Below are 57,671 nucleotides of genomic sequence, written 5' to 3'. Positions count from 1 at the left end.
TTTCGCGGTTTCCGAGTCTCTTAAATGTGGTGCAATCGCACATTGATACAAATCTGACGGTGGAAGAACTAGTCGCTCTCACGGGCTTTGCGTCCCAGGTCAATCGATCGAATACGAAAATGCTCATGGTTCCGGGAGAATTCAGTTCGCCCGGTGAATATAAAGCGAGTTACTGGTTGCCTCATCCCGATCGCATCAAAGAGATCATGGCGCAGCATTTCAATTTCGGAACCTCGACCCTAGAGAGCACTGTACCTGCCGCAGTGAAAGTCGCGATTCAAGACAGTACCAAGCAAGCCAAAAGTATTCAAACTGCTAAGACCGCTCTTGAAAGTGCAGGCTATCGCAATGTATATGAAGGGAAAGAGTGGAGTGAGCCGCTCAGCGTCACTCGCATTGTTGCAGAGTGGGGTGATGTCAGCAGTGCAGAAGCGATTCGGCGCGCGCTAGGGTTTGGAGAAGTGCGCATTGAGAATACAGGAGATCTGCAATCAGATATCACGATTCAACTGGGTAAAGATGCGCTGCAACCAAGAAAAGCTCAGCCTCGTCCAGCCGCAGATAAAGCAACCAAAACGGAGCCGACAAATTAGCGATCGAATTAGGAAAGGGTCAGATACATCCAGAGATTAGGGAAGGACAAACCGTCCTATCTCCTCAATTTCCATTTTCATCACCCCGAACCCCATATCCTTTGCTAAAGTGGCAACGGCAATACTACATCCCGACTTGTCGCCTCCCATGAACGCCCAGACGAAACCGAATTCTACAAAGCAAAGACCTCCTTTGCCGCTCACGATTGGCGCTGCGGCTGCCTTAGTTGGCGGTGGTGCGATCGCATTTTGGGCACTGACTCGACAGCAGCTCAACGTGATGCCGATTGGGGCAAATGCGATTCCGCAAGATGCATTGATGGTCGTTTCGGTTTCGACGGACACCGGAAAATGGCAGCAATTAAGAGAGTTTGGGACACCACGATCGCAAGCTGCTTTTGATCAAAGTTTGGTGCAATTTCGCGATCGCTTTTTGAAAAATCGCGGCTTGGAGTATGCCCGCGATATTCAGCCTTGGATCGGGAAAGAAGTCACGATGGCATTTTTGCCACCGCAAGCCGGGGTAACGGTTCCGAATCCGGGTCAGCCTGCCGCTCCGCCGAATGCTCAGCCGACGGTGATGGTTGTGCCGATCGCGGATGCGTTGAAAGCTAAAGACACCCTCGAAAAATCGCCTGCAACTCAGGGTGCAAAGTGGACAGAGCGCGATTACAAAGGCGTGAAAGTTCGGGAAAATCAAGAATCTGCCAATCAAAGTACTTCGATTGCAGTGTTAGACACAACGCAAGTGCTGGTTGCAAACAATCCGAACGCGATCGAACGCGCGATCGATACGGTGAAAGAGGGCAAATCGCTGGCACAAACGCCGGGATATGGCGAAGCATTGACGCAGATTCAAGAAGAAAATGCGATCGCCCGCCTCTATGTCAACATTCCTGCGGCGGCAAATACCTCTGCTGCAAATTCGAGTCGTCCAATTCCGCCCCAGACGCTCGCTCAACTGCAACAAAATCAAGGCTTAGCAGCAACAGCAAAGCTAACCAATGAGGGCATTCAGTTTAAAGGAATTTCCTGGCTTAGACCCGATAGTCAACGCAAACTGAATACAGAGAACACTGCAAAAACGATTCCAACTCGCCTGCCGACTGACACATTGATGATGGCATCCGGTGGAAATTTGAAGCAATTTTGGCAAGATTACACCCAAGGCAGTGCATCGAATCCAATTCAGTTTGTCAATCCTGAAGCCTTGCGGCAGGGAATTAGAACAACGGTGGGGCTAGATTTAGAGAAAGATCTGCTCAACTGGATGCAAGGTGAATATTCACTCTCCTTACTCCCTGCACCTCAAGGCGCACCTGCAGCACTGCCTGCAAGTTTAGTCTTTATGGTGCAAACCAGCGATCGACGTGCCGCAGAAGCGACGTTGAAAAAGCTCGATGAGGTGATGGCGACTAAGTACGCTTTTAAGGTGGAAGAAGCAAAAGTAGAAGGACAATCGATCGTGAATTGGTCACTGCCTGCTGCAAGTGTGAACATCACGCGCGGTTGGCTCGATGGCAATGTTGCATTTTTATCTTTGGGTGCGCCGATCGCAAGTGCAATTCTGCCAAAGCCGACGAAAGCTTTGGCAGAGAATGAGCTGTTTCGCAAGAGTACGCAGTCCGAACTAGCTCCGCATAATGGCAACTTCTTCGTCGATATGGATCGCGTGCTCAAGTTGCAAAATTTCCCACTGCTTCAGATCCCTGCGGCAAATCGCACCGTTTTGGAGGCAATTTCTTCGATCGGGGTAACGGCAGCAGTGACGAGCGATCGCACATCTCGCTATGACGTTTTTGTCGGCTTGAAAAAGGGCAATAACCCTGGGGCATTGCCTTAGCGAGCTAACAATACCCAAAGAAATCCGACCGTGGCAATCAAACTGAGAATTGCCATCAATCCCGCAGGCATGAATTTGCGAGTTTTTGACCAGCGTAGGCTGAAAAAGACGAGCAATTCTACTGCAATACAAACTGCAAGAATTAATCCGCCATAAAGATTGTTCAGCGTCACATAAGCTGCAATCCACAGTACGATCGCGTTTCCCAAACCTGCAATCAAAGAAATCTGGCTTCTCGCTTTGAGGTAGCCGATGATCCCACCGATGGCGATGAACAATCCGTAGAGTGCAATAATCAAGGTCACGATCGCAATCCTCCAAGACTACAGCCATGATGCAACAAACCATTCCAGTTGTCGATCTGCAACTGTTTCTGCATGGCGATCCAAGCCAGCAACAAACCTTTATCGCGACACTCGGACAGGCTTTAGAAACACTCGGCTTTTTTGCCGTGGTGAATCATGGTGTCGATCGCGATCTGATTCAGCAGGCGTATCACCAAGCTGAGGCATTTTTTCAACGCTCAGACGATGTGAAACTGCGCTACGAAGATGCTGCATTGAATGGACAGCGAGGCTTTACTCGATTTGGGAAAGAACACGCAAAAGACCATCCTGCACCGGATTTGAAAGAATTTTGGCATGTCGGACGAGAGAACCATTTAGCCAATCTTGATCCGATCGAGATTCCTGAGTTTTGCCCCGTAATGAATCAACTGTATCAACAGCTTGATCAATGTGCAGTCACTTTGCTCGAAGCTTGTGCTTTGTACTTAGGAGAGCCGCGATCATTTCTCAGCAATATGACGATCGCAGCAGATTCAATTTTGAGAATCATTCACTATCCACCGATTCCTGAAGACGCTGATCCAGCCAGCTTACGCGCTGCACCGCATGAAGACATTAATTTGATTACGCTCTTATGTGAAGCGACCGATAGTGGTTTAGAACTTCTACAGCGAGATGGAACTTGGCTTGCGATTCCCAATATTCCAGGACAAATCATCGTAGATAGCGGTGACATGCTTCAGCAATTAACCAATGGATTGCTGAAGAGTACAACCCATCGAGTCGTCAATCATGGAGATCGCGATCGGCGATTTTCGATGCCTTTCTTTGTGCATCCGGTTGCTCAAACCGATTTGACCCCGCTCCCATCTTGCATCACCAAAACGGGCAACGAGGTGAAATTCCCAAAAATCACTGCAGGCGAGTATCTCCAGCAGCGATTAGCAGAAATTGGACTGAAATAAGTTAGCCACCCGCTGCAAACGTTGCCATAATTGCCACAGACAGCAAGATCCCTGGGATCAGCATCAGAATCAGCATGAATAAATCGTGGGTGTTCATTATGTGAGCGCTCCTGGTTTTGTCTATGTTTATCTTAGGCAATGCGATCGTGATCCCATCGATCTAAGGCTTGAGAAACCCTTAAGTTTTGACGATGAATAACTTCTCCTTCGATGAGCTACAGAAAAAAGACTTACTGACGGCATTGGGGCTTTGGCTCATGGTGGAGGTTGTCAGTTTTGTTTTATTCCCGTCCTTGGGATTGATTAATCCGGGCGCTAGACTGAGGGCATGGTTTCTGCTGAGTATCCCCTTTGGGCTAGGCGGAGCCGCATTGCTGAGTATGAGTTCTCGATTTGTCGCAACCGCAGGCTATCGTCCTCAGCGCAAATTGTCAGAATTGATCGGTCAGTTTGGTGGTTGGATCGGACTCGCAGGTATTTTATTTCCATTTGTGATGGTGTGTCTGGAGTTTTTCTCAAACCTGAACCTCTCCAAATAGATTGATGAAACAGGCATTAAAAGAGTGGGCGATCGCAGTGGAAGCCCTCGAACGAGGTGAAACAATTCTGCTGTTACGCAAAGGCGGAATTCGGGAGACAGCGGGACGATTTGAAGTTCCGTTCCAACGAGTTCTGCTTTATCCCACGTTTGAGCATCAAGATCCAAACCTGCTGAAAACCCCAAATGTCGAGCGGGTTGAATCAGGCTGGCATCCGAAACAGGTGAACATTAGCTCGATCGCAGAGATTACGCATGTTTTACAAATCAGCGATCCAGAGATTGTTCATGCCTTATTGCCGTTCCATATTTGGAATGAACGCTTTGTCGAGGAGCGTCTGAAATGGAAACCGCGATCGCCGTTGTATTTACTGCTGCTTAAAGTCTCTCGATTGGCAGACCCTCAACTGATTCCGTATCGAGAAGCTTATGGGGGGTGTCGATCGTGGATCGAAATCGATGAAATCAACGTCGATCAGGTGACTCCCGTTCTTAGCGACAAGGAGTATCTCGATCGTGTTGGACAGATTCAAAGCCTAATTTCTCGATCTCAGACGATTGCCTGATCAGAAAATGCTGCATTAAAAAACGCCAGACTCTCTTGAATCTGGCGTTTTTTAATGTCCAATCGGGTTAATTGCCTCGTTTGAGGAAGGTTTCCACCTGATTAAATTCTGTGGTCAAGCGATCGACCATTTTTTGAGGAACCGGGCGATTGGGATAGGAACTATAGTGTCCAGCCAACGAATTCACGGCTGTTCTCATGGTTGTAAACGAACTCAGCTTCGTCAAAGCAGAATCTCGACGATAGCGAGAGGCAAAATCATTCATCAACTTACGGGCATCAGCTTGGGCTGCCGCTCGATTCGGTGAATCCGCAGGCAGCGTGATCGCCGTTTTGAGGGTATTAATCACAGTAAGCGTATCATCGCGATAGTTGCCCGTCAGCCCGCCAGCGGGAGAGCAGCCCACAAGAGCAATCGACATGACCATCACTAGCGCCAGCAGGCGAGACAAAAAGCGCTTCATAAGCAGGTTGCGTTAAATAATGAACAAACGTAACAGTTTTCTCATCCTACCGTGATTAGGAACCGTAGGATCACAATGCGATTTCTTGCAATAGCCAAAATCCGGCAAACGCTTCGACATCCGGGCTTTCTTGAATCGCTAAAAAATGGACTTGATGCGATCGTGCCTTTGCCGCTTCAAACTGCTGCGCCTCGGGAACAGCGCGCTTATCTAAAGTGGTTAAAATCCAGCGATCGTTGACCCCGGTTTCTAACAGCAGTCGATTCTGGGTCTCGGCATCAAATTTCACAGCCGCAATCTCTAATCCCGACATCCAAGCTGCCATCGCGGTGGCTCGGGCTGAGTAGATAATGATGCCCGAGACAGGAGCATCCGGTTCAAGCTGCGCCAAACTCATGGGAAAGGCTTCTCCGAATTCGATCGACCATTCCCCCATTTCCGCAAAGGCTTCAAAGGGTAGAGTTGCGAACGTCCATTTCTGCCCTTGTAGCGCATCGGGCAACACTTGGGCAGGGGTGATCGGAAACGTCACCGAAGGATTGATCGAAGGCTGATATCCGTCTTCTTTCGGATAAACATTTTGAGATCGATCTTGCAGCCAGCTTGCCAAGGCAAACGTGCGCCGACTCAATTGAGAAGGCAGATCTAAGCCATCACAAGCCGTCGTAATCATGTTGTTCATCGCCTGCCGGAAAAACCGAATTTTATCCGGTGGATTGGGAGCTTCAGCCATGGCTGCTGCGATCGCGTCTTTTAACCAGCCTGAATTTACAGTGCTGCTCGAGCAATACTGCGAATAGCGAAACAGCTTTTCTGGCTGAGCATCAACTGTGGTCGGGCTTTCACAGATCAGCACTTCCCAAACTTTTTTATTTTGCTCATCCAAAATTGGACGTGAATAGTAATCGAGTTCCCAAATAGTTGACATAGAAAACTTCAGCAATCGCGCGTTAGAGACATCTAACTCCTAGCATCTTTCGGATCACCCTATCGAAACGGTTTGCATCTGTTGGCAAGCTTGAATGCCTAAGTGCGGATTTGCCCGATAGCGATCGTCAGCAACCCACACACTCACCTCTCGATTCGCTGAGATGAAATATAAATATTCTGCGGTGGGATCATATTTCAAGCCTACCTTCAGGTTCGAGAAATCATCCTCACAAATCTCAAATCCAAACCGCACTACAATCTGTGCAACCAGACATTCTGGCGTGTCCTGTGCCTCACCCAGCGCATCTCGCTCTTGCCAAAATGTTTCTAAAAAAGACTCTAAGATCGGCAGCATTTTCTCTGGCGCACCTTTGCGACTGGCGTAAACAATCGCTGGATTTCCCTCAACAATGATGTGACAAGGAACTGGCATAGGAAAGCGATATGAAACGATGCCACCATCATATGCACAGTTTTACCCTCGCAAACGACCGCGATCGCTGAAAATTTTGGGTTTTAGGGAAATTCACGGTGGAGAACCCACTCGCTTGATTCGCAAAATGTGCTTAGCTCTGCGAAAACAATCGTTACAATTCAAACCCACCCTGCAAACCCACACGTCAATCCTATGTCCTCTGTTCGCCCCATCTCTGCTGACCTTGCTCCGACCCCTGATCCTGCTCGCTGCAAAATTCTAGACTCCCGGAGTCAATATCGAGCCTGTCATATCTGCGTGCCGGATTCCGATGAGCGACTTGCCGCGATCGTCGTTGCTGATCGCTATTACAGCTTTTTTCGACTCGTGCAAGATTCTCAAAAAGCTCTGCAAATTGCCGCCAAACTCGTTTATCGAGGAGATGAAGTTGCGATTACTCGAACGATGAAAGGCGATGTGCTTTGGATCTATGAAGCAGATGCCCAAGAGGAAAAAGCGCAGCTAGAAAAGCCCAAATCTGTCGAACCCTCAACTTCCTACGACATTCCTCGATCAGACTCAGGATTATGGAAGATTCTGACATCTGAGCGCGATTATCAGGTGTGTCAAATTCGCGTTCCAGATGTGGCGAAACCGATGGCTGCAATCTATAGCGATCGTGAATATTACAGCTATCTCAGAACAGTACGCGAACAAAACCAAGCGATCGCGCTGGCAGAACGCCTCTCTGATAAAGGACATGCTGCTCGTATTACTCAAAACAGCAAAGGCTGGACGCTGTGGGTCTTAGAGGCAGAAGCGATGCTTCGGACTTGAAGCCATTCACCCTGACATTTTTCTTGTCTGAAACGAGTTTCGGCTCGACTCAACGCCCGAAATTCGAGGGCTGAGCCGAGCCGAAACTCGTTTCATGGGAAGTGAATTCAATTACAGATCGTTTTCACCGAGTTCACGCGACATGTAATCAAAGGGTTGATCCAGGAAGCTCGTATCAGCAATTCCTGCCGCTGCTGCTTCTGCTTTGACGATATCCTTCATGATTTGAATTCCCCGGACGGTCGGTCCTGAAGGCACACCTAACGAGTTATAGGTTTCGCGCAAACCTTCTAGAACGCGCTCATCCAGCACATCCGTGTCAGCCGCAACCAAGGCATAGGAAGCATAGCGCAAGTAGTAATCCATATCGCGCAGGCAGGCTGCATACCGACGAGTCGTATAAGCATTGCCACCGGGGCGAATCAACTCAGGATTTTCGTCAAACAACTGCAGCCCGGCTTGACGAACAATCCCGGCTGCATTGGAGGTAATGAGCGCAGCTGCCTGAATGCGCGCCATTCCGGTAGCAAAGTAGGATTTTAGGCTGTCGATCGCATTGCGATCTAAGTAACGCCCTGTAATATCGTAATTTCTAATCAGGCTGGTCACTGCGTCCCGCATGAAAGTCTTCTCCCAAATTTTGGTTCAATGTGTCTATATTTCTGTAGACAAGAGTAACGAACCGCCCCACAGCAAGTTGTATAGGCTCTCGTATCGTAAAAGATTCAAGCTCAGTTTACCACGCAGGTTTGAGCCTAATTTGAACCGTACCGTGGGGAATCCCGCTAGATGAGATAATCGTTACAATTTTTAATCCATACACTCGATCGGGTTACGGAATCCGCGAATGTAATATTTACGATCTTTAATTTAAGCGTTAATTCTTTCGGACACGGAGCTTTCCGTAGCCTAGGATACAAAATTACGGGAAGCCTGTTTTTACCATGATGCAGGACAGATTTGCTTGAGGCGATCTGATTCAATTTTGCGCTCAGCGTTGAGCAAAGCTACGCGATTTACTAGGAGTATTTCATGGCGACCCCACAAGAGATCTTGGCAAAGATCAATGACGAGAATATCGAATTGATTGATCTCAAATTCATCGATACGCCAGGGATTTGGCAACATCTCACCCTGCATAAGAGCCAAATTGACGAAAGCAGCTTTACCGATGGCGTTCCGTTTGACGGATCGAGTATTCGGGGTTGGAAATCGATCAATGAATCCGATATGGCGATGGTTCCCGATCCGGATACTGCCTGGATCGATCCATTTATGGAGCATCCAACGCTGAGCATGATTTGCTCGATTCAAGAGCCGCGTACGGGTCAGCCTTACAGCCGTGATCCTCGCTCGATCGCTCAAAAAGCTGTGGATTATTTAAAATCCACGGGGTTAGGCGATACGGCGTTCTTCGGACCTGAAGCGGAGTTCTTCATTTTTGATGATGTCCGTTATGACCAAAACCAGCACGAAGGTTACTATCACGTTGATAGCGTAGAAGGAATTTGGAATTCTGGTCGTCAAGAACCGGGTGGAAACTTGGCGTACAAGCCTCGCAACAAGGAAGGGTATTTCCCGGTTGCACCGACCGATACGTCGCAAGATATGCGATCGGAAATGCTGCTGACGATGCAAAAGTGCGGCGTGCCGATCGAGAAACATCACCACGAAGTTGCAACGGGTGGTCAGTGCGAATTGGGCTTCCGGTTCGGAACCCTGATTCAAGCGGCTGACTGGTTGATGACGTACAAATATGTGATCAAAAACGTCGGTCGCAAGTATGGCAAGTCCATCACCTTTATGCCGAAGCCGGTCTTTGGGGATAACGGTTCGGGGATGCACTGTCACCAATCGATTTGGAACAATGGCGAACCCACCTTTGCGGGCGATCTGTACGCTGGATTGAGCCAAAATGCGCTGTGGTACATCGGCGGAATTCTGAAGCATGCGCCTTCTCTGTTGGCGTTTACGAATCCGACCACGAACTCCTACAAGCGCTTGGTTCCAGGCTTTGAAGCTCCGGTGAACTTGGCATACTCGCAAGGGAACCGTTCTGCTTCGGTGCGGATTCCGTTGTCTGGCACGAACCCGAAAGCAAAACGCTTAGAGTTCCGTTGTCCTGATGCAACCTCGAACCCCTACTTGGCATTTGCCGCGATGCTCTGTGCAGGGATTGATGGAATTAAGAACCAAATCGATCCGGGTTCTCCTTTGGATGTAGACATCTACGAACTCAGCCCTGAAGAGTTGGCGAAAGTCCCTTCGACTCCTGGATCTTTGGCAGAAGCGCTGAAGAACTTGGAATCGGATCATGAATACCTAACCACAGGTGGCGTGTTCACTGAAGACTTCATTGAAAGCTGGATTAGCTACAAGCTCGATCGCGAAGTAATTCCGATGAGCATTCGCCCGCATCCGTATGAGTTTATGCTCTACTACGATTGCTAATTTGCTGAGTTGAAAGCTGAATTGAAAAGGAGCGATCGAGCCAATTAGCTCGATCGCTTTTTTCTCGAAATCTAACTGATTACAGACTATTTCGCTCTTAAGAGTTCGTTACAATTAGACAATAGTCTTAGAGTGTCGTCTCACACAAATCATGCCCGATACATTAACAAAGTTGGCGTATCAGACGTTTCAGCAAGGCAAAAGTTACTTTGGGTTGATGCATAAAGCTGTTAGTACCCAAGTCTTGAATCTTGTCGCACCGCCCTCGATCGAACAAAAAAGAAAGGCAAAGCCGCTCTCTCTAGAATTGATTCAAACCATTCAAAAACGAATGGCTGAAGTTCTCGAAGCGGATTGGCAGGATGTCGAAAAAGGCGTTTATCCAGCGAGTCTTGTCTTTGATAATCCTTGGGAAGATTTTTTCCGCTACTATCCGGTGATGTGGTTTGATATGCCGGAAATGTGGCAGCGCGTGAATGCGAAGCGATATCAAGAGTTTGATGCAGGAGTTGAGACAGAAGGCTTACCAAGCTACTATGTGCAAAATTTCCATCATCAGACGAATGGGTATTTAACCGATACTTCTGCCAATCTCTACGATTTGCAGGTTGAAATTCTGTTTAATGGCACGGCTGATCCGATGCGTCGCCGGATTTTAGCTCCATTGAAGGAAGGATTGAAGGCATTCAGTGATGTTCTACCTTCACAGATAAAAGTGCTAGACGTTGCTTGTGGCACAGGGCGGACTTTGAGAAACATTCGAGGAATGCTGCCGAAGGCTTCTTTGTATGGAGTGGATTTGTCGGCTGCCTATTTGAGAAAAGCGAATCAGTTGCTGTCTCAGTTCGAGGGAACTTTGCCCCAGTTAGTGCAAGGAAATGCGGAAGAATTACCTTACTTAGATAACTATTTCCATGCGGTGACGAGTGTGTTTTTATTCCACGAATTGCCGCCCCAAGCGCGTCAGAATGTGATCAATGAAGCATTTCGAGTGGTGAAACCGGGTGGAACATTTATCATCTGTGATTCGATTCAGATGAGCGATTCGCCGGAACTCGCTCCTGCAATGGAAGGGTTTCCTGAGACGTTCCATGAGCCTTATTACCGCCATTACATGACCGATGATTTGGTGGCGCGATTGAAAGAGGCAGGGTTTGGCGAAGTTTCAGAACAGGTGCATTTTATGAGTAAGTACCTGATCGCGAGGAAACCTGGAGTCGTTGCACCCGAAGTGACGAAGGTTGCGACAGGTATTGCGATCGAATAAGGGCAGGCTGCGTTTTCGGCGGATCGTGTCCCCCAAATCCCCCAAACTTGAGAGATTTTGAATGGGAGAAGTTCTTTGAATTGGAGGGCATTTCCTAGTCAAAGTCTCTCAGAGTGGAGAATTTAACATTGGGAGCGAAGCAAAAACATTCGTCCGAGATGTTCTATTGATAAGCCATATAAAATATGGATACGACCTTACTGCTGAGAACATCTTATGTCGCAGAGTGAAACTGTCACAGTTCAATTACCGATCGAGATCAAACAAAAGCTCGAAGCACTTGCGACAAGCACAAATCGAAGTCAGTCTTGGCTAGTGACGCAAGCGATCACAACCTATGTCGAAACCCAATCTCAACAAATTCAGCAAATTGAAGCAGCAGTTGACCTTGCAGAGAGCGATCGAGCAGTTTGGGTCGAAGGTGAAGCTGTCGAGGCATGGCTCAACTCTTGGGGAACAGACAACGAGAAGCCGACTCCATGCGCGTAACGTATCTTTCAGTCGCTGTCCTAGATTTAGCTGAAATTCGGTCTTATATTGCAGTTGATACTCCAGATACAGCCCAACAAATCGGAAATCAGTTAGCTCAAGCTATCAACAGATTATCTACATTCCCAAACCTTGGGAAACCTGGACGAGTTGAAGGCACTCGCGAATTAATAACTCCAAAACTTGGTCGAACAGCTTATGTGATCGTGTATAGAATTCGACTTGAGCAAATCGAACTTCTCCGTGTTCTGTCCGGAATGCGAGATATTGATCAAATCCTTGAAGAAGAGTTTCCTAACGAAGAAAACTAGCGGAATGACAACGAAGCGTAGAGATTTTCAAGTGAACAGAAACTCATGACGATCGCAAAGGGCTTCTTACAGGGCGCTCGTTTCTACCTTCTCAAATACCTCAAACGCCCTCGATTTTTAACGATCAAGGGCGTTTTTAGCGAGAATGTTGTGCAATTTAAAACTGCTTCAAAAACCGCAAATCGCTATTGTACAACCGACGAATATCATCGATTTGGTGCAACACCATTGCCAACCGTTCCACCCCAAATCCGGCAGCAAATCCGGTGTAGATCTCTGGATCGTATCCCACGGCTTTAAGAACATTGGGATCCACCATTCCACAACCGAGAATTTCCAACCAGCGACCTTTCCATTGCACATCGACTTCCGCAGATGGCTCGGTGAAGGGGAAGAAACTTGGACGGAATCGAATTTCGACATCTCCAAATAGCTCTTGCAAGAACACTTTGATGGTTCCTTTGAGATCGGTAAAGGTCAGCCCTTCATCAACTGCCAAAATCTCGATCTGGTGAAACACAGCCGAGTGCGTTGCATCAACGGTGTCACGTCGATAAGTTTTTCCAGGAACCGCTACCCGAATGGGTGGATCATTCGCTTCCATGTAGCGAATCTGCACGGGCGAAGTGTGGGTTCTCAGCAGATTGCCATCCGGGAGATACAGCGTGTCCTGCATATCTCGCGCCGGATGATCGGGCAAGAAGTTCAACGCCTCGAAATTGTAATAGTCCGTCTCCATTTCTGGACCTTCAGCGACCGTGTAGCCGAGTCCAACGAAAATATCGAGAACCTGATCGATCGTGCTATTGAGCGGATGCATCCGCCCTTGTGGTCTTCCCACTCCCGGCATTGTGACATCGATCGTTTCTGAAGCTAATTGAGCCGCGATCGCAGCCGCTTGCAGCGCGGTTTTTTGGCGATCGAGTTCGACCTGAATCGCTTCTTTGACCTCATTGGCTCGTGCCCCGATTTTCGGGCGCTCGGCGGGGTCGAGTTTGCCCATCCCGCCGAGCACTTGGGGAATGGGACCTTTTTTTCCCATGTATTTGACGCGCAACTGTTCAAGCTGATCGAGAGAATCAGCTTGCGCGATCGCTTGAGTCGCTTCCTGGCGAATGGTATCTAATTGGGCTTCGAGTTCCTGGGTTTGTGCCGCCATAGTTCAGTAGTTCATAAATCCTTAATTCGCGTCACAATGAACTGCGAACTTGTTTATTGTAGTGGATTACATGAAACTCCTGGTTAGTAACGATGATGGTGTTTACGCGCTAGGGATTCAAACTCTAGCGAATGCGTTGGCAGAAGCAGGACATGAGGTGACGGTGGTGTGTCCTGATCGAGAGCGATCGGCAACGGGGCACGGCTTAACGTTGCACGATCCGCTGCGAGTTCAAGAAATGAGCCATCTTTTTCATCCCAACATTAAGGCATGGGCTTGTTCAGGAACCCCTTCAGACTGCGTAAAATTGGCGATTTGGGCGCTGTTGGAAACACCACCGGATTTGGTGTTGTCAGGAATTAATCACGGCTCGAATTTGGGTACAGATGTGCTGTATTCGGGAACCGTTTCTGCGGCAATGGAAGGTGTGATTGAAGGAATTCCGGGAATTGCACTGAGTTTAACCAGTTTTCAATCGCGAGAATTTCAGACTGCGGCGGATTTTGCTTGTACCTTGGTGCGACAGTTGGAGAAAGATCCATTGCCAGAGTTGACGTTATTGAATGTGAATGTGCCTGCGATCGAGCGAGATGAAATTAAAGGGGCAATCATCACGCGACAAGGCGTGAGACGCTATACAGATGTGTTTGAGAAGCGGGTTGATCCCAGAGGAAAAATTTACTACTGGCTTTCAGGCGAATTGCTTGAAGACGTAGACGATCCGGATATTCCGAATGATGTTCCGACCGATGTGCAGGCAAATCGGGAGAATTACATTACGATCACGCCCTTGCACTACAATCTGACTTCCCCCTTGGGCTTGAAAATGACACAGAACTGGATTTCAGGGCTGGATCAGGCATAAATTCTACTGCTTGCATCCAGTTTTACAATGAATGAAAATTGCCGAGCATTGCCGATAAACGGGTGTTGATTTGAGATCCCCATTCTGGCAGGGCTGTTTCATATGGTTAGAGAAGAGGAAGAGGACAATGAAAATGTTGTTGTTTCCTTTTCCTGGATGATGAGCTTAATTGAACGCTGACAATGCCTGCCTGACAACCGCAGTATCCGCAGGCATTTATCTTGTCTTCAACGAATCAGCCCTGAGGAGCGGGGTGAAATTTCACTCCCTACTCCCCACATCCCTATCCTTCTTCGACTTCATGCAGCGATTTCCAGCCTGCTTGCCATTGCGATCGGTCTTTGAGCAGTTTGGCATTCATCCAAAACCGAACGGCTGGATCGCAGGCAGCGACCATTTCTGCAAATACCCAGGCTCCCTGATTTTTGCGGTTTACAACTTGAAAGTGCCGCCAGCCCCAGGTTTCTTGCTGAGCAGTCCATTTCGATCCGACGAGATACGGAAATTTTTGTTTCTTAGGCATATCGAGAACCAAATCGGGAATACTCGCGCTTGTCGATCGTACTGAATATCGATCGTGCCACAACTGTCACCAGAAAGTAATATGAAGTGTTTTCCTGATCACCCTACCCGTTCCCTGCATATGACCCGGACTCATTTGACGACGATCGCAGCAGTTTTCTCATTGGGGATTGCATTACCCGTTCAGGCTGAAAATATTGATCACGTTCGGCAATTACTTTCGACTCGGCAATGTGCAAATTGCGAACTCAGTAGCGCCGGGTTAGTGTTGGCTCAATTGTCTGGGGCAAATCTCGCGGGCGCAAATCTCGCGGGCGCAAACCTGAGTCAAGCGAATCTCGCGGGCGCAGACTTAACCAATGCCAATCTCGCAGGCGCTTCTCTGAGTGGGGCAAATCTCGCAGGCGCAAAGTTGACGAATGCGAATATTCAAGGGGCAGATTTAACGCGATCGTATTTAGTGGGAGCAGATTTAACAGGCACTCAAATCGAAATGGCTGCAATTCACGGAGCCGTCGGATTACCGACTTCAGCCGGGAATGCAGAAATGTTCTATCAAATGGCGATGGAAGCTGGGAAACGGCGACAGTATGAAACCGCGATCGCGAATTTCAATCAAGTGCTAGTGCGAAAACCAGATTCTGCACCTGCTTTGATTGGGCGAGCAATGGCACGATTAGAACTGGGCGATCAAACGGGAGCCATTCAAGACTCGGAACAAGCTGCGGCTTTGTTTGAGCAGCAAGGGGATGCGGCGAATGCAAAATCAGCAGTAGCACTCGCACAAGGCTTAAAGAATCCACCTGATCAACAACGTCGAGGCAACAACTTTGGTCAGAGCTTGATCAATGTCGTGGGTGGATTACTGCAAATGTTTTTAACCCGCTAAACTGCGAGACTCAGAGCCTGCAGCATTCCAGGTCGCTTGGTTTGAAGAGCACTCAGAATGTTGCAGGTGACAGGAAAATGATTGAATCGGATCTCACGATTCGTCAAACGCTTCTAAATCTAAGAGATAAAGGTAAGGCTCTACTAATTCAGGGCGCTGAAACGCGATCGCTCTGAGCAAATGCCAATCGTTCAGCCCTTCAAATGCATCTGTATAGTCATCTTTTTCCAGCCGAGCCGCCAGCATCTCGATATCTGACTCGGTGAGCTTTGACACATCCACTTGTTTCAAACTAGACATAACCCGACGTGCCTCCAACGATTTTCCCCGTTGATCCAAATTTTACTTCACCAATTCAAACTCGATTCAGAATAAAACCTTGATTTACGATCGCAGGCTCCCCTGCCTATTTCAGGTCACAATCCGTGTCACAATAAGTAACGCGACTTAAAAATAGCCTTAACTTTTTCAGGACTTCCCGTGACCTTTACGACAGAAACAACTTCACAAAACGGACGATCCACCGCAGTTCCCGCCCGTCGGCGTGCGGTGTTTCCTTTCACTGCGATCGTCGGGCAAGAAGAAATGAAGCTTGCTCTCCTGCTCAACATCATTGACCCGAAAATTGGCGGGGTGATGATTATGGGCGATCGTGGAACTGGTAAATCAACGACGATTCGGGCACTGGCTGACTTGTTGCCAGAAATTGATGTCGTGGCAGATGATCCCTTCAACAGTCATCCAAACGATATCGAATTAATGGGCGATACGGTGCGGCAGATGATCGACCAGGGTGCGGATGTGCCTGTGGTGAAGAAGAAAGTTATGATGGTCGATCTGCCTTTGGGAGCGACAGAAGATCGCGTCTGCGGCACGATCGATATCGAGAAAGCCCTCTCCGAAGGGGTTAAAGCTTTTGAACCGGGATTGTTGGCAAAGGCAAATCGCGGCATTCTCTATGTCGATGAAGTCAATTTGCTCGATGATCACCTCGTCGATGTGCTGCTCGATTCGGCAGCATCGGGATGGAATACGGTCGAGCGGGAAGGGATTTCGATTCGACATCCAGCGCGATTTGTTCTAGTAGGCTCAGGCAACCCAGAAGAAGGGGAACTGCGTCCGCAATTGCTTGATCGATTTGGGATGCATGCTGAGATTCGCACCGTAAAGGAACCTGCATTGCGAGTTCAAATTGTGGAGCAACGGACAGAGTTTGACCAAGATCCGATGCCGTTCTTAGAAAAATATGAGCCACAGCAGAAGGATTTGCAGAAGCAAATTGTCGATGCTCAGGAGCGCTTGAAACAGATTGCGATCGACTACGATTTGCGCGTCAAAATCTCTCAGATGTGTTCGGAACTCGATGTCGATGGATTGCGCGGAGACATCGTGACCAACCGTGCAGCAAAGGCTTTGGCAGCATTAGAAGGACGAACTGAAGTCACCGTGGATGAGATTCGTCGAATTGCGCCTCTGTGTCTGCGTCACCGTCTGCGGAAAGATCCGATGGAATCGATCGATTCAGGTTACAAGGTCGAGAAGGTTTTCGATCAAGTGTTTGGAATGGAATAGTAGCTGTCTGGGTACTGTCGATCGCGCTTGATATCTTGCACGATTAAAGACATGCTCAATGCTTACACATCAATGTTGCAGAGGGATTCAACCGTGTTCCTCTGCATTTTTATATGGATATGATTTTAGAGTGATTCCAGAATCAAAAATGCTGATGACATCGAGATCGCATTGCCTCACACGAGGTTGAATCCCCGTGCTCCTCGGACAAAGTCTCTGAAGAGACTGTATCCCTGAGCAATTAGCTGTGTGCAAGAGTCCCTTGAGGGAGTTCGCATTGTTAGCACCGGGTTTTGAATCCGGTGCGGGACAGAAACGTAGCAAAGATGATGTTCAAGCGTTTTGTCAACCCGCTATCAGACTCTTCGACTTTCATTTGTAACTCAGTAGTGGATTACCACAAGTATCTAGTTCTGAATTGGCAGGAGAATCGATCGAGACATTCAATCGTTGTAAAACTTCCCCGATCGGTAACGCAAATCCTAACCCTTCAATCCCTTCACTCGCAATCTTCTCAGTCACAATCCCAATCACTTTTCCGTCTCGATTGAGTAAAGGTCCGCCACTATTCCCCGGATTGACCGCGGTATCCGTTTGAATCAAACTCCGAGAAGCATTGCGCCGAAACCCGCTGACAATCCCTTGAGTGACGGAATTGGAAAAAGATAACGGATTACCGATCGCAACAACCGATTGTCCGACTCGCACTCGATCGGTATGACAAATCGGTAAGCCAGCGACTTCGCTCATCTCACCTTCCAATTTCACCAAAGCTGCATCTGCGACAGAATCTCGCCGTAACACTCGCCCATTCACAATGCTGCCATCATAAAGTTTGACTTTGACGGAAAACGCAGACCCAACAACATGTTGATTCGTCATAATCAGTCCAGACGAATCGAGCAGAAATCCACTGCCTCGCCCGTTGGGGGTGCGAATTTGCACGATCGATGGAATGGTCTGCCCGACCAGTTGCTCTAGCGTCAGAGATGAACGACTCGGAGTTGCGATCGCTGCAATTTTATACGCCTGACTCGGAGTTTCTTCGATCGGGCGATTGAGGATTGCAACAACGCGAGGCTCAGCCAGTAAGCTTCTAAAACTGGCTCGAATCGCTTCATAAGTTGCTGCTGGATTATCAATTCCCTCTGCTTCAGCACTTCCAGCAATTTCTTGACGGTATACCACTTTATTTAAATCTCGATCGAACAACTCCCAGCGCACACTGCGATCGTCGTGCGTGTATTCCTTAAAAAACGAACTATAAGAATTGAGATTAACCTTAGTAATCGTTCCACCAATTAAAAATCGTCCGGGTTCTGAAGATGCAACTAAATCTGCAAACAGAGATTGAGGATGCGATCGCATCACATCAAAGCCGGCTTGGCTCAGTTCATCCTCCAATAAGTCTCGAACTGAGGTTTCTAATTGCTCCTCTAAGCGTTCGGTTGCAACATACCGTTGTTGCCGCATCTTCAGCAATCCGTCGTAGTGTCCTCCAATCACGACACCCGGCAATACGCCAGAGCGAATCCTAGCAATTTCAACCTTTGCACTAGATTCAATCTCACTCTCAAAAGATTGTAGCGATTCAGCCCGAACCGGAATTTGTAGCGAAAAAAAGAATAGAACAATAGCAGAAATCAGACTCCAGACGGATGCCTTTGCCATAGTTTAGTAGTAGAAAATGCAAGTCATCAGATCTTGCGTTTAAATCCCTATCTTGTCAATAAAAAAGCTGCTAGAGAGTAACGCTTCCAGCAGTTGTCGATATGTTTTAGACCTGAAAAGAGCGATACATGAGATCGCTGCAAGACATCTCTGATTGTTTTCTCACCACGGAAGGTACTGAACTTGCCCTTCTAACTCTCCATCCTGACCACACTCTACTAGAACAAGAACATCTTCAATGACCTGTCCGATCGGTGCATCTGTGCTGATTTCAATTACCCCTGGCATCGGCTGACCTTCCTTAACCCGATCGTAGGCATAGCGAGTAATCGTAGCGACATCGTGAGTGAGTAAAATACGCCCTTCTTGTGCTGCCCACTCCAAAACGGTTGGATCATCTTTACCTGACAACCCAACATCCTGCACACGAGTAATATCAAGTGTTGGATTACGCCGAAACAATCCTCGAACGATCGTATTATCGAAATTCTCGTCAGCTAGAAACTTCAGCATGCTTCCTGTGCAGGTTTGCGGGCAAGCAGGCGATCGCGCAATCCTTGTGGGTCAAATACTGCTTGATTCATTTTCCGAATCTCCTGCGATCGCTGCCGCCGTTGTTGGAGATAAGCATCCACTTCCGACTGGTGTTTAAGATAGTAGGCAATTGTGGCATAGATATCAGCCAAATTTAACGACGGATACCGATGAGCGATTTCCTCGGCTGTTACACCCTGGTTAAAGACAGCGACTACAGTATCTAAGGTTACACGAGTCTTTCCGACGAGAATTACGCCGTCTTCATTTGCTTGCAGAGGAGCCATTTCAGCAACAATTGCCGGTGTCATAAACACTTCCAATCTCAATGCTTTGATGGTAACAGAATCTCTTGATTCTCAGAATATGTCGTCTTCTTTCGCCCAGTCATCAACCCGTATTCCGCATTCCTGCAGCAATACCGTTAATCGTCAACAATGCGCCTCTAAGCAATTCACCCTTGCTGTAGCGCGATCGCACAACTCCAGAAGCCGCCAAAGTCTTATGCTGCCGCAGTCGCTTCAACAATGACACTTGCAAGAATCCCAACGGTACGATCGTTCCATTGCGCAACTGTACCGATCGCTGAAGTTCCGGATCACCATCGAGTAAACGATTGTGTCCCGTAATTTTCAGCACAAGCTCGCGCGTCAAGAAATACTCTTGTCGAATCTGCTCAAACACAGGCGCAAATCGCTCACGATCCTCAGCTTGAGTCAGCTCTTGGACATAGTGTCCAGCAATCTGCAAATCGACTTTCGATAAGGTCATTTCTACTCGCGAAATCGCCATTTTGAAGAACGGCCATTTGTAGTAAAAATGCCGCAATAGCTGCATATGCTTCTCGGGTGCTTCATCTAGAAACACATTCAACGCCGTTCCGACTCCATACCAGGACGGCAGTAAAAATCGGCTCTGAGTCCAGCTAAAGACCCAAGGAATTGCCCGCAGACTTGCTAAATCTTTCTTGCCGCCGCGACGAGCTGGACGAGAACTAATTTGCAACTGGCTAATTTCCTCGATCGGAGTCACCTGATGGAAGAAATCAATAAAATCGGCTTGCTCATAGATCAGTTGACGATAATGAGTGCGCGATCGCGCTGCCAATTCTTCCATAATTTGCTGCCACGGTGCAATCTCATCGAACTTGTTCTGCAACAAACTGCCTTGAATCACCGCAGTCGTCACCGTCTCAAGGTTATACAACGCAAGCTCTGGCAAAGAATACTTCGATGCGAGTACTTCACCTTGTTCGGTAATCTTGATGCGCCCATTCACGCTATGTCCAGGCTGCGCCAAAATTGCCTCATATGCAGGTCCACCGCCGCGACCGACCGACCCGCCACGACCGTGGAAGATCCGCAATGCCACACCATGTTCATCGGCAATTCTTTGCAACGCTTGCTGAGCTTTATGAATCTCCCAGTTACTACTGAGAAATCCAGAGTCTTTATTACTATCAGAGTAGCCAAGCATCACTTCCTGCAAAGCCGTTCCTTTATCGATCGCGTCAAAGCCCCCCGCAATCAACGCCTTGTAGAACGGCTGAGCAAACACCTGTTTCATAATTCCAGGCGCTTTCTGTAAATCCTCAACCGTTTCAAACAACGGTACGACTTGAATCGTTCCTAGCCCCGTGACGGGATCATACAGTCCGGCTTCTTTGGCAAACAGCAGCACTTCTAGCAAATCACTGACATCATGGCTCATGCTAATGATGTAAGTCCGGCAAATTTCCAGACCAAATTCTTGCTGAAGCTTGCGAACCATGCGGAACGTCGAAATCGTTTCGCGAGTGCGCTCCGAAAATGGCATCTCCGTCGGAATCAAAGGTCTTCGAGTCTGGAGTTCTCTGGTCAACCATTCACAGCGCTCTGCTTCGCTCATGTCGTTATAAGCTTTCGGCAGCACTTGCAAATATTCGACAATCTCGTTCATCGTTTCCGAATGGCGAGGGCTTTCTTGGCGAATATCAAGATGCGCCAAACAGAAGCCAAAGATTTCGACTTGGCAAATCAAATGCTCTAAGTCCCGACAGCTTAATCCAGTCGCAGCTAGATTGCTTTGAATGAGTCGCAACTCTGCTAAGAAATCTTCGCCCGATCGATAAAGCGTTGCTTCGTCAAATTCAGGCATTTCTTGCTGCAAGCCATCTCCGCTATAGAGGATGTGATTGCGATCGAGCGTATTTTCTAGGCGCTTCTGAATGTAGGCAAGCTTTAATCGATACGGCTCTTGGCGGAATCGAATCGATAAGCGATCGTACACATCCGGCATGCGTTGCTGATCTTGCTCTAAAGACTCCAGCAAATCGGGCAAGACATCACTCCAGTGCAGCGACAAACTCAGTAAATCGGTCAAACACTGAACCGATTGCACATAGCGCTCTAAAACGATGCGGCGCTGATAACATGCTGTTTGCCAGGTGACTTGCGGCGTGACCGAAGGATTGCCATCGCGATCGGCGCCCACCCAAGATCCAAACTGACAGAAATTGCGACTCGGCATTTCCATGCGCGGGAACGACTGATGCACCGCTTGCTCTAATCGCGTATACAAATGCGGAATTGCCTCAAAAATTACCTCTCTGAAGTAATGCAGTGCATGATCCACTTCATCGAGCACAGTCGGCTTAAATTGGTGCAGTTCATCAGTGCGCCACCAGAGGCGAATCTCCTCGGTTAACTGATCTCGGAGCGACTCTGTTTCCCAAGATGAGGAAAGCCCGATCGCTTTCAAACTGTCTTCAACACTATCCAACTGCCGCAAAATCTTCGCGATCCGTCGCTGTTTATCCCGAATCGTATGCCGGACAATCTCGGTCGGATGCGCCGTAAACACCAGCGATACATCCAACTGCTGAATCAACCGTTGAATCTGTTGAGGCGGCACATTCAGCTGCTTCAATCGAGGAAACAACCAGTGAAACGTGCCAATTTCTCGACGAGACGCCGCTTCATGCAGACTCCGCTCTAGGAAATCCGCTTCTGGTCGTCCCGCTTCTTCTTCTGTGGCATAACTACTGGGTGACGACGGTTTTGGCACTTCTTCAACCTGTCCTTCCCGTGCCATCCGATACTGCAACTGCTGATCGCGCTGCTCGTAATGCTGCTCGACGATATTGATCAACTGAAAATACAGCGCAAACGCCCGCGCTGCCCGGATCGCCTCATTGAGATCGAGATTCTCCACCACTTGCAGCACGTCTGATTCAGTAAAGGTCGTTGCCTGCCCTTCTGGCGAACACATCCGCCTCAACTGATTTAACAGATCGACGAGTTCCTGCCCGCATTCTTGTTGCAGCACCGCCTCCCAGAGATCCTCAACAATTCTTAGCCGATGGCGCAAAAATAAATCGGACATCAACGCACTCACATCCTCACCGATTGCGTCCGCAGAAGTGGCAAGGCTGGCAAATGATTCGTCAGAAGAAGAGGGTCGGCTCGAACTCATACAGTATCAATCCAGAGAGGTTCAACAATTTTAGGGGAGATGAGGCAGATTTGGGGAGACGAGGCTAAGAACGATCGTCCAAATCTAGATGCGGCAAGCGATCGCCGCGAAATAATTCTTCGCTAATCGTGCCAAGGTTTTGTAGGGTTTGCGCGATCGCACTCCCTCCCACCAATACCACTAACGCCGGAATTGTTGCCAAACCCAATACAACATCCGGATCAAGCAAGCCTAAAACGCGATCAGATTGAGGTTTCATAGATTGTAGGTTCCAATAGTCCAGTAAACCAGTATTTAGCGTAACAATCTTGTTCCCAACATTGTGTATTCGGCTTCAGCATTGTCAATTCTCTCAGAGTGTCTAAAGATACGGGGAGAGAAAAATCGACAGTGGTGACAAGATCGGCTAACTTCAACGATGAGGTCAAGATTTGCAAAACGGAAATTGTGAAAGTTACGGATGTTGCTATGCGCTTGGTGCCATTTGTGCTCACAATAACCAAAAAAAGCGTGTCGAAATCAAAAGTTAAGCTTAAATGCAGCAAGTTGAGATAAGGAATTAAAAGTCGGATGGGGAATCGATCACACCGTACACTCTCTTCATCATCGTCATCGGTTGGCTCTAAATTGCCCTTGCTCCCGTGGCTGCATCGTGTCATTGGGATTCCTCATCTGCATTTGCAAGCTCGCCTGCGGGGAAACAATTTGTATATTCTCGCAGAAAGCCGCGATTGCCCAAAGCGAGCGCTGATTTTTGCACAACTCGTGCGCGCCATTGCCCAAACTTCACTGGAAACGCTGCTGCCTCCGACTCAGCCCACGATTTATCAAGTCGTGCTCTATGGTCGCTGCATCGGAGAATCGCGTCCTCGGTGGGCAGAAGTGATTCATGTCGCGCAGATCGATCGCTATTTAGAAAAACTCGACGATCCTCAGAGTAAAGCCGAAGCGACCGTTGCCATCGAACTTGCAAATCTGGGTCTCGCAAAACGCGGGAGACCTGATGCGATCGCGCGGTATCTCAGTGAAGCCTTGAGTGCGTTGGGAGTCGCCGTTCGAGCCAGCGTCAAATCTGCGGCACTCCCCGACGATACAGGACTGCCTCAAATTGCGAATCTGGCTTCTGTATTAAGCAGTACCGCTTCGCTCACACCACAAGCCTTGCTAAATCGGCTGTGGGTCGTCTGCGAATCCGCGTACAGTCCCGATACGTCTTTGATGACCGAATCGATCGCGCAAAAACTCCGGGATTTGGAACTCGATGGATTTCGAGATGCGATCGTCTTTAGCCGTGTTAAGGGCGAGGCTGACCCAGAATGGGTGTTGCGGGTCGATTTGACTCCTCCTCAAGAAATGCTCAAAGATTGGGCACGCTGGGGCGATGTTGAGGCGCTGACGCGATTGATGAATGCTGCAGTTCGCGATCAGGGCGTTGAGATTACAGCGACTCTGATGGATATCACGCTGCATGTCACGGCTCAGCGAGAACATGCGCCGGAGCGAGGGCGAGTGTTAGCCGCGATCGCGCCTTTGCTCGAAACGATCGCACCCCAGGGCATTCAAGCCGTTGCGGTTTACGGGTTGCAGGGCACAGCGAATCCCATTCCCCAACTTTCGATTCCTGATTCTCCAGTTTGGGTGCAGTGGATTAATCTGCCCGCCGCAGAACATCCAGCCCTGGCTGAATCTACTCGACAACTTGCCCAACAAGGCGATTTAAGCGCGATCGCATTTCTGCTGACTCGCCAGCTCAATCCCAATCTCGATACTCAACTCGCAACAGGTGGAATTCGCCTGCAAATTCGCCAAAAAGAGGACTTATTGCACATCATGACCGATGCGCCAGTCTGTCCGTCCCAAAGCCAGGTTGGCGTGAAAGTTGCCAAATACATTCACAATCTCCGTCTCTCTGATGTGCAGGGCGTGCGAGTGTACGGGCGCAGATCCGGTCAAAAACGCCCGATCTGGAGCTATGGCATCGACTTCGTCAGCCGTGAGCAGGCTCGCTTTATTCCAGAAGCGACTCCCGAATTTGCCGCCTCGGATGCCTATGTCGGCGATTTGCTCACGAAAGAACCAGGCGCGTTAACTGTTCCCGAGTTTGACGAAGCCGACGCGACTTGGGGCGATCGCATTGTGGAAGCGATCCAGGGCGCATTGGCGCGAACTCGAATTTTTACGATCGCGTCTGACACCGCTCCCAATACTGCCCGCGCTGCTCAATCTGCGGTTCCGAATGAAGCAAAAGCAGCGATCGTCTGGAGTGTTTTAGGCATTCTGCTCACGGTTCAAACCGATTGGCTCTTGGGACAGTATGTAAAACCCCTGTTTGCCTCACAACCTGCTCCAAAGACTTCTCCTGCACCACTCTCCTCTGAGCAGATACCACTCCCCCAACTCTCGCTGCAAAAAACGGCTGGATTTGGAGAACTGGGAGCGGCTGGATTTACGCAATCTGGACAGACGTTGATGGCTCCGGGTCAAGGATCAACCGCGCTTCTTGCCTCTCCCTTGAAACCCAAAGCCGCGATCGACACAACTCGTTCGCCCTATCCCACATTTAACGCAGGGCAGCTCGACGAAAAACTCGTGCTCTACCGTCAGTATGTCAATCAAAATGGTGCGCCGGATGTCTTAATTTTGGGGAGTTCGCGTGCCATGCGGGGCATCGATCCAGTGGTTTTAGAGCAGACCTTAGCAACACAAGGTTATGCTGGTATGCGCGTGTTCAATTTTGGTATCAATGGCGCCACGGTTCAGGTAGTTGACCTAATTGTCCGGCGCATTCTTGCCAACGAAAAGCAACCGAAGCTGATCTTACTTGCCGATGGATTACGAGCATTCAACAGTGGTCGTCCGGATGCGACGTATAAAGCGATCGTGTCTTCTCCAGGTTTCCGCAAACTGCCTGAAGTGAGTACAAACACGGCTGCTACGCCCACTGAAGCATTCACGAAACCTTTAGAGACGCTGAATCGAACCAATATGACGGTGAGCGATAGCTATCAATCGTTCAATGATCATTTGCTTCGCCAAGTCGGACAATTTTCGACGGTTTGGAGCCAGCGCAATAAGTTACAAGGGCTGCTCAAGCGCGGCTTAAGTTTTGGATTTGAGCAAGCTCCGACTTCGGATGAAATTGACCCTGAATTGACGATCGCTCAAGATGGACAGGGCTTAATCGATATCAACGGCTTCCTGCCGATTTCAAATCGCTTCAATCCAGTGACTTACTATCAAAAGTATTCACGAGTCTCAGGCGATAGTGATGCTGATTATGCGAACTTCAGCTTGATTGGAGAACAGGATCAAGCCTTACGATCGCTCGTTCAGTACACCAAGAACCAACAGATTCCCTTAGTCGTGCTGAATCTGCCTCTGACGGAAAACTATCTTGATCCGTATCGCCGCGATCGTGAAAAAGAGTTCCAGGAATATCTGATGCGCCTGTCTGGAGAACTCGGCTTTACCTATCGCGACCTACTAGAAAACTGGAAAAATACGCCAGATTTCTTTTCTGACCCCAGTCACCTCAATCGCTATGGTGCTCATGCCGTCTCGACTCATATTGCTAAGGATGTATTGATTCCTTGGAGGCAGCGATAGTAGGTAGGGAGTAGAGGAGTAGGGAGATGGGGAGTGGGGAGAACTCAGATTCAGACTGCTCGCCATTCCCCTACTCCCCAAAATTTATGGAGCTAACGAGTAACCTTTACTAAAGCGCTTCTGGTATCAATCGCTCCAAATCCAAATCGGCTGCAATCTGAGCGAGCTTCTCAACATCGGTGGGATCAGCTAAATGCGGAATCAACCCCAACACAGGCAGTCCTGTTAATCGCTGAATCAAGCTCACCGATGCCCAATTCTCGATTTCTTCGATCGAACTCGATCGAATACAGTTCAGCACGATTCCGCGCAGATGCACCTTCATCTGACGCGCCAAAGCCACATTCGCCACCGCTTGCCCGATCGCTCCCAACTTCACCGGAACAACCAGCACCGCAGGTAAATGCCAATCCCACGCCAAATCTGCCACGGTTGTACTGTGTGTCACAGGCGATCCTAATCCACCCAACGCTTCGACTAGGACGAAATCTCGCTGACTTCGCAATGTCTCAAATGCCTGCCAAACTGGCTCAAGCTGAACCTGTCTGCCTTCTAGATCCGCCGCGATCGGAGGAGCAAGCGGCGCTGTAAAATGCAGCGGATTCAGCAATTCTGGCGGTTGATCTAACTGAAATAACTGACCATACGTTTCGCGATCGCCGATTCCCGTCTGCAAGGGTTTCATGACGCCGAGCGATCGCGATCGACAATACTTTTGCCAATATGCAATTAAAGCAGTCGTCAGTACCGTTTTCCCGGCATCCGTATCTGTTCCGGTGATCAAGAGTGCATTCACAATTCGTTATCCTTGGACATCAACAGTCAGCGTGAACTCCGCTGGAGCATCACTCGTTACATCAACTTGATAGCTTCCGCCTTTCGGCACAATCGCACTCCATCGCTGTAAATTCGTTGCATCTTCAACCGGGCTACCATCTGGATACCGTACCGTAAATCGTGTCCCCGGAGTAAGGGTCAAGGCTAAAGATTGCTTAGCACGAACATTGATGAGATAGCGACGAGTCGTGAGGGCATCGACTCTTTCACTCACCTTCGTTCCAGTCTGACCTTGTGGAATTTCAACTACGGCTTCCACAATGCTTGGACTTGCCGTTGGAGAAGGAGACGGCGAAGGGCTAGGAGCTGGCGTTTGCAGATTGACGTTGAGCTTGAAATCGCTCTTAGGAATTCCTTTCACCGTTCTCAATTGAATGATGTAATCCCCCGTAAACGGGAGTTCTCCTGCCCAATTCGAGACGCGATTTGATGCACTATCGACTGGATCGCGATTCGGGGCTAAAACGCTTAATAGCACACCTTCTCCACCGCCCAAACTTGCATTCAACTGCTGCCCTTGATTAGCGGGAACAATAAAATTGAGAGTCTCATTCGATTTTAATGTTCCACTGCGAGTCGCTGCACCTTGAACAAAATCAAGTCGCTGACTATACGTGACCGGATCAGGACTCGGAGTTGTAGTCGGAGAAGGTTTTGGAGTCGCAGTTTTAGTTGGACTTGGAGACGGAGTCGTTGCGGTAGGAGTCGGAGACGCGATCGGGGCAGGAGTCATCAAAGCACGGGTGATTGTCCAAGCGCCCAGTCCTGTCAGCAGCACTAACCCAGTCCCGATCGCGAGCACCGCCCACGGATCATCCCAAAGCGAACTTCTCGATGGAATCGAAGGATCATTGCGATTTTGCAAACTCGTCGGCGCAACCGTCGTACTATCGCGCCGACCCACTGCCAAGGTTTCTGCTCTAGAGACATTCGTCGGTGGCTGCGCCTGAGTGGGCGGAGGGGTCGCTGGCAGCGGAGCCATCGTTGCCGGACTTTGTAGAACTTGCAAGACTTCGGTTGCAGATTGATAGCGATCGCTGACTCGATAACTCAGCATTCGATTCAGCACCTGTCCAAACGTTGGCTCTAAATTGACGAATCGCTGCCAACGCCAAGTCATCGTATTTTCGTCGAAGAGATCCTGCGGTTCGCGTCCCGTGAGCAAAACAACAGCGGTGACTGCCAACGCATATAAATCGCTATTCGGATAGGCTCGACCCGTCTGCATTTGTTCGGTCGGAGCATAGCCGAGCTTACCAACCGTCGTATGCTGTTTGACCGTATCTTGTGCCTGAATGCGAGTCGCAAGATCTTTGACCACGCCAAAATCGATCAAGACGGGCAGTTTATCGTGATCACGCAGAATGATATTGTCCGGAGCAATATCTCGGTGAATAATCCCTTTGCCGTGAATATATGCCAACACAGGTAAAACCTGCTTCACAAGCTGCGTGACTTCTGCTTCTGAAAAAACATACCCGCGCGATTTGCGTTCATCTAACAGCGATCGATAGGTTTGCCCTTCGACATAATCTTGCACAATAAAAAATCGCTGATCCTGCTCAAACGTCGCACGAAACTGCGGAATCTGAGGATGCTGAATTTGGTAAAGCGTTTGGGCTTCGCGCTGAAATAATTCTTTGGATTTCTCTAGCGCGTAAGGATTATCTTGAGGCGGCGTTAATTCTTTAATCGCACAAGCTTCGTTAAATCGTCCTTGATCTTCGGCAAGATAGGTGCGACCAAACCCTCCCTGTCCCAACACGCTGAGAATCCGATAGCGACTTTGTAAAACAGTAGCTGGGGGAATAGGTGGCTGCATGGTCGATTCCGATACGCACAAGGATAAAGGGCAATTCTATAGAACCGGAGTTCCAAGTATTTACTTATAGCGTATAGCAGCCATTTTGGGTTAGCGGTGAAATATGAAGCTGAGTTTCGTTTTTTGTTTGTAGAAAGAGACGATCGGGCATGTTAGAAACTGAAGTTTTTCAACACTCTGCAATGGGAACTCAAGCTGGAGTTGGAATGAGTCATCTTCGCAATGTGACTCAAGCAGCAAAAGAGGCTGTTCAAAAAGCGATGACTGCTGCGAATATCACACAGCCAGATTTCGTTTTTCTCTTCGCCTCGCTTGGATATCACCAACAGAAATTAGTACAAGTCGTGCGGCAAGAGACAGGCAATTGCCCGCTGGCAGGATGCTCTGGGCAAGGCGTGATTGTCCAGAATGAAGCCGATGAATCGAATTTTTCAGTTGCCGTGATGGTGATCCAGTCCGATGAACTCCGCTTTACGAATCGCTACGCCGTCGGACTCAAAGAGCAGCCAACCGAAACAGGCCAAACGATCGCCAGTAAATTGCTGATGGATTTTAGCGAACAAGCTCAAGCCATGTTTCTTTTCACAGATGGCATTACGGTGAACTTCGATCGCTTGATGACCGGGATTGAATCAGAATTTGCTCAGCAGGGTTACACTGTTCCGCCGATTTTAGGAGGCGCAGCGGGCAGCGATATCGAAATGAAAGCAACCTATCAGTATTGTGATGATCAAGTCATTTCAGATGGTGTAGTTGCCACGTTGCTCTCTGGAGATTGCCAAGTGATTTGGGCACTCAATCATGGCTGTGTTCCGATCGGTCAAGAGCGAAAAATTACCCGCGCCCAAGGCAATAAGATTTTTGAAATTGATCATCAGCCTGTGTTTGAGGTGTTGCGTGAGTATCTCACAGAAGAAGAAATTCAAGCCTGGGATCGCACAATCGTTGCCTTCTGTTTCGGGTTAAAAGCTCCGAATTATGCTCAAGATCACGATGAGTTTGTGATTCGCTACTTGCCGAGCAAAGACGATGTTGCCGGATCTGTAACGCTGCAAACTGACGTTGTAGAAGGAAGTAGTATTTGGATTACTCGCCGCGATCCGGAGAAGATTGCTCAAGGCATTGATACGATCGCCGAACACTTAAACACTCAACTGCAAGCCCAATCCGCGAAGTTGATTTTCCAATTCGACTGTTATGGACGTGGAAAATCTGTGCTGGGGGAATTAGAAAAACAACGGCTTGAGCAGAAACTCCAGCAACAGATCGGCACTTCTCTCCCTTGGATTGGGCTATATACGCATGGTGAGATCGCTCCGATCAAAGGCAGAAACGGATTTCACAATTACACGTTAGTCTTAGCTGCCATTTACTAGACGATCGATCACTAGATGGTCTGCTCAAGAACGGCTTTGAAACTTGCTCTATATCCCAAACTGCTATGGTTCCTGCCACGTCTCTCGATGCTGAAATTGCCCATCTGCGCGCCGAAAATCAACGGCTCTCCGAACAGGTCAAACGTCTCGTGCGTGCAGAGCGCCGGATGATCGAATCTCAAGATCGACTCGATGGGCAAATCAGCCTCTACCGTCAACTCAATGAAATTGGGAAACGGGTGAGCCAGTCTTTTTCAATTAGCGGAATCTTGCAGGAAACTCTCCAGTTTATTGTTTACGATCGCAATTTTCAGCGCTGTTTAATTTTGCAGCGTCAGCATGAGCAATTTCAGTTGGTGCAACACGAAGGCTATTACGAAGACGATAACATCGTCGATTCGCTGGCGCTAGATTTGCACCACCCTGCTTTTCAAGCATTTGTCTCGAATCAGCTGATCGGTCTGATCGACAGTCCGAATCCAGCGCTTCGAGATCTGGGCGATCGCATTGGCATGGATGAGTTTATCGGCTTTATGATCGCAGAGTCTGAGTTCTTAATTTTACTAGGCAATGCCCGGGAGCGAGCCAAATATCATCACCGGATTCAAAGCGATGACGATGCAATTTTAGGCTTGATCAATTTGATGCAGACAATCCAATCTGCTATTAGTCAAGCGAATCTCTATACTCAGATTCGCGATCGCGCCGAGGCTCTAGAACAGACTCTACAAGAACTCCAGCACACCCAAAGCCAACTGATCCAAAGCGAAAAAATGTCGAGCTTGGGACAGTTAGTTGCTGGCGTTGCGCATGAAATTAACAACCCCGTTAGTTTCATTTATGGCAATATTTCGCATGCCAGTGCGTACGCAGCCGATCTGATTGAATTGGTCAAACTCTATCGCAAGGCTACCGATGCTGAATTGATTCAAGAGAAAGAAGAGGAGATTGATTTAGAGTTTCTGATGGAAGACTTGCCGAAGTTGCTCACATCAATGACGATTGGAGCCGATCGGATTAGAGAAATTGTCGCTTCGTTGAAGATTTTTTCTCGCATGGATGAGCCAGACTGTAAAGCCGTCGATCTTCAGGCTGGGATCGACAGTACATTGATGATTTTGAAACATCGACTCAAAGCAACTCCAGATCGAAAAGCCATCACTATTGTCACAAACTACGCCGATTTGCCTTTGATCGAATGTTTTGCAGGGCAACTCAATCAGGTGTTCATGAATCTTTTGAGTAATGCGATCGATGCTTTAGAAGAGTTGTGTGAGCAAGATTCTAGCTTTTCACCTCGCATCGAAATTACTACAGAGATGATCGAGAGTACGGTGAGAATTTGCATCCATGACAATGGTTCTGGAATTCCAGAATCGATTCAGTCTAAACTATTCGATCCGTTCTTTACAACCAAACCTGTCGGAAAAGGGACAGGCTTGGGGCTTTCGATTAGTCACCAGATTGTCACAGAGCGGCATCACGGCAGTTTGGAGTGTATTTCTAATCCGATTCACGGAACAGAATTTATCATTACGATTCCAGTCAAGCCAGCTTAAATCTTGGCAAACTGGATGCAGTATTTTACGAATCCTATGCCGAAGCTGACCCATCTCCTGATTTATCCGATCAAATCTCTCGATGGCATCGCTGTAGATCACGCCAAGATTCTGCCCGGTGGCGCATTAGAGCACGATCGAGAATTTTGTATCGTTGATCGTGCCAATAAAATCGTGAATGGCAAACGAACTGCGGCAATTCATCAGATTCGATCTACGTTTGATCTCAAAGCCCGGATTGTCACGCTTGCGATTCAGAACGAGCAACCTGTCAGTTTCCATCTCGATCACGGTCGCAGGGGGATTGAAGGCTGGTTGAGCGATTATTTTGGCTTTGCGGTGACGTTGAAACAAGATCTCACGACCGGATTTCCCGATGATCCCGTTTCACCTGGACCGACTCTGATCAGCACAGCTACATTGGAACGCGCCGCATCATGGTTTGCAGATATCACAGTTGAGGAAATGCGATCGCGACTCCGCACCAATTTAGAACTCGGGGATGTCGCCGCTTTTTGGGAAGAGCGCTTGTATTCAGCCGATGAAACGCCTGTCCGATTTGAAATCGGGGAGGTCGAGCTACAAGGCATCAATCCCTGTCAACGCTGCATTGTTCCCACTCGGGATGCGCGTTCAGGCGAAGCTTATCCTCAGTTTCAGAAGACGTTTATGCTTCAGCGCCGAGCAGAATTTCCCGCTTGGGCAGATGAGACTCGATTTACTCATTACTACCGCATGGCAATCAATACAAGAATTGCGCCAACTGAAGCGGGGAAAATTCTAAGAATTGGGGATATCTTATCTTGCGGGTCGAGTTGATCCGGCAACGACATTCAATCGTTGTGTCACCATTGTCATTCCACCATGCCGTACCAAAACGGCTGAAATCCACTGCGCGCCAGCTTGATTCGGGGCTTTGCCAATCTTAAACAGTCCACCCGAATTCAGCACATCCAGATCAGCCGTTGCAGGCTTCAGATACCCTGCCGAATTCACCGCTTCTTGCACGACTGTACCTAGCAGTAGGTCGTTTTCGAGGGGTTCTTGGACGATCGCATCAAAGCTAAATTCTTGTCCTACCCGCACCTGGTCAGGCAGATTAATATTGACGGAAGGTGGCTTATCTCCGGTTGTAATGAGATTTTTCTCAGACAGAATTTCTTGTTTGACGATTTTTTGATTCTGAAATTGCTGCCGCGATCGCAAGGTTGCATCCAGTTTCACTTGCTGTCCGTTTTGCGCTTGCGTTCCAGTAATCCGAGTGACCGTTTCTGCTTGAAACCCGTTACTACTCGGTTGCCAAGACTGCAATTCGGTCTTGTACGTTAAGTTGGAATACTGCTTCCAAAGTTGTGTCAAAGATTGCTCTAAGCTCTGACGATTTAGCCCGTCGGAATGCGTAAAGTTTGGGCTATAAAACTGAAGTACGGCTTGTGCATTTCTGCTATTTGCAGCGGCATCAATTTTTGATAAAACTTGTTTGAGTTCTGCGGGCGCGGTTTCGGGAGTGGCAGCCGTGGCTCGATCGCTGAGTTGAGCGCTGGCGATCGTCAAACTCAATCCGAGAAAAAATAGGATTTGCCAAGACCGAAGACGCAATAGGGCAGAAAGTCTCATAGATTACTCTCAAAGGCAATGGAAAAGCTTCTAATCACTATACACGCGATGTCGAAAATCATCTGGATCTAGGGTGATAAGAATCATTTTGGTCGCGCTCATGCGTGGATATGTAACGTGCGATAAACTTCTACGCTTTTCTGGGTGCTACGCGAATATTTGAACTGTGTTGCAAGGGATGAAGTGAGATCGTGATTCGATCACACAATGATTCCTAACCTCAACCAAAAATAGTTCTTTCTTATTCCCTACTCCCTAATCTCATCCCTTCCATACATCTCCGGAAAACGTTCTTGAAGCGTGGCAATGGGTAACAGCAGATTATCTTCAATTCCTTGACGCACTGACACACTGCCAGCGCCCTCATGTTTCAGTAGTTCGACTAGAAATTTGTTTGCATCATAGTATCGGCGTAGAGCCTGTTTCTGCGCTTCAGTAAACTGCCAATTGTGCCCGATATTGCGATGCTTGATCGTGACCTGACGCAATGCTTCAGCCCAAGCCTGCCCATTGCTGTGCCACCAAGACATTGACGCTTGACAGTTCTGAGTAGAAAACCCTTCTGGTAGTTGCGATTTAAGCTGTTGAAGCTTAAGCGCTAATTCGGAATTGGGAACACGAGCCAGAACACGGTATAGATCACAGTCAAGGTTAAGGTCGAGAACACGAGCAAGATCAAGGTCAAGATTGAGGTCAAAATCGAGGTCAAGGTCAAGATCAAGAAGACGGGCAAGGGTGTGGCTACGGGGGCGGTAGAGAGTGCGGTAGAGATTGGGATCGCAGACGAGATCAAAGTAAAACGCTCGAATCGCAACAGGTTTATGTGATGTATCAATCAATTCAGTCTTTTCGCGAACCCAGTTCAGAAATTCCTGTATTTTGTCATCCTGCACAAGAGTATTATCGATTGCCTGTTTCATCAATTTGAGCAATCTATCTGCTGGTTGAGACTTGACAAGTTGCTTCAGCACTTCTTGCCATCTAGAATGTGCAATCCTCTGAGCAAGCTGCTCAGAAGAAAGTTGAGTCAGCCATCGAACTGTGAAGTGTTCCTGGAAGGTGAGATGAGAGAATGACCATAATTCATCAGCTCTTTCGACGAGTAATCCATGCTGTGCCTCGATTGCTCTCAATACAGCTTCTCCTTCTTGTACATTGGAAAGTTTGAGGATTTGAGCAATTTGAATTGCCAAATCTTTCTGCTCAAATAAAACGAAGTTCTCTGGATTCTCAAATTTCCATGCTGCAATTTCGGTGAGAAGTCGCTCTTTCTGCTCAAGCTCTAGTTTCCTATACACTTCATTGCCACCTTCCCATCTAGAAATCTCCTTACGATCGTTCCATTTCTCCAACAGCAACCGAATACCCTTTTCATAGAGCAAAGCCGTCTGGGTAGGCAATTCTCCTGAATCCTGAAACACCCAACACATCAAACTCAACAGCACAGGCGTTACGGTCAGTTCTTTCAAGGCTGGATTCGCTTCTATGGCATCTGAAAATTCTTGCCACTGCTGTGCGATCTCGCTCTCGGTCAGCCCACTCGCACAAACCCAATTCTCCACAAATGTCTTGACCTGTTCCGAGTTAAAGTCTGCGACCTCTACGGAAGCAAAGCCTTGCGGGATCGTTTCAATAATTTGCGTCCGGCAAGTTAGCGTGAACCGATTGCCCTCATGTTTTGGTTCTTGAGCAAGATCACACACCTGATCTTGCACATTACGTCGAAAGCTACTGGTCGGGACTTCATCAAGTCCATCCATCAAAACCAGGAGTTTCCCTTGCACTAATAGCTTTTGCGTTTGCTGAGGGTCTAGCGCTAATTGCTCCGAAATCGCATCTAATAAATTCCATTCCTCAGATTGAATCTGCCGTAGTTCAATTAAAACTGGAATTAAGTCTGGCTGAAATTTACCCTTACTGCAATCCACCGCCAAATGCTTGAGAAAAGTTGTTTTCCCTGCCCCCGGTTTCCCTAAAATCAGCAATCGAGTGTTTTCATGTGCAACTGCCATTCCCTCATTGCGCTTAATGCGATCGCCCAATCCTAATCGATCGTTCCGCAAATCAAACTTCTCCAACATCTTGTCTTCTGAAACCAGAAACGTTCGAGGAGAGCGATTCAGCAACCACACATCCACATAAAGCTGATCAACTGTAATCTCAGTTTGATTCAGAAGTTGAATCGTGCTGTATTGGGAGAGAATCTTTTGGCAACAGCGCGCTCGAATTTCTTCAACCCATTGCTTCATCTCCGCAGCGACTTTTCGGATATTCTTGACAATTTGCGTCCATACTTCGTCTTCGTCTTCCCATTTGTTAACAGGCTTAATACCTCCACCTGTCACAATTGGAAGTCCTTGGAGTTTGCCAAAAGGCGCAGATTCCCAATCACAAGAGCGCAAAACAATCGGAATTACGCGAGCCACTTTTTTATCGTGAAGCTCGATCGCTCTCTTCATCTCTCTTTCGTAGCAGTAATCAGAAGCAAGAAAATCGGAACTAACCAGCAGTAAGATCAGGTCTGCCTTATCCAAATTGCTGTCAATTTCTTGTGCCCATTCAGTTCCCGGTTTGATTTCGCGATCGTGCCAAGCCTCAATGACACCTTGACGTTTCAAGAGGCTGAGGTGAGTGTCGAACTTTTCGCGCAGGCTCTCATCTTTGTGGGCATAGGAGATAAAAAGCTTCATGGGTCGGAACTGCATTAAGCGATCGAGAAAGCAAGGGCAAACGACTCTCTCTTCCCAATTTAGTCAATCCTAAGTCTTTTGGTTCAACTCAGGAAAAACCACGTGATCGCACATCTTCCGAAAAATTCATCACTTCTCAGATAAAATCAGCGCTGTTACAGATCAACAGCACACGACTTTTAGAATGACCCGCGATCGCAATGAGATTCAGCAGGAAGCACAGCTAATTCTCGATACACTTGCCTTTACGCCTTTTGAAAACTGCATCCCTTTGAGTCGTGAATTTGACGATATCCCTTCTCGCCTAGGATTGTATGCTTTCAGACATCAAACAGAGGGATTGCTGTATATCGGCAAAGCAAAGAATCTTAGAGATCGATTGAAAGGAGGACACAAAGCCTATCTATGGGGATGGCTCGATCGTTATGATCCAGATCAGGTGCGGATCGCTTATCAGGTCATTCAGCAATGGCAAAGACCAGGGTTATCATATGAGCTAGAGACGCTCATCCTGCAAGCTACGAATCCACCCTATAACGTGATGATTCCAAGAGAGCTATGAATCCGACCTTAAGTAAACAGCATCTTTCAGCAGAATCGGTTCAGCAGATCTTAGAAGATATACCTGATTATGTGAAAGCTGCCCTAATCAAGAAAACAACTGAATTAGATTGCCCAATCGAAGCCGTTGTTGAGATGGCGATCGCGTCCTTTCTAGATGAAGAAGCATTTAGTTTTGAGGACTGCTTGTTGGCTCAGCGATCGCAAACGACTTAAAGGACTTGGCATCAATCCTCTACAAATCGATCAATCTGCAACATAAATCCTGGTAAAACTGCTTCACCAGAAAATTGCGTCGGCAGCGATCGCACTTCTCTCAGTTGTCCTTGACGATAGATTTCAATTTCTTGATTCTGAGGATTCACCATCAAACCCAACTGAACACCACTCGTCATATACTCCTGCATCTTTTCCTGCAATGTCTCCAAACTGTCAGTTCGCGATCTCAGTTCCAAGACAAAATCAGGTGCAATTGGAGGAAATTTCTGACGCTGTTCAGCAGTCAGAGTTTGCCAGCGCGATCGCTCAACCCACGCCGCATCAGGAGAGCGGTCGCCCCCTTCTGGCAGCTTAAACATCGTTGAAGAACTGAACACTTCTCCGAGTCCAGTTTGACGATTCCAAATGATCAAGTCAGCAATATAGCTCGCTTCTCGTCTTCCGCTATCACCGCCAACTGGAGACGTAAGAATCAAAGCTGCTTTCGCATCTCGTTCGATCATTAAGTCAGGATTGCTCATACAGAGCAGATAAAACTGCTCATCTGTAAAGTGAACCTGGCTCATATCAACTTTGAGAGGAAGCGTCAACGAAGCCATCATGTCGTTTCCAGTAACTTTGGACATGCTTTGAATATAAGCTCAAATCTTTTTATCGCAATGGACCCGATCGTAGAATACTAATAATCAACCAAAGCCCCAAGAAACTCGCGGCTGCAAACAAGACATCACTCACCCAATAGACTTGACTCGACTGCGTATTCGCAGAAATAATCGCTGCACCCATAATCAATGAGCCAACAACGATACTAAAAGACACCCGATTCGCAGCAGAATCGACCGTGCGTCGCATTGGTTCTGCTTCTCGAATCGAAAAATTCCACTGCAAGGTTTCAGACGTGACACGATCGAGCAATAACTCAACCTGTCTCGGCGACTGCAACGACAGATTTTTCACATCCAACACCGTTCGCAACAAGGCAATTAAGGGCGCTTCTCCAACAATCTGCCGCTGAAACACTTCGGTCATCATTGGGCGAATTTTATTGGGAATGTTGAAATTCGGGTCGAGCGATCGAGCAATGCCTTCTAAGTTCGCGATCGCTTTCGCACATAGCCCCAAATTGCCGGGAACTCGCACCTTATTGTCTCGAACAATTTGCAGCACTTCGTAAACGAGCTTACTAAAGTTGACCTGCGAGATATTCAAACTGTAGTACCGACGCAGTAACCGATCGAACTCAGTTTCGAGCTTGACCCGATTGATCGGTTGAATCGGTGGCGCAAGTTGCAGCACGAGTTGAGTACATCTTTGGGCATCCAGATTGACGATCGCGAGTACCAATTCCAAAATCAACTGCTGTGTTCTTGGATCGAGTCGTCCAACCATACCGCAATCGAGCAATGCCACCCGCCCATCCTTGAGATAGAACACATTCCCAGGATGCGGATCAGCGTGGAAGAAGCCATCTAAGCAAATTTGCTGGAAGAACGCTCTGAGGAGTAACGTTGAAATTTCTTCTCGTCGCTGGAGATCGACTACACCTTCAGCAGCACTGATGGGCGGAAATGCAGAAAGTACCGCTACACCATCTAGCCATTCCATCGCAACGAGTTTATCAGTTGTATATTCCCAATAAATCTCAGGAACCACAAGCTGAGAGGCATCAAACCAGCGAGTCCCGCTCAGATTCTGCCTCAGTTGATCGGTATATCGAGCTTCTTGAGTAAAATCGAGTTCGTTTCGTAGCGCTTCCGCGAATTCTTCAGCGATCGCCACAATATCGTAGTACTGTCCAAAATCCGTCTGGGCAACCAGTCTCGCCATCAAACGAATCAGCGCAATATCTTGTTCTACAACTGCCGAGAGTCCTGGACGTTGAACTTTTAGCGCAACGGCTCGACCATCTTTGAGAACGGCGTAATGCGTTTGAGCGATCGAACCCGCTGCAACAGGCATGTAGTTCACTGAAGCAAAAACTTCTTCAAGGGGCTGACTAAATTGTTTTCGCAGCACTACTTCAATTTCTGCCCAATCCACCGGAGGAACTTCTGCTTGCAGCGTTGACAGAGCATCAATATATTCAGCAGGCAAGAGATCAGGACGAGTACTCAGCAGTTGCCCCAGCTTCACATACACGGGCCCCAAATCTACCAAAATATTGCGAAGCACAGCCGGGGGCGGCAATTTTGGCTCATCAACTTTTCCTCCAGTTAAGAGCCGCCGCATAAAATCCCATCCGTTCCGAAGCACTACTTCTAAGATTTCACCTTGGCGCGAACTGGTTTGGACAAGTCTGGAAAACATAGAAGCAATTCCAAAAGTTAATGCAAAACGGCATCAGAACAGTGACTTAAAACTAACGTAGATCTCCACCGTTCAGCCATCCTCTTCCGGGGGAAAACTGAGGGCGAAATCCGTCAATCAAATGATCGGCAACCCGATAGCCCCGATTGCAAGAAAAACAGTTAGGCTATGAATACTGTGATTGAAGTTGCCTCGTCCTTCAATCTGTTTAAGCTTTTTCGGAGGCGCGCATGAATCGATTTTGGAGTGTTGCAAGCAAAGTTGCTGGAAGCCTATTTCTCTGCGGAGGCGGCGTGATCTCGATCGCGCTTTCTCTGTCGATTTTGGCGTTCCAACCTCCAACCTGGGCATTTACGATTCTTTTGATTCTGCTGGTATTTTTTGGGCTGACACCCAGCGCGATCGGCGGACTTTTGCTGTATGCCAGTTCTAAAGCGCATCGCCATGCCATTCGCGATCGCTTTTTCCAACTGTTGCGGATCAAGCAGGGCAGGATTTCACTGCTCGATTTTTCCAGAGCCACCCGCCTCGAACCGGAAATCGCTCGCCGTCATTTAGATCTTTGGGCACGCGAATATGATGCGAATTTTGAAGTGAGCGATGCAGGCGAAGTGTACTACGTGTTCTCAACCGAGCAGTTGCATCTGCCAGAGAGCCAGCCGTTTGAAGTGATTCGTCAAGTTGTGCGCGATACTTGGCGATCGTTGTAACTCCTTGCTCTCGCTCAGAGTATTCAGGCTGCAGTTCTCGAAGCCGTAAAAGTAATCCGTTCAGCATGAGAGCTTTCTCACAGTGAGCCTCCCGGAAGGTGTTAAATTCGATTTCTGTCTGTACTCTAGAAATCAAGTTGCACGTCCCGACGCTCCCATGCCTAACCGTTTTTCTCAGATCGCTTGGATGATTTCTGCGATCGCTGCCTTGAGTTCCTGTCATTCATCGAATCCGAATGTCGAGCGCGATCGAGAACCCCAAGTTGCCCAAGCTTCATCTTCTAGTGCTCCAATTCGGACAGAAATTCTGAACCCCCAACCGATCCGAATTGATGTCGATCAACTTCCTCAACCCAACGCCACACAAAGCGCCTCAAAACCACCTGAAGTTGTTCCAATTCCTGAAAATCCAGTCTTACGGGTTCCTGTTGGCTTTACTGTCAATGTGTTTGCGGAAGGACTTGATCGACCGCGTTGGCTCGCCCTGACTCCAAACGGCGATGTTCTCGTCACCGAAACCCGTCGCAATCGAATTCTGCTGCTCCGAGATGCCAATAAGGATGGCGTTGCAGAAGTCCGCAAAACCTTTGCAACTGAAGAAAACGGGCTAAATTTACCGTTTGGAATGGCATTTGCCGAAGATGCGTTTTTTGTCGGCAATACTGATTCAGTCCTGAGATTTTCTGTGGCAAACGATCGCGTTCAAGGTCGGGGCACGAAGATCACAGAATTACCTGGACAAGGCTATAACCAACATTGGACGCGCAACGTGGTCACTTCTCCAGATGGACAAAAGCTTTATGTCTCCATCGGATCGCGATCGAACGCTGATGAAGAACCGCTCCCGCGTGCCTCAATTCAAGTCATGAATTTAGATGGCAGCGATCGTCAAACCTTCGCCTCTGGGCTGCGTAATCCCGTCGGTCTAGATTTCAATCCGGCAACCGGAGCACTCTTTGCAACGGTCAACGAACGGGATCAAATTGGAGATGGCTTAGTGCCAGATTATCTGACGCAAGTACAAGCAGGCGAATTTTATGGATGGCCCTATGCCTATCTCGCACCCAATCGCCTCGACCCGCGCCATGTCAAAGACGGAAAAAGCACCCGCCCCGACCTCGTTGCGAAAACTCGTACGCCAGATGTTTTATTTGAAGCGCATTCGGCAGCATTAGGATTGCGATTCTATACGGGCAATACATTTCCCGATCGCTATCGAAACGGCGCATTTGTCGCCTTCCGAGGGTCTTGGAATCGCTCTCAGGGAACCGGATATAAGATTGTCTTCGTGCCGTTTAATGAAGGGCAATCGCAAGGGCAATACGAAGATTTTGTGACAGGGTTTCTCCTTGATCCCAGCATTCCAACAACTTGGGGTAGACCTGTCGGCTTACTCGTACTTAATGATGGCAGTCTGATTTTTACGGACGAAGCCAATAACCGAATCTACCGCGTTCAGTACGCTCAAAAACCAGGGCGGTAGAAAAGATACAAAGATGCGTTTCGGCTTCGCTGAATGCTCGATTCTAGAGTTTTCGCAGGGTGAGCGAAGCTGAAACCGATTCTCTCGATTAATCTTCAACGACCTGCGCCGCAACTTCAACCGCGTCTACGTCGATCGTGCCAGAAGGAGTCATGCGCTTAAACTTTCCATGCTCAACGAGTAACGGCTCTCCACAGCTAGAACATTGCATCTGAGCCTGATTAAACCCAGTCAACTCGGTTCCACACACCGGACAAGCCGACTGGACAAGATTCTTTCTCACCCACCACTGGAACACAAAAATCCCGACAATCGGCGCAAGAATCAACAGCCCCAGTACAAAGAAAAACGATTTCACCAACCAGCCCAACCCGACGGCACTCAGCAGCAACGCAAATCCCACGATCGTTAAAATACGACCAAATCCATTTAGACCGAGTTGTAAGTTATAAAGTTGATTCTGGTTCACGGTGATTTCCTCTGTCTATGCTTCCTCTATTTGAACAGAATTCTTGATAATCTTAGGGACGGCTTTCTCGACTTCAGCGAGGTCTGGTATCCGTATACTTTGGGTTATGCAGGCTTACTCTTAAGCATAAATCATCTCTCTAGAAGGCTAATTAAAATGCTGGAAAGCTTAACGCCCTTTCAAACCGTTCTCGTTGCAGGTGCAAGTCGAGGAGTCGGACGCGAAATTGCCCGAATCCTACAGCCGAATTTTACGGTCAAAGCATTATTGCGATCGAATACTGCTGTTACTGAACTCGAAGCTTTAGGCATTCAACCGATCAGGGGCGATGCAATGATTCCAGAACAGTTAGATCTCTCTGGAATCGATGCAGTCATTAGCACGATCGGCGGTCTTCCCGGCGATATCAAACGCGCTGATGATGAAGGCAATCGCAATTTAATTGATGCAGCACGCAAAGCAGGGGTGAAAAAATTCGTCTTAGTCACTTCGATCGGGTGCGGCGATAGTGTGGTTGCCTTACCGCCTCGTGCTCTCGAAGCGCTAGGAGCGGTTCTCGCAGACAAAGAAAAAGCGGAACAGTATCTAATCGACAGCGGACTCACTTACACGATCGTGCGTCCGGGCGGTCTCAAGTCCGAACCTGCAACCGGAACCGGATTTCTCACCGAAGATCCCAAAATCTCTGGCTCAATTCACCGTGCCGATGTCGCAGGTCTCGTGTGCAAATGCTTAATCAGCGATCGCGCCAATCAAAAAATTCTCTCGGCGCTCGATCGCAATCAGATGTTTAGTGCAAGTGAAATTGTAGAATTTATCCCTTAAATCGCTGAATCCAGCCAAGGGACATCCCCCAATCGAGCACCAGTCTGGCGATCGCAAACAGCAAAATACTTTCGACTGCATAACTGACGATGGGGATGACTGCACTTTGATTGGCAATTCCCATTTCCACTTGCGCCAACCCTCGCACCAATCCAAATGCGAGCACCGCCCCAGATTTGAGGTGAGAATTCTCATCTTCACGAATGATGTAGCGGTAAGTCACCCCAAATAAGAACCCTGCAAACAGCGCGATCGCACCACTGATCCAGTAATTCATTGAAACACTGGGATAACGACTGACCAAAAAATCATTCAATAACGCAATTAACGGAAAAATCAACGCAGCCGAACCTGCCGAAAGCAATCCTGCCTTCAACGACTCGACTCGTTCTTCCCAACTCAGCTTTAAGTGTTGCATGTCAATCTCTAGATCCCAGTTCCCCAGTCCCTAGCCCGTTTTGCCTTATTATTAGATTTATCATCCTTTGTACCGCCCGTTTTTATCATGGATATTTTGTCACTTGGTTGGGTCGCGCTTTTATCCGTTTTTACCTTCTCGATCGCAATGGTCGTTTGGGGACGCAATGGCTTCTAATGCCTAGTTTCCAGCCCGTGGTCAACACGCTGCGGGCACTGAAAATCTAGAACTTTGAGATCCGATCGTGGAATTTACAGTTTTTAACACACTGGTGCTTGTCGCGTTTGGTCTTCTCATTGCCATCACTGGTGGCGTTGGCTATATCACCATTGCAGATTGGCGCGATCGTCGCCGTCGCGAACAAGAGAAAAAACCAACGAGCAAACGACGCTAACACAACCTCAATTTACTTCAAAGCTCCCCAATCGGGGACAGAGAGGACAAAAGCTACACACTAGCAAAGCGAGGTGCTGTGGCATATTCAAAGGCTCTAGGAGTTGAACTCCTAGAGCCTTTTGAGTAAATCATCCCTGTAACCGCATCTTATTCAACCCGAGTCATCGTGAACCCTGCCGTAATTTCTTCGCCGTAGCCTTCTTCACCATGCTCATGAATATCTACACCCTGAAACTCAGCATCTGGGTGTACTCGCAATCCACCGAAGACTGCGCTCAGGACTTTCAGAATCACGATCGTTCCTAGCGCTGCCAAGACATAAGTGATGGCTACCGCTTCAATCTGCGTCAACAACTGGGTTGCATTCCCTGCCAGCAACCCATCTGCACCAGCCGAGTTGACTGCTTTAGTCGCAAAAATACCAGTTAAGATCGCACCAATTGTTCCACCCACACCATGCACTGGGAATGTGTCCAGCGAATCATCAAACTGGAGCTTCGCTTTCAAACTCACAGCAAAGAAGCAAGCCGTTGCAGTGATTGCCCCAATCAGCAAAGCTGCCACGGGAGTCACAAATCCCGCAGCCGGAGTAATTCCAACTAATCCAGCAACTGCGCCTGTTGCAATCCCAACGGCGGTCGGTTTGCCACGTAAGATCCATTCCAAAATCACCCAGACCAAACCTGCTGCCGAGGCAGAAGTTGTCGTCGCCACGAATGCAACCGTCGCTAATGAGCCAGATGCTAAAGCACTGCCGCCATTAAAGCCAAACCACCCAAACCACAGCAATCCAGCTCCTAACAAAATGTAAGGAACGTTATGCGGTGCAGCAGGCTGATTGGGGTAAGTTTTGCGCGGACCTAAGACCCAAGCTGCAACCAGTGCCGACACACCAGAACTGATGTGAACGACGGTTCCGCCTGCAAAGTCTAATGCGCCCAAGCCACCATATAAGCCCAAAAATCCCCCTTTCGCCCAAACCATGTGAGCAAAAATCGGATATAAAATTCCAGACCACAACACAATGAACCAGAAATAAGCTTTGAAGCTAATCCGTTCAACGATCGCACCCGAAATCAAAGCAGGCGTGATAATGGCAAACATCGCCTGATAAATCATGAACGTTTGGTGCGGGATCGTTCCGGCATAGGAAACAACCGCATCGGGCTGGCTGCCCGCTAGATATCCTGTCGTTTCTAGACCCACACCGTTCAAGAACAACCACTGTAGCCCACCAATAAACGGAGTTCCAGGTGCAAACGAAAGACTATAACCCCAAAGAATCCAACTGGTTCCAACAATACCCATGAGGATAAAGCTCATCATCATGGTATTGAGAACGTTCCGAGACCGGACAAAACCGCCATAGAAAAACGCTAAACCCGGAGTCATCAGCAACACGAGAGCTGCCGAAACCAACATAAATGCCGTATCGGCTTGAACGATTGCCTGATCTGCGGCAGCTTTTGCAGCTTCAGCAGTCACAGGCTCAGCAAGAGCGGTACCCATCACCGGAATACTGAACAGCGCGATCGTGGTGAGCGCTGTCCACATGATTTTTTTCAACACTGGCTTCAAACCTTCAACGCCAATAAACAACTCATCTTCAGACTTCCGTTAGGCTGTAGATACAGAAACCATTGGAAATCCAAATGATTGCTATTGGATTGCACCAAAATTGAAAGGCTCATTCTGTAATTGAAGTTACACTTTTTCCGATCGAGAAAGCCTTAATCCCAGCAGACCCTAAGTTTCATCACTAGGGAGGATGTTTCTTAAAAAATTATGTGGGTTCCTAACAGATTCATCGGACTTAACAAAGTGCAAAAAGAGCGCTCCCCAAATTGGGGAGCGCTCTTCGCAGAGTCTTAGATTAGACTTTCAAATAATTAATACTTGGTCGATTCAGACGAACTGCTGGGGTAGCTGCTAGAAGAGCCAAAAGCGCTCTCCTTGGCAAATCCTGCATAAGCTTCCATACCGTGCTCACTGATATCCAAACCTTCCAGTTCTTCTTCAGAGGTCACACGGATACCCAAAGTAGACTTCAGCAAAATCCAGAAGATGCTAGAAATCAAGACTGTAAAGCCACCTACTGATAAGACTCCAACCAACTGATACCAAAACTGCTCGATACCGCCACCAAACAGCAATCCAGCTTTGGGAGCAGGAGTTGCACCAAAAGCATCAGCTTGGCTGAATAATCCGAGCGCCAGCGTTCCCCAGACACCGTTCACTAAGTGAACTGCGATCGCACCTACTGGGTCATCGATTTTCAACTTATCAAAGAACCCAACGGCGAAGACAACTAAAATACCGCCAATCGCACCGATGATCGCAGAAGAAGGAACGCTAATCCAAGCACAGGGTGCTGTAACAGCGACCAATCCAGCCAGCAGACCATTGATAGTCATGGTCAAGTCAGGCTTGCCTAAAATTGCCCATGCAACGACCGTTGCCGCGATCGCACCAAATGCGCCACCTGTGTTCGTCGTCAAAGCAATATGAGCAATCAAAGAACCATTCCCAACACTCATCGTTGAGCCGGGGTTAAATCCGAACCAACCCAACCAGAGAATCAAAGCACCCAAGGTTGCAATACTGAGATTGTGAGGCGGAATCGCATTTGCAGAACCATCTGCATTGTATTTGCCAATTCTTGCACCGAGGAAAGAAGCGCCCATCAGAGCCGCCCAACCCCCAACTGCGTGTACGACCGTCGAACCTGCAAAATCGTAGAATCCGAGAGTTGCTAGCCAGCCGCCGCCCCAGATCCAGTGACCTGTAATGGGGTAAGCAATCCCAACCAACAGTAAGCTAAACAGCAAGAAGTCGATGAATTTGATCCGCTCAGCAACAGCACCCGACACGATCGTCGCTGCTGTTCCAGCAAACACCAACTGGAAGAAGAACTTCGCAGCCAGAGGAACACCTGCCCAACTAATGGCTTTGAAGATTCCTTGGTAAGCGTCACCTGTTACTGGGCTGCTGTCTGTACCCGTTAAGAAAAATCCGCCGCTTGCGCCAATCCAGCCGTTTCCGTTACTGAACATCAAGCCAAACCCGATCGCCCAAAATGCCACTGTAGACAGCGCAAAGACAATCAAGTTTTTCGCAAGCACGTTTACCGCATTTTTCTGTCGGCACATGCCAGTCTCAAGCATACAGAAGCCCGCATTCATGAAGAACACTAGGCATCCTGCAATCATTACCCACATCGTATCTAGACCAACTTTTAGGTCTGCGGTTGCAGTCGCAACGCTTTCAACAGTAGGTGGGGTTTGGGCAACAGCCGCATAGCTCCAAAGTCCAACGATCGCGACTGTGATCGGAATTGACATTTGCCAACTGAGAGACAACTTGCTCACTGTTCTGAGCAGTGCTTCCCAGGATTTAAGCAAGGCAGGCTTCCGCTTGCGAACTTGCGATTTTTGCTTCAACGATGCTCTTAACACCATGACACGAAATTCCTAATGTAAATAAACCAATGCGAAATTGACCTGCTGGCATGAGAGCGTTACACCATTCCAGCAAGTAAGAGTTGTCTTGCAGTCGGGCAATGCAATTCCTGAATCCCGAAACCCTCCACTACTTGGCAATCAGTGCCGCGATCGAGGACGAGTTAGGTCTCTATGATTCAGCTGCCACAAGGTCGGTACGTCGTTTGAGGTACTGAAAATATACGACGAAGTGGGGGCATGTCACATAGCTAAAGAAACAGAATCTTTAGATGAGATGAAGTCAAATTTCGTTGATTGGGTCATGTGATTCTGTATCTCAGATTACAAATGCTCAATTCTAGAGGGAGATTCCCAGAGAAAAATAGGGGGATTGATTATTTCTCAATAAAGCATCGAGTTTTATCTATGGATAAAAGATCTCATTCAAACTAAGATTTGCTTTTTTCGAGACTATCTTATATAGTACTCATGTATTAATTTCGTCTCCTTGAGTAATTCGCCTTTTTACCTGACCATTGCGTGAGGAAAGGGGCGATTTTTTTCGCTACAAGCCCCCTAACTGAGCTAAAGTGATGCTATGAGCGAGAAAAGTAGCGACGGATTCAAAATTGTTAGCGATAATCGTCAGGCGAGGTTTCAGTACGAGATTCTGGAGACCTACGAGACGGGAATCGAGCTTGCGGGAACCGAAGTGAAGTCCATTCGCGCCGGTCGAGTGAACTTACGCGACGGTTTTGCACTCGTTCGCAATCATGAAGTTTTTCTCCACAATGTCCATATTTCGCCACATAAGACAGCGAGTCAGGTCTTTAATCACGATCCAACCCGAACTCGAAAGTTACTCCTCAGACGCGATGAAATTCGCAAACTTGTGGGCAAAGTTGAGCAGCAAGGGCTGACCCTCGTACCGTTGAAGATGTATTTGAAGCGAGGCTGGGTCAAGGTGGATCTGGCGTTAGTGCGCGGCAAAAAGTTGTACGACAAACGCGAAGATTCAAAACGCCGGGATGATCAACGAGACATGCAGCGAGCCATGAAAAATCGTTAGGAGTGATCGATTCTTTCTTGAACGCAGAAAAACCGAATCGGGAATAATAGCGGTACTACCATTCTGGCTGCGTTTATGCTACCGTCTCCTGACTCGCACTCTTCTCTAGATGCTTCAGTATTAACTTGGCTGGAGCGAGGAGATGAATTGTTTCAACTTCAGCGCTACCGAGAAGCGATCGCTGCTTATGATAAAGCGATCGAATTTCAGGCAGGCTACACCGCTTGGTTCAGGCGGGGAATTGCCTGTGAGAATTTGCAGCGATTTGATGAAGCGCTCGTTTGCTACAAAAAAGTGATTGAGCTGCAGCCAGATGATTATTTAGCATGGTTTAAGCAAGGTGCAGCTTGTGAAAATCTCAACCAGCCGAAAGAAGCATTAGCTTGCTATGAAAAAGTGATTCAGCTGCAGCCAGAAAACTATTGGGCTTGGCACGATAAGGGAAAAGTCCTAGAAACTCTGAAACGCTTTGAAGAAGCAGTATCAGCCTACGATCGAGCAGTTCAATTGAAGCCCAATTTTCAATTGGCTGTCGAGAGTCGGCGGCGGATTTTGGTGCAGCTTCAGCGCGTTGATTCTCTCTACGATTTGCCGTTCGATGAGCCAGCGACCAATAGCGCATCTGAGATTGCAGAACATTCCTCGGATTGCCTCACGCAAGGAATTGCGCTGGAAACACAAGGGCAATTTGAAGCAGCACTTGCTGCTTACGATCAAGCAGTCGCCTTGCAACCGAACGACCATCTCGCTTGGTTTAAGCGAGGCAACGTTCTACAACATTTACAGCGGTTTGAAGAAGCGATCGTCAGCTACAACAAAGTGGTTGAACTTCAGCCTGAGAATTATTGGGGGTGGCACGATCGCGCAAAAGCGCTAGAAGCCACGGCTCAGTATGAAGAAGCATTATTTTCTTATATCCGAGCGATTCAGCTGCGGGGAGATTGGCAAGCTGCGATCGCAGGTCGTCAAAGAGTTTTAGATCGATTGAATTCGGGAGATCAGCCTGAGCAGCCAGCCAGCCCAGCCAATGATTACGGCACTTGGTTCCAGAAAGGGCAAGTTTTAGAAAAGCTACAACATCATGCAGAAGCGGCAGTTGCCTTTAATAGAGCCGTGCGATTGAATCCACATGATCCAGAAGTTCTGCGCTGGCGAGGCAACGTCCTTTATGCGCTGGCAAGATATGAAGAAGCGATCTCGTCTTATGACCAAGCGATCCAGCTTCAGCCAGAGAATGCCGACTTATGGTGCTGTTCTGCAAGTTCATTAATTAAACTGCGCCGATTTCGAGAAGCGATCGCGTGTTTTGACAAAGCTCTGCAACTTCAGCCTTCGCATCATGGGGCTTGGTACTGGCGGGGGCGAGTCATGGCAGAGCTAAAACGGTTTCGGGATGCGTTGTATTCCTATAATCAGGCGATTAAGTACAATCCAAATTTTCAGCCTGCGATTCGCGATCGAGCGAAATTGCAGAAGGAATTCAACTAAACCTCAGTACAAATCAACTTGATCGGTGGGTGAGAGCGATAGAATCATGAAGGACTATTTCTTCGCCCTCCGAATGCCTAAGCGTGTCAGCAAACCCAAAAGCTCCGATGCTCCGGTCTTAAGTCCTGATTTAGGAGCCGAAACCGAATCGAACGGCTCGAAAAAACAGCCTGCTCAAAAAGCTCAAAAAGCTCAAAAACCTGTTTCACTGAATTCCATTCGGATTCGAGGCGCAAGACAACACAATTTAAAAAATGTCGATCTCGATCTGCCGCGCGATCGCTTAATCGTGTTTACCGGAGTTTCAGGTTCAGGCAAGTCCTCTCTGGCATTCGATACCATCTTCGCAGAAGGGCAACGCCGCTATGTCGAATCGCTCAGTGCTTATGCACGGCAATTTCTCGGACAAGTCGATAAACCGGATGTCGATGCGATCGAAGGATTAAGTCCAGCAATTTCAATTGATCAGAAATCGACCTCCCATAACCCTCGTTCAACGGTCGGCACAGTCACAGAAATCTACGACTACATGCGACTTCTCTACGGTCGCGCGGGGATGCCGCATTGTCCGATTTGCGATCGCTCGATCACGCCTCAGACGATCGATCAAATGGTCGATCGGGTCATGGAATTGCCCGACCGGACTCGGTTCCAAATTCTTGCCCCTGTAGTTCGCGGGAAGAAAGGAACTCACCGCAAATTAATTTCAGGACTTGCCGCAGAAGGATTTGTGCGGGTGCGCGTCGATGGCGAAGTGCGAGAGCTGAGTGATTCCATCGAATTGGATAAAAATCAATTGCACACGATCGAAATTGTCGTCGATCGGTTAATCAAAAAAGACGACATGCAGGAACGGCTCAGCGATTCATTAACGACGTGTTTAAAGCGATCGAATGGAATTGCCATTATCGATCTGATGCGCGAAGCAGACTCAGAAGATCAGCCTTCAGAACTCGTATTCTCAGAAAATTTCGCTTGTCCAGAACATGGTGCAGTGATGGAAGAGCTTTCTCCGCGCCTGTTTTCGTTCAACTCGCCCTATGGGGCATGTCCAAATTGTCATGGAATTGGCAGCCATCGCACCTTTTCGCCTGACTTGATCATTCCAAATCCGAGTCTTCCAGTTTATGCCTCGATCGCGCCTTGGTCAGATAAGGACAATACTTACTATCTTTCGCTGATTTGCAGTGTTGCCGAGGCGTACGGATTCGATATTCAAACCCCTTGGAATCAACTGAGCGCCGAGCAGCAACACATTATGCTCTACGGTTCTAAAGACCCGATTTGGATCGAAGTCGATTCGCGATACCAGGAGAATAAAGGCTATCACCGTCGATATGAAGGAGCGATTCCTCTGCTCGATCGACAATATCGCGAAGCCAGTTCTGATCTGTACAAGCAGAAACTCGAGCAGTATTTAGTCGATCAACCTTGTGATGTCTGTCATGGCAAACGATTAAAGCCAGAAGCGCTCGCTGTTCGCTTAGGGCAGTATCACATTCAAGATTTCACAGGGGTTTCGATTCGAGATTGTCTCGATCGCGTGGAGAATTTAGAACTGAGCGATCGACAGGCTCAAATCGGCGATCTGGTGCTGCGAGAAATTCGCTCCCGATTGCAGTTTCTCCTCGATGTTGGACTCGATTATTTAACGCTCGATCGCACAGCCATGACGCTTTCGGGTGGAGAAGCGCAACGGATTCGACTGGCGACTCAAATCGGGGCAGGATTGACCGGAGTGCTGTATGTTTTAGACGAGCCAAGTATCGGGCTGCATCAACGGGATAATACTCGCTTGCTCAACACGTTGACGAAACTCCGTGATTTAGGCAATACCTTAATTGTCGTTGAACACGATGAAGAAACGATTCGGGCAGCAGACCACCTCGTAGACATTGGACCGGGTGCAGGCGTACATGGAGGGCGGGTGATTGCTCAAGGCGATCTCGATACGCTGCTGAATGCCGAAGAATCGCTGACTGGAGCCTATCTGTCTCGACGACGGGCAATTCAAACGCCTGCAGAACGGCGATCGGGAAATGGGAGAGCGATTACACTTGGCGCTGCCCAACGCAACAACCTCAAAAATATTGATGTCGAAATTCCACTAGGTAAACTAGTTTGCGTCACGGGTGTATCCGGGTCTGGAAAATCAACCTTGATTAATGAATTGCTCTATCCTGCAATTCAGCATCATTTTGGGCATAAGGTTCCGCAGCCGAAGGAAATGAAGCCTGTCAAAGGTTTAGATGCGCTTGATAAAGCGATCGTCATTGATCAATCTCCAATCGGACGCACACCTCGATCCAATCCAGCCACTTATACTGGCGTTTTCGACTGCATTCGCGAAGTCTTCTCTGAAACGATCGAAGCCAAAGCCAGAGGCTACAAAGCGGGGCAATTTTCTTTCAACGTCAAAGGTGGACGATGCGAGGCTTGTAGCGGTCAGGGTGTAAATGTCATCGAGATGAACTTCTTACCTGACGTGTATGTGCAATGCGATGTCTGTAAAGGCGCACGGTATAACCGTGAAACGTTGCAGGTGAAATTTAAAGGCAAGTCGATCGCAGATGTCTTAAACATGACTGTCGAAGAAGCCGCCGACTTCTTTCAAAATATTCCCCAAGCGGCAAATCGTCTGCAAACGTTAGTTGATGTTGGATTAGGATACATGCGGTTAGGTCAAACCGCTCCAACTCTCTCTGGAGGAGAAGCCCAGCGTGTGAAATTAGCCACTGAGCTATCTCGACGTGCAACCGGAAAGACGCTGTATTTAATTGATGAACCGACAACAGGCTTGTCCTTCTACGACGTTCACAAACTCTTAGATGTGATTCAACGCTTGGTAGATAAAGGCAATTCTGTGTTAGTCATCGAGCACAATTTAGATGTAATTCGCTGCTCGGATTGGTTAATTGACTTAGGCCCTGAAGGCGGCGATCGCGGCGGCGAAATTGTTGCAGTCGGTACTCCGGAGGATGTCGTCAAGCATCCTAAATCCTATACAGGTCAATATCTTAAACAAGTTCTAGAACAATATCCTGCTGGATCATGAAACACGATCGCATCGATACGAACGGGATCAATCTCCATTACGTCGCTAAAGGTGAGGGCAATCTCATGCTGTTTCTGCATGGATTTCCTGAATGTTGGTATTCCTGGCGCAAACAACTTCCAGAGTTTGCTAAAGATCATCACGCTGTTGCCCTGGATCTTCGAGGCTATAACGAGAGCGATAAACCCAGTGAGTCTAGCGCTTACAAAATGTCTGAACTGGTCGCAGATGTAAAAGGCGTGATTGAAGGATTGGGATATCAGCGCTGTACGCTGGTTGGACACGATTGGGGAGGCGCGATCGCTTGGAATTTCGCGTATGAGTATCCGGAGATGCTCGATCGCCTAATCATCCTCAATCTTCCTCATCCTGCTAAGTTTTCTCAAGGTCTACGCACGCCACAGCAGTTATTAAAAAGCTGGTATGTTTTTCTTTTTCAAATTCCCTACTTGCCGGAATTTCTCATTCAATTTGATGACTACAAACTCTTAGAAACAGCCTTGAAAGGAATGGCAGTTAATCAAGAGATTTTCTCTGCTGAAGACATCAATTTCTACAAAGATGCATTTGCAAAACGGGGTGCTGCAACTGCGGCTATTAACTATTACCGCAACATTTTTCAAGCAGGTATTCTTGAGAAAAAATGGGGAATTTTAGAAGTCCCGACCTTGATGATCTGGGGAGAAAAAGATACCGCTTTAGGAAAAGAATTAACTTACGGAACAGAGGAATATGTTCGTAATTTGCAGATTCGATATATTCCAAATTGCAGCCATTGGGTACAGCAAGAACAGCCGAATTTAGTTAATCAATATATTCGAGAATTTATCGGCTCATAAATAAAAATTCAGGGACTTAGTAAGCCCCTGAATTTTTAAAGTTTCAGCTTCGATCTAGACGATCGCGAATTCAACTTCTTCCGTAGAATGTTCGATAATTTCAAAAACTTTATCCATGCCTGTCAGTTCGAGCAACATCTTAATCTGATCATTGATCGACTGCAAGAACATTGGCTTGCCTTCCTCACGCGCCTGTTTGAAAGCAATAACGAGCGCCATCAGACCGGGACTGCTCATGAATTTAACGTTGGTAAAATCAACGAGCAGAACAGTTGCATCTGACTGAATCGCATCATCTGCTTGCTGATGAAAGTGAGCGATCGCCGCTTCATCCAACGTTTCCGGGAACTGAATAGTTCGAGTTAATAATTCCATGCCCCACAACCCAAATGCTAAACGATAATAAGTAGAAAACTCTAGCTCAATAGATGCTAGGCAGAAGCGAAACCGCTACGAAAGTTCTATTAATTAACTTGTTGTAATGTAGCGTTTGCCTTCTACTGTAGCCTCTATCTCAGGATGTAGCTAAAGATTCCTTGCACCATGCCTATTTCAGGATCAGAATCACAGTTCTACTTTAAGTTAGTTGAAGCAACACTGCCGTATTGATGAATACGTTTTTCAAATCTCAGTTATTGCACTCATTTGTGGAAAAGACAGCACAAAGCTTTTGCAGTTCAAAGATTAGTACAACCTCTATCTAAAGAAGGAGTAACAGCTTGTTTCTACAGATAGACAGCGACAAACCAAGACCACAATACCATGTCAGGTATGAAGCGTTTGGAACCTAATTATGCAAACTCCCCAGACTGATGCACAGACTGATTTACTTCTCTCTACTGCTTACAATGGCAAAGACCGCAATGCCTTCCTATTCGGCTGGACACCCCAAGCTGAGCTATGGAATGGTCGCTTTGCAATGATTGGATTTCTTGCTTATCTGCTTTGGGATTTAGCAGGTTATAGTGTGGCTCGCGATGTTCTACACTTAATCGGTTAGTGTCTGTCTAAAGTTAATAATTACTATTAGCGTGAAGAGAAATTATGCCTCTCTTCACGCTATTTTTTGTGGCAAATCGCTGCAATATTCCTAATAAGAATTTCAGCGATCTTAGCTATTAATTTGACGATTGCTTTACTGACATCAGTGAGTGTCTCATATTCATCTTCTAGCCATTCTTCTAAAGGCGATCGCAGTTCTTCATCAATCCCATTTCCTCCTGCATGTTTAATGATATATTCTTTGCTTCTGCAGGATAATCAATGCCTTTCAAATATTTTTTGAACTCCAATCAAATTAGTCTTTACTGTGACAGTTTCTCCAGTTCAGTATCAAAATAGGAGAGCTGAACATATCACTAAATCTTCATTCTTTGATATGAGTTCTACCGTTGCATAGAGATAAGACAAAAACCCTGCCAAATTGACAGGGTTTAGATAATGAGGCTTATCAAGCGATGAAACGCTTTAAAGGGTTGATCGCCGAAATATTTCAGCGATCGCTTCACAAAACTAGAACGTGAAGGTTGTTCTCAAGGTTCCGATGACAACATCATCGTTTGCATCGTTCTGACCAGGATTCACAACCCAGATCACACCAGGAGTGATCGAGATGTTGTCGGTCAATTGGTACTTGTAGAAACCTTCAAAGTGCAGCGGAACATCGTTCGATGCACCACCACTAGGGTTACCCATGTAAGGCTCAGCACCTGCGACGAAACCTAACAAGTTGCCCTTCTTACCAAAGTCAGGGAATGCAACACCCAAACCATAAGTCCAAATGTCTTTCTTACCTTGTCCATCATCTACAAAGTTTGCGTTGATGTAGGAGAAGAAGCCATTGATAACAACTTGAGGGCTGAGCTTGAACGCAACCGACGCACCATAAGCGTTAACTTGGGAAGAACCTGTCCCAAGAGTGTTGCGGTTAGCCAAAGCAGTACCAGAAGAAGCAACTGCCGAACCACCGTCGAAGATTGCTCCACGACGATAAGCGTTTACATAGGTCAGACCAATTTGCAATGCTTCGCTTGGGCTAAAGGTCAATTGACCCAAAGCACTGTAGCTACCATTGAACAAACCATTTTTATCAGAAGGGTTGTTCGCACCGAAAGTCAACTGAGTGCCAGTGGAGTTATCAGCCAAGTAGCCTAAGCTAACCTGGAAGCGATTGTTGAGGTTGTAGTTTGCACCAATCCCTGCACCGCCACCAATCAAGTAGATCGGGTTGCGCTGCGCGAAGATGGAGAGCGGACCTGTACCACCATCAGCCGCATCCAATGCAGGGCTGACAGTCGGAGCATAGTCATAGTGCAGACCACTAACGGCTGGAATATAGAATTTCAGGTTTTCGCCAACCGGGAAGTAGTAAGCCACCCAGTCGATCAAACCAGAGTTACCGCCAGTGTTACCAAAATTGAAGGTTTGAATACCTTCAGCACCGCTACCTGCGGGAAGGTTGAAGAGACCTGCGTTACCAGCTGCAATCCGGGTAACGAGCAAGTCTTTTCCGGTAAAGCTGGTGTTCAGAGCTAAACGAACCCGGTTCTGGAATACGGTATTGTTTCCGTTAGTTCCATCCACACCAAACTCATCAGTCAGAGCGAAGACCACTTCCCCTGCCAGTTTGGTGGTGGTAGAGAATTGTTGTTTCTCTAAGGTCGAAGTCCGAGCTTCTAAGGAGTCAACGCGACCACGCAGAGTTGCGAGTTCAGCTGCGAATTCCTCTTGCAGTTTTTGCAAGGTTGCGAGGTCTTCTTTCTTAACCAAGTCAGCGGTTGCTGCTGCGATCAACTCGTTAACGCGATCGAGACAAGCGTTCAAACCAGCCGCAAACTCATAACGAGTCAGTGCGCGGTTTCCACGATAAGTCCGGTCAGGATAACCTGCGATACAACCATAGCGCTCAACCAAGGATTGCAGTGCTTGGAATGCCCAGTCGGTGGGTCTAACATCAGACAATTGGGACACCGAGGTGACTTGTCCAGCACTATTTGCGGTTCTGCCTTCGCGGCTGTAGCGGTTGATTTGCTCTAAAGAATCAACACTAGGAGTCGCTTGAGCTTCAGGTGCAGCTTGGGCAACTTTTACAGGCTCAGCAACGACTACAGATTTAGCGGGGCTGAATTCAGCGGATGCTTGTAGTTGGGGCTTAACAGCTTCAGCAGTTTTCTCAGTCGAGAGAGATTTAACTTCTGTCAAAGGCGTAACTGATGCTGTTTGAGTGGTTTGAGTTCCCACTTCCAGAGCAGGCAATCCAGCAACTTCAGTTTTTTGAGCTGCAAATGCCGACGAAGACATCACAAGTGCTGCACCTAAGACAGCGGGACTTGTGAACAAAGAGTTCAATAGAATCTTACGCATTGTGTTTTTTCCTCACACCTTTTTCGTTTTGATAGAGCGACTGGATGAGCCTTCTATACCAAAAGCACTAAATCGGCAAAAAGCGCCCGATTTTTCTCTGCACTTCCATAGTTTACCTGCAATAGCTGAAATGTGACATACGGAAATTGTGCCAATTCTAAAACTGTCAGTATTTCATTACAGGATTCAATGGCAAGAAAACGATTTAGGCTCTTTAGGTAGAGTACCCACGGCTAACAGATTGCCTTACTCAAAATTTACCCTCCTCTACCTAAAGAGGTACTTCTTTAGAGCGATCGATAAAGTTTTAATGAAACCAAACTCAATTAGCTTTAAAAAACTATCCGCTCTGGTTGGGGAAAGTGGACGCATCCAACTTTCATAACCAGAGCGGTGTAGCGGGTCTTCAGTTTAGAAACCAGACTGCCGGAAGGAACTCCGAGTTAGTCCAGTAATTGAAAATTGTACGGACAATACATTCAAAAGGTCTGAAATAACTGTTAGAGGACAGCTCCGGCGCACAGCCGACTTACTCTAACCTGACGACCCAAGCGTTTACTACTATCTGGCATGGGCATCACCTCCTACTTCCTAAGTGGATAAATTTCAAAGGGTTTACAGACTTGGAATTCGTTGAATCCCTTCATCTGTAATTGAATGTAGCACACCCTTTCGGGATCGTGTCAAGCAATTAAAAAAGCTCCTACCAAAGTGGTAGAAGCCAGGAAAATCAGAAGATTTTGTCCCTTACAGAGCGTTACCGCGAGGCAATACTTCTTCGGGGAATACAAAGTGTTCATGAGGCTGATCCTGAGATGCCATCCATGCCCGGATGCCCTCATTCAGCAGAATGTTCTTGGTGTAGAACGTCTCGAATTCTGGGTCTTCAGCGGCCCGAAGCT

The 57,671-nt window shown here is 47.9% G+C and carries 54 protein-coding genes and 1 pseudogene (1 of these 55 running past the window's edge); 29 read left to right on the top strand and 26 right to left on the bottom strand.

The features are described from left to right. Window positions 1-593: the 3' portion of an LCP family protein gene (locus tag J0L70_RS12700; RefSeq protein ID WP_287454839.1), read on the top strand. It extends 895 nt beyond the left edge of the window; the window shows 593 of its 1,488 coding nt (coding positions 896-1,488); its start codon lies off the left edge, out of view; it ends in the stop codon at window positions 591-593. Window positions 594-741: 148 nt separating this feature from the next. Beyond that, complete coding sequence (locus J0L70_RS12695; RefSeq protein ID WP_287454837.1) at window positions 742-2,436, top strand: DUF3352 domain-containing protein; 1,695 nt, start codon at window positions 742-744, stop codon at window positions 2,434-2,436. Here the strand turns inward: J0L70_RS12695 and J0L70_RS12690 are convergent. Beyond that, window positions 2,433-2,741 carry a TMEM14 family protein gene (locus tag J0L70_RS12690; protein WP_017287175.1) on the bottom strand — a complete coding sequence of 103 codons (309 nt, stop codon included), beginning with the start codon at window positions 2,739-2,741 and terminating at the stop codon, window positions 2,433-2,435. The genes J0L70_RS12695 and J0L70_RS12690 overlap by 4 nt on opposite strands. 26 nt (window positions 2,742-2,767) lie before the next feature. Between J0L70_RS12690 and J0L70_RS12685 the strand changes: the two genes are divergently transcribed. The 3 genes from J0L70_RS12685 (at window position 2,768) to J0L70_RS12675 (ending at window position 4,792) form a co-directional block, all read left to right on the top strand. Next, a complete protein-coding gene (locus J0L70_RS12685; RefSeq protein WP_287454835.1) occupies window positions 2,768-3,688 on the top strand; it encodes an isopenicillin N synthase family dioxygenase in 921 nt (306 codons plus the stop codon). Window positions 3,689-3,879: 191 nt separating this feature from the next. Further along, complete coding sequence (locus J0L70_RS12680) at window positions 3,880-4,227, top strand: hypothetical protein (RefSeq protein WP_017287172.1); 348 nt, start codon at window positions 3,880-3,882, stop codon at window positions 4,225-4,227. Between the two features lie 4 nt (window positions 4,228-4,231). Further along, complete coding sequence (locus J0L70_RS12675; RefSeq protein WP_287454833.1) at window positions 4,232-4,792, top strand: DUF1802 family protein; 561 nt, start codon at window positions 4,232-4,234, stop codon at window positions 4,790-4,792. A 67-nt stretch (window positions 4,793-4,859) separates the two neighbouring features. Here the strand turns inward: J0L70_RS12675 and psb27 are convergent, their stop codons facing one another. The 3 genes from psb27 to J0L70_RS12660 all read right to left on the bottom strand — a co-directional run bounded on the left by psb27 (window position 4,860) and on the right by J0L70_RS12660 (window position 6,618). Beyond that, window positions 4,860-5,255 (bottom strand): photosystem II protein Psb27, encoded by a 396-nt coding sequence (gene psb27, locus J0L70_RS12670; RefSeq protein WP_017287170.1) that lies wholly within the window; start codon window positions 5,253-5,255, stop codon window positions 4,860-4,862. Window positions 5,256-5,325: 70 nt separating this feature from the next. Next, complete coding sequence (locus J0L70_RS12665) at window positions 5,326-6,183, bottom strand: Tab2/Atab2 family RNA-binding protein (protein ID WP_017287169.1); 858 nt, start codon at window positions 6,181-6,183, stop codon at window positions 5,326-5,328. A 54-nt stretch (window positions 6,184-6,237) separates the two neighbouring features. After that, window positions 6,238-6,618 (bottom strand): hypothetical protein, encoded by a 381-nt coding sequence (locus J0L70_RS12660; RefSeq protein WP_017287168.1) that lies wholly within the window; start codon window positions 6,616-6,618, stop codon window positions 6,238-6,240. 195 nt (window positions 6,619-6,813) lie between these two features. Here J0L70_RS12660 and J0L70_RS12655 point away from each other — a divergent pair, with 195 nt between their 5' ends. After that, window positions 6,814-7,437 (top strand): hypothetical protein, encoded by a 624-nt coding sequence (locus tag J0L70_RS12655; protein WP_287454830.1) that lies wholly within the window; start codon window positions 6,814-6,816, stop codon window positions 7,435-7,437. A 111-nt stretch (window positions 7,438-7,548) separates the two neighbouring features. Here J0L70_RS12655 and apcB read toward each other — a convergent pair whose 3' ends face one another. Then, window positions 7,549-8,058: an allophycocyanin subunit beta gene (apcB, locus tag J0L70_RS12650; RefSeq protein ID WP_017287166.1), complete on the bottom strand. Its 510-nt coding sequence runs from the start codon at window positions 8,056-8,058 to the stop codon at window positions 7,549-7,551. Window positions 8,059-8,469: 411 nt separating this feature from the next. Between apcB and glnA the strand changes: the two genes are divergently transcribed. From glnA to J0L70_RS12630, 4 genes are all read left to right on the top strand, one after another. Continuing rightward, on the top strand, window positions 8,470-9,888 hold the full coding sequence (gene glnA, locus J0L70_RS12645; RefSeq protein ID WP_017287165.1) for a type I glutamate--ammonia ligase: 1,419 nt from the start codon (window positions 8,470-8,472) through the stop codon (window positions 9,886-9,888). Between the two features lie 151 nt (window positions 9,889-10,039). Beyond that, window positions 10,040-11,155, top strand: a complete 1,116-nt coding sequence (locus tag J0L70_RS12640; protein ID WP_017287164.1) for a class I SAM-dependent methyltransferase — start codon at window positions 10,040-10,042, stop codon at window positions 11,153-11,155. 216 nt (window positions 11,156-11,371) lie between these two features. Then, window positions 11,372-11,644 (top strand): CopG family ribbon-helix-helix protein, encoded by a 273-nt coding sequence (locus tag J0L70_RS12635; protein ID WP_017287163.1) that lies wholly within the window; start codon window positions 11,372-11,374, stop codon window positions 11,642-11,644. Continuing rightward, the gene (locus J0L70_RS12630) at window positions 11,635-11,955 is read left to right on the top strand and encodes a type II toxin-antitoxin system RelE/ParE family toxin (RefSeq protein WP_287454828.1); all 321 of its coding nucleotides are present in this window, start codon (window positions 11,635-11,637) and stop codon (window positions 11,953-11,955) included. The genes J0L70_RS12635 and J0L70_RS12630 overlap by 10 nt, the downstream gene beginning before the upstream one ends. A 157-nt stretch (window positions 11,956-12,112) precedes the next feature. On the opposite strand, the gene pheS is transcribed toward J0L70_RS12630, so the two are convergent. Then, window positions 12,113-13,114, bottom strand: coding sequence for a phenylalanine--tRNA ligase subunit alpha (pheS, locus tag J0L70_RS12625; RefSeq protein ID WP_017287161.1), 1,002 nt, complete (start codon window positions 13,112-13,114; stop codon window positions 12,113-12,115). Window positions 13,115-13,184: 70 nt separating this feature from the next. Between pheS and surE the strand changes: the two genes are divergently transcribed. Continuing rightward, window positions 13,185-13,979: a 5'/3'-nucleotidase SurE gene (gene surE / locus J0L70_RS12620; protein ID WP_287454827.1), complete on the top strand. Its 795-nt coding sequence runs from the start codon at window positions 13,185-13,187 to the stop codon at window positions 13,977-13,979. Window positions 13,980-14,262: 283 nt separating this feature from the next. Here the strand turns inward: surE and J0L70_RS12615 are convergent, their stop codons facing one another. Beyond that, complete coding sequence (locus tag J0L70_RS12615) at window positions 14,263-14,502, bottom strand: TIGR02450 family Trp-rich protein (protein ID WP_017287159.1); 240 nt, start codon at window positions 14,500-14,502, stop codon at window positions 14,263-14,265. 120 nt (window positions 14,503-14,622) lie between these two features. Between J0L70_RS12615 and J0L70_RS12610 the strand changes: the two genes are divergently transcribed. Further along, window positions 14,623-15,390, top strand: a complete 768-nt coding sequence (locus J0L70_RS12610; protein ID WP_268241971.1) for a pentapeptide repeat-containing protein — start codon at window positions 14,623-14,625, stop codon at window positions 15,388-15,390. A gap of 93 nt (window positions 15,391-15,483) precedes the next feature. On the opposite strand, the gene isiD is transcribed toward J0L70_RS12610, so the two are convergent. Then, window positions 15,484-15,690 (bottom strand): protein IsiD, encoded by a 207-nt coding sequence (isiD, locus tag J0L70_RS12605; RefSeq protein ID WP_017287157.1) that lies wholly within the window; start codon window positions 15,688-15,690, stop codon window positions 15,484-15,486. 180 nt (window positions 15,691-15,870) lie between these two features. Here isiD and bchI point away from each other — a divergent pair, with 180 nt between their 5' ends. Further along, window positions 15,871-16,962: a magnesium chelatase ATPase subunit I gene (gene bchI, locus J0L70_RS12600; RefSeq protein WP_017287156.1), complete on the top strand. Its 1,092-nt coding sequence runs from the start codon at window positions 15,871-15,873 to the stop codon at window positions 16,960-16,962. A gap of 372 nt (window positions 16,963-17,334) precedes the next feature. Here bchI and J0L70_RS12595 read toward each other — a convergent pair whose 3' ends face one another. The 5 genes from J0L70_RS12595 to J0L70_RS12575 all read right to left on the bottom strand — a co-directional run bounded on the left by J0L70_RS12595 (window position 17,335) and on the right by J0L70_RS12575 (window position 22,879). Next, window positions 17,335-18,633: a S1C family serine protease gene (locus J0L70_RS12595; RefSeq protein WP_287454824.1), complete on the bottom strand. Its 1,299-nt coding sequence runs from the start codon at window positions 18,631-18,633 to the stop codon at window positions 17,335-17,337. A 162-nt stretch (window positions 18,634-18,795) separates the two neighbouring features. Then, entirely contained in the window at window positions 18,796-19,146 is a 351-nt protein-coding gene (locus J0L70_RS12590) for a DUF5615 family PIN-like protein (RefSeq protein WP_017287154.1), read from the bottom strand. After that, the gene (locus J0L70_RS12585) at window positions 19,140-19,478 is read right to left on the bottom strand and encodes a DUF433 domain-containing protein (protein ID WP_017287153.1); all 339 of its coding nucleotides are present in this window, start codon (window positions 19,476-19,478) and stop codon (window positions 19,140-19,142) included. The genes J0L70_RS12590 and J0L70_RS12585 overlap by 7 nt, the downstream gene beginning before the upstream one ends. A gap of 79 nt (window positions 19,479-19,557) precedes the next feature. Beyond that, window positions 19,558-22,620 carry a phosphoenolpyruvate carboxylase gene (ppc, locus tag J0L70_RS12580; RefSeq protein ID WP_287454822.1) on the bottom strand — a complete coding sequence of 1,021 codons (3,063 nt, stop codon included), beginning with the start codon at window positions 22,618-22,620 and terminating at the stop codon, window positions 19,558-19,560. Window positions 22,621-22,684: 64 nt separating this feature from the next. After that, window positions 22,685-22,879 carry a hypothetical protein gene (locus tag J0L70_RS12575; protein ID WP_287454820.1) on the bottom strand — a complete coding sequence of 65 codons (195 nt, stop codon included), beginning with the start codon at window positions 22,877-22,879 and terminating at the stop codon, window positions 22,685-22,687. 311 nt (window positions 22,880-23,190) lie between these two features. Here J0L70_RS12575 and J0L70_RS12570 point away from each other — a divergent pair, with 311 nt between their 5' ends. After that, entirely contained in the window at window positions 23,191-26,226 is a 3,036-nt protein-coding gene (locus J0L70_RS12570; RefSeq protein ID WP_287454819.1) for a hypothetical protein, read from the top strand. 109 nt (window positions 26,227-26,335) lie between these two features. On the opposite strand, the gene bioD is transcribed toward J0L70_RS12570, so the two are convergent. Continuing rightward, complete coding sequence (bioD, locus tag J0L70_RS12565; protein ID WP_287454818.1) at window positions 26,336-27,022, bottom strand: dethiobiotin synthase; 687 nt, start codon at window positions 27,020-27,022, stop codon at window positions 26,336-26,338. 6 nt (window positions 27,023-27,028) lie between these two features. Then, window positions 27,029-28,885, bottom strand: a complete 1,857-nt coding sequence (locus tag J0L70_RS12560; RefSeq protein ID WP_287454816.1) for a serine/threonine-protein kinase — start codon at window positions 28,883-28,885, stop codon at window positions 27,029-27,031. 149 nt (window positions 28,886-29,034) lie between these two features. Between J0L70_RS12560 and J0L70_RS12555 the strand changes: the two genes are divergently transcribed. The 3 genes from J0L70_RS12555 to J0L70_RS12545 all read left to right on the top strand — a co-directional run bounded on the left by J0L70_RS12555 (window position 29,035) and on the right by J0L70_RS12545 (window position 32,639). Then, window positions 29,035-30,261 (top strand): FIST signal transduction protein, encoded by a 1,227-nt coding sequence (locus J0L70_RS12555; RefSeq protein ID WP_287454815.1) that lies wholly within the window; start codon window positions 29,035-29,037, stop codon window positions 30,259-30,261. Window positions 30,262-30,326: 65 nt separating this feature from the next. After that, window positions 30,327-31,820: a sensor histidine kinase gene (locus J0L70_RS12550; RefSeq protein ID WP_268241966.1), complete on the top strand. Its 1,494-nt coding sequence runs from the start codon at window positions 30,327-30,329 to the stop codon at window positions 31,818-31,820. Window positions 31,821-31,856: 36 nt separating this feature from the next. After that, complete coding sequence (locus J0L70_RS12545) at window positions 31,857-32,639, top strand: MOSC domain-containing protein (protein ID WP_287454813.1); 783 nt, start codon at window positions 31,857-31,859, stop codon at window positions 32,637-32,639. Here the strand turns inward: J0L70_RS12545 and J0L70_RS12540 are convergent. Continuing rightward, complete coding sequence (locus J0L70_RS12540) at window positions 32,619-33,437, bottom strand: DUF8623 domain-containing protein (RefSeq protein WP_190647662.1); 819 nt, start codon at window positions 33,435-33,437, stop codon at window positions 32,619-32,621. The two genes, J0L70_RS12545 and J0L70_RS12540, sit on opposite strands and share 21 nt — an antisense overlap. 248 nt (window positions 33,438-33,685) lie before the next feature. Then, the gene (locus J0L70_RS12535) at window positions 33,686-36,127 is read right to left on the bottom strand and encodes a TIR domain-containing protein (RefSeq protein ID WP_287454812.1); all 2,442 of its coding nucleotides are present in this window, start codon (window positions 36,125-36,127) and stop codon (window positions 33,686-33,688) included. Between the two features lie 184 nt (window positions 36,128-36,311). On the opposite strand from J0L70_RS12535, the gene J0L70_RS12530 reads away from it, so the two are divergent. Together J0L70_RS12530 and J0L70_RS12525 are read left to right on the top strand one after the other, a co-directional pair. After that, window positions 36,312-36,689 (top strand): GIY-YIG nuclease family protein, encoded by a 378-nt coding sequence (locus J0L70_RS12530; RefSeq protein ID WP_017287142.1) that lies wholly within the window; start codon window positions 36,312-36,314, stop codon window positions 36,687-36,689. After that, window positions 36,686-36,904, top strand: coding sequence for a hypothetical protein (locus J0L70_RS12525; RefSeq protein WP_287454811.1), 219 nt, complete (start codon window positions 36,686-36,688; stop codon window positions 36,902-36,904). Before J0L70_RS12530 ends, J0L70_RS12525 begins: the two co-directional genes overlap by 4 nt. An 11-nt stretch (window positions 36,905-36,915) precedes the next feature. Here J0L70_RS12525 and J0L70_RS12520 read toward each other — a convergent pair whose 3' ends face one another. Together J0L70_RS12520 and J0L70_RS12515 are read right to left on the bottom strand one after the other, a co-directional pair. Further along, window positions 36,916-37,533 (bottom strand): Uma2 family endonuclease, encoded by a 618-nt coding sequence (locus J0L70_RS12520; RefSeq protein ID WP_502711029.1) that lies wholly within the window; start codon window positions 37,531-37,533, stop codon window positions 36,916-36,918. Window positions 37,534-37,558: 25 nt separating this feature from the next. Then, window positions 37,559-39,214 carry an ABC1 kinase family protein gene (locus J0L70_RS12515; protein ID WP_287454810.1) on the bottom strand — a complete coding sequence of 552 codons (1,656 nt, stop codon included), beginning with the start codon at window positions 39,212-39,214 and terminating at the stop codon, window positions 37,559-37,561. A gap of 230 nt (window positions 39,215-39,444) precedes the next feature. Here J0L70_RS12515 and J0L70_RS12510 point away from each other — a divergent pair, with 230 nt between their 5' ends. Both J0L70_RS12510 and J0L70_RS12505 read left to right on the top strand, forming a co-directional pair. Then, the gene (locus J0L70_RS12510; RefSeq protein WP_017287137.1) at window positions 39,445-39,924 is read left to right on the top strand and encodes a hypothetical protein; all 480 of its coding nucleotides are present in this window, start codon (window positions 39,445-39,447) and stop codon (window positions 39,922-39,924) included. 157 nt (window positions 39,925-40,081) lie between these two features. Further along, the gene (locus tag J0L70_RS12505; RefSeq protein WP_287454809.1) at window positions 40,082-41,407 is read left to right on the top strand and encodes a PQQ-dependent sugar dehydrogenase; all 1,326 of its coding nucleotides are present in this window, start codon (window positions 40,082-40,084) and stop codon (window positions 41,405-41,407) included. 88 nt (window positions 41,408-41,495) lie between these two features. Here the strand turns inward: J0L70_RS12505 and J0L70_RS12500 are convergent, their stop codons facing one another. Continuing rightward, a complete protein-coding gene (locus J0L70_RS12500) occupies window positions 41,496-41,876 on the bottom strand; it encodes a hypothetical protein (protein WP_287454807.1) in 381 nt (126 codons plus the stop codon). 156 nt (window positions 41,877-42,032) lie between these two features. Between J0L70_RS12500 and J0L70_RS12495 the strand changes: the two genes are divergently transcribed. Continuing rightward, complete coding sequence (locus J0L70_RS12495; protein ID WP_287454806.1) at window positions 42,033-42,701, top strand: SDR family oxidoreductase; 669 nt, start codon at window positions 42,033-42,035, stop codon at window positions 42,699-42,701. Here the strand turns inward: J0L70_RS12495 and J0L70_RS12490 are convergent. Beyond that, complete coding sequence (locus tag J0L70_RS12490) at window positions 42,691-43,119, bottom strand: hypothetical protein (protein ID WP_287454805.1); 429 nt, start codon at window positions 43,117-43,119, stop codon at window positions 42,691-42,693. The two genes, J0L70_RS12495 and J0L70_RS12490, sit on opposite strands and share 11 nt — an antisense overlap. A gap of 87 nt (window positions 43,120-43,206) precedes the next feature. On the opposite strand from J0L70_RS12490, the gene petN reads away from it, so the two are divergent. Together petN and J0L70_RS12480 are read left to right on the top strand one after the other, a co-directional pair. Then, window positions 43,207-43,296, top strand: a complete 90-nt coding sequence (gene petN / locus J0L70_RS12485; RefSeq protein WP_071596148.1) for a cytochrome b6-f complex subunit PetN — start codon at window positions 43,207-43,209, stop codon at window positions 43,294-43,296. A 67-nt stretch (window positions 43,297-43,363) separates the two neighbouring features. Continuing rightward, window positions 43,364-43,513 (top strand): hypothetical protein, encoded by a 150-nt coding sequence (locus J0L70_RS12480; RefSeq protein WP_190647656.1) that lies wholly within the window; start codon window positions 43,364-43,366, stop codon window positions 43,511-43,513. A 149-nt stretch (window positions 43,514-43,662) separates the two neighbouring features. Here J0L70_RS12480 and J0L70_RS12475 read toward each other — a convergent pair whose 3' ends face one another. Together J0L70_RS12475 and J0L70_RS12470 are read right to left on the bottom strand one after the other, a co-directional pair. Then, window positions 43,663-45,084 (bottom strand): ammonium transporter, encoded by a 1,422-nt coding sequence (locus J0L70_RS12475; protein ID WP_287454803.1) that lies wholly within the window; start codon window positions 45,082-45,084, stop codon window positions 43,663-43,665. 320 nt (window positions 45,085-45,404) lie between these two features. Beyond that, complete coding sequence (locus J0L70_RS12470; protein ID WP_287454802.1) at window positions 45,405-46,973, bottom strand: ammonium transporter; 1,569 nt, start codon at window positions 46,971-46,973, stop codon at window positions 45,405-45,407. Window positions 46,974-47,553: 580 nt separating this feature from the next. Between J0L70_RS12470 and smpB the strand changes: the two genes are divergently transcribed. The 4 genes from smpB to J0L70_RS12450 all read left to right on the top strand — a co-directional run bounded on the left by smpB (window position 47,554) and on the right by J0L70_RS12450 (window position 53,406). Continuing rightward, the gene (gene smpB, locus J0L70_RS12465) at window positions 47,554-48,024 is read left to right on the top strand and encodes an SsrA-binding protein SmpB (RefSeq protein WP_287454801.1); all 471 of its coding nucleotides are present in this window, start codon (window positions 47,554-47,556) and stop codon (window positions 48,022-48,024) included. 75 nt (window positions 48,025-48,099) lie between these two features. Further along, window positions 48,100-49,512 (top strand): tetratricopeptide repeat protein, encoded by a 1,413-nt coding sequence (locus J0L70_RS12460; protein WP_287454800.1) that lies wholly within the window; start codon window positions 48,100-48,102, stop codon window positions 49,510-49,512. Between the two features lie 73 nt (window positions 49,513-49,585). Then, complete coding sequence (uvrA, locus tag J0L70_RS12455; RefSeq protein WP_287454798.1) at window positions 49,586-52,567, top strand: excinuclease ABC subunit UvrA; 2,982 nt, start codon at window positions 49,586-49,588, stop codon at window positions 52,565-52,567. After that, window positions 52,564-53,406, top strand: coding sequence for an alpha/beta fold hydrolase (locus J0L70_RS12450; protein WP_287454797.1), 843 nt, complete (start codon window positions 52,564-52,566; stop codon window positions 53,404-53,406). Before uvrA ends, J0L70_RS12450 begins: the two co-directional genes overlap by 4 nt. Window positions 53,407-53,460: 54 nt before the next feature. On the opposite strand, the gene J0L70_RS12445 is transcribed toward J0L70_RS12450, so the two are convergent. Beyond that, on the bottom strand, window positions 53,461-53,781 hold the full coding sequence (locus J0L70_RS12445) for an STAS domain-containing protein (RefSeq protein ID WP_287454796.1): 321 nt from the start codon (window positions 53,779-53,781) through the stop codon (window positions 53,461-53,463). 418 nt (window positions 53,782-54,199) lie between these two features. Here J0L70_RS12445 and J0L70_RS12440 point away from each other — a divergent pair, with 418 nt between their 5' ends. Beyond that, on the top strand, window positions 54,200-54,406 hold the full coding sequence (locus tag J0L70_RS12440) for a chlorophyll a/b-binding protein (protein WP_017287124.1): 207 nt from the start codon (window positions 54,200-54,202) through the stop codon (window positions 54,404-54,406). A 512-nt stretch (window positions 54,407-54,918) separates the two neighbouring features. Here J0L70_RS12440 and J0L70_RS12435 read toward each other — a convergent pair. Further along, window positions 54,919-56,769 (bottom strand): iron uptake porin, encoded by a 1,851-nt coding sequence (locus J0L70_RS12435; RefSeq protein ID WP_017287123.1) that lies wholly within the window; start codon window positions 56,767-56,769, stop codon window positions 54,919-54,921. A gap of 747 nt (window positions 56,770-57,516) precedes the next feature. Beyond that, window positions 57,517-57,671 (bottom strand): annotated as a pseudogene (locus J0L70_RS12430) (photosystem II D2 protein (photosystem q(a) protein)); the annotation flags it as partial.

The sequence above is a fragment of the Leptolyngbya sp. UWPOB_LEPTO1 genome (assembly GCF_017302695.1).
GTDB classification, from domain to species: Bacteria; Cyanobacteriota; Cyanobacteriia; order Leptolyngbyales; family Leptolyngbyaceae; genus Leptolyngbya; species Leptolyngbya boryana.
Note: the sequence above shows the minus strand (reverse complement) of the source record. Positions and strands in the feature narration are given on the sequence as shown.

Coding starts and splice junctions, on each gene's coding strand:
- J0L70_RS12695 (WP_287454837.1), top strand. CDS start 742: ATGAACGCCCAGACGAAACCGAATTCTACAAAGCAAAGACCTCCTTTG.
- J0L70_RS12685 (WP_287454835.1), top strand. CDS start 2,768: ATGATGCAACAAACCATTCCAGTTGTCGATCTGCAACTGTTTCTGCAT.
- J0L70_RS12680 (WP_017287172.1), top strand. CDS start 3,880: ATGAATAACTTCTCCTTCGATGAGCTACAGAAAAAAGACTTACTGACG.
- J0L70_RS12675 (WP_287454833.1), top strand. CDS start 4,232: ATGAAACAGGCATTAAAAGAGTGGGCGATCGCAGTGGAAGCCCTCGAA.
- psb27 (WP_017287170.1), bottom strand. CDS start 5,255: ATGAAGCGCTTTTTGTCTCGCCTGCTGGCGCTAGTGATGGTCATGTCG.
- J0L70_RS12665 (WP_017287169.1), bottom strand. CDS start 6,183: ATGTCAACTATTTGGGAACTCGATTACTATTCACGTCCAATTTTGGAT.
- J0L70_RS12660 (WP_017287168.1), bottom strand. CDS start 6,618: ATGCCAGTTCCTTGTCACATCATTGTTGAGGGAAATCCAGCGATTGTT.
- J0L70_RS12655 (WP_287454830.1), top strand. CDS start 6,814: ATGTCCTCTGTTCGCCCCATCTCTGCTGACCTTGCTCCGACCCCTGAT.
- apcB (WP_017287166.1), bottom strand. CDS start 8,058: ATGCGGGACGCAGTGACCAGCCTGATTAGAAATTACGATATTACAGGG.
- glnA (WP_017287165.1), top strand. CDS start 8,470: ATGGCGACCCCACAAGAGATCTTGGCAAAGATCAATGACGAGAATATC.
- J0L70_RS12640 (WP_017287164.1), top strand. CDS start 10,040: ATGCCCGATACATTAACAAAGTTGGCGTATCAGACGTTTCAGCAAGGC.
- J0L70_RS12635 (WP_017287163.1), top strand. CDS start 11,372: ATGTCGCAGAGTGAAACTGTCACAGTTCAATTACCGATCGAGATCAAA.
- J0L70_RS12630 (WP_287454828.1), top strand. CDS start 11,635: ATGCGCGTAACGTATCTTTCAGTCGCTGTCCTAGATTTAGCTGAAATT.
- pheS (WP_017287161.1), bottom strand. CDS start 13,114: ATGGCGGCACAAACCCAGGAACTCGAAGCCCAATTAGATACCATTCGC.
- surE (WP_287454827.1), top strand. CDS start 13,185: ATGAAACTCCTGGTTAGTAACGATGATGGTGTTTACGCGCTAGGGATT.
- J0L70_RS12615 (WP_017287159.1), bottom strand. CDS start 14,502: ATGCCTAAGAAACAAAAATTTCCGTATCTCGTCGGATCGAAATGGACT.
- J0L70_RS12610 (WP_268241971.1), top strand. CDS start 14,623: ATGACCCGGACTCATTTGACGACGATCGCAGCAGTTTTCTCATTGGGG.
- isiD (WP_017287157.1), bottom strand. CDS start 15,690: ATGTCTAGTTTGAAACAAGTGGATGTGTCAAAGCTCACCGAGTCAGAT.
- J0L70_RS12595 (WP_287454824.1), bottom strand. CDS start 18,633: ATGGCAAAGGCATCCGTCTGGAGTCTGATTTCTGCTATTGTTCTATTC.
- J0L70_RS12590 (WP_017287154.1), bottom strand. CDS start 19,146: ATGCTGAAGTTTCTAGCTGACGAGAATTTCGATAATACGATCGTTCGA.
- J0L70_RS12585 (WP_017287153.1), bottom strand. CDS start 19,478: ATGACACCGGCAATTGTTGCTGAAATGGCTCCTCTGCAAGCAAATGAA.
- ppc (WP_287454822.1), bottom strand. CDS start 22,620: ATGAGTTCGAGCCGACCCTCTTCTTCTGACGAATCATTTGCCAGCCTT.
- J0L70_RS12575 (WP_287454820.1), bottom strand. CDS start 22,879: ATGAAACCTCAATCTGATCGCGTTTTAGGCTTGCTTGATCCGGATGTT.
- J0L70_RS12570 (WP_287454819.1), top strand. CDS start 23,191: ATGGGGAATCGATCACACCGTACACTCTCTTCATCATCGTCATCGGTT.
- J0L70_RS12560 (WP_287454816.1), bottom strand. CDS start 28,885: ATGCAGCCACCTATTCCCCCAGCTACTGTTTTACAAAGTCGCTATCGG.
- J0L70_RS12555 (WP_287454815.1), top strand. CDS start 29,035: ATGTTAGAAACTGAAGTTTTTCAACACTCTGCAATGGGAACTCAAGCT.
- J0L70_RS12550 (WP_268241966.1), top strand. CDS start 30,327: ATGGTTCCTGCCACGTCTCTCGATGCTGAAATTGCCCATCTGCGCGCC.
- J0L70_RS12545 (WP_287454813.1), top strand. CDS start 31,857: ATGCCGAAGCTGACCCATCTCCTGATTTATCCGATCAAATCTCTCGAT.
- J0L70_RS12540 (WP_190647662.1), bottom strand. CDS start 33,437: ATGAGACTTTCTGCCCTATTGCGTCTTCGGTCTTGGCAAATCCTATTT.
- J0L70_RS12535 (WP_287454812.1), bottom strand. CDS start 36,127: ATGAAGCTTTTTATCTCCTATGCCCACAAAGATGAGAGCCTGCGCGAA.
- J0L70_RS12530 (WP_017287142.1), top strand. CDS start 36,312: ATGACCCGCGATCGCAATGAGATTCAGCAGGAAGCACAGCTAATTCTC.
- J0L70_RS12525 (WP_287454811.1), top strand. CDS start 36,686: ATGAATCCGACCTTAAGTAAACAGCATCTTTCAGCAGAATCGGTTCAG.
- J0L70_RS12520 (WP_502711029.1), bottom strand. CDS start 37,533: ATGTCCAAAGTTACTGGAAACGACATGATGGCTTCGTTGACGCTTCCT.
- J0L70_RS12515 (WP_287454810.1), bottom strand. CDS start 39,214: ATGTTTTCCAGACTTGTCCAAACCAGTTCGCGCCAAGGTGAAATCTTA.
- J0L70_RS12510 (WP_017287137.1), top strand. CDS start 39,445: ATGAATCGATTTTGGAGTGTTGCAAGCAAAGTTGCTGGAAGCCTATTT.
- J0L70_RS12505 (WP_287454809.1), top strand. CDS start 40,082: ATGCCTAACCGTTTTTCTCAGATCGCTTGGATGATTTCTGCGATCGCT.
- J0L70_RS12495 (WP_287454806.1), top strand. CDS start 42,033: ATGCTGGAAAGCTTAACGCCCTTTCAAACCGTTCTCGTTGCAGGTGCA.
- J0L70_RS12490 (WP_287454805.1), bottom strand. CDS start 43,119: ATGCAACACTTAAAGCTGAGTTGGGAAGAACGAGTCGAGTCGTTGAAG.
- petN (WP_071596148.1), top strand. CDS start 43,207: ATGGATATTTTGTCACTTGGTTGGGTCGCGCTTTTATCCGTTTTTACC.
- J0L70_RS12470 (WP_287454802.1), bottom strand. CDS start 46,973: ATGGTGTTAAGAGCATCGTTGAAGCAAAAATCGCAAGTTCGCAAGCGG.
- smpB (WP_287454801.1), top strand. CDS start 47,554: ATGAGCGAGAAAAGTAGCGACGGATTCAAAATTGTTAGCGATAATCGT.
- J0L70_RS12460 (WP_287454800.1), top strand. CDS start 48,100: ATGCTACCGTCTCCTGACTCGCACTCTTCTCTAGATGCTTCAGTATTA.
- uvrA (WP_287454798.1), top strand. CDS start 49,586: ATGCCTAAGCGTGTCAGCAAACCCAAAAGCTCCGATGCTCCGGTCTTA.
- J0L70_RS12450 (WP_287454797.1), top strand. CDS start 52,564: ATGAAACACGATCGCATCGATACGAACGGGATCAATCTCCATTACGTC.
- J0L70_RS12445 (WP_287454796.1), bottom strand. CDS start 53,781: ATGGAATTATTAACTCGAACTATTCAGTTCCCGGAAACGTTGGATGAA.
- J0L70_RS12440 (WP_017287124.1), top strand. CDS start 54,200: ATGCAAACTCCCCAGACTGATGCACAGACTGATTTACTTCTCTCTACT.
- J0L70_RS12435 (WP_017287123.1), bottom strand. CDS start 56,769: ATGCGTAAGATTCTATTGAACTCTTTGTTCACAAGTCCCGCTGTCTTA.